Annotated in this window: 51 protein-coding genes and 2 pseudogenes; 40 read left to right on the top strand and 13 right to left on the bottom strand. The window is 58.5% G+C overall.

Features of this window, described 5'->3' with window-relative positions; genetic code table 11:
* Positions 1-75: 75 nt before the first annotated feature.
* From AACY49_RS20240 to AACY49_RS20185, 12 genes are read left to right on the top strand one after another with little or no spacing between them, the layout of a single operon-like run.
* On the top strand, positions 76-216 hold the full coding sequence (locus tag AACY49_RS20240) for a hypothetical protein (protein WP_007894589.1): 141 nt from the start codon (positions 76-78) through the stop codon (positions 214-216).
* A gap of 17 nt (positions 217-233) precedes the next feature.
* Positions 234-1430: a type VI secretion system-associated FHA domain protein TagH gene (tagH, locus tag AACY49_RS20235; RefSeq protein ID WP_339525982.1), complete on the top strand. Its 1197-nt coding sequence runs from the start codon at positions 234-236 to the stop codon at positions 1428-1430.
* A gap of 5 nt (positions 1431-1435) precedes the next feature.
* Positions 1436-1936 carry a type VI secretion system lipoprotein TssJ gene (gene tssJ, locus AACY49_RS20230; protein WP_258698143.1) on the top strand — a complete coding sequence of 167 codons (501 nt, stop codon included), beginning with the start codon at positions 1436-1438 and terminating at the stop codon, positions 1934-1936.
* A gap of 2 nt (positions 1937-1938) precedes the next feature.
* Positions 1939-3270: a type VI secretion system baseplate subunit TssK gene (gene tssK, locus AACY49_RS20225; RefSeq protein WP_258698142.1), complete on the top strand. Its 1332-nt coding sequence runs from the start codon at positions 1939-1941 to the stop codon at positions 3268-3270.
* Positions 3271-3275: 5 nt separating this feature from the next.
* Positions 3276-4151: a type IVB secretion system protein IcmH/DotU gene (gene icmH, locus AACY49_RS20220; RefSeq protein WP_258698141.1), complete on the top strand. Its 876-nt coding sequence runs from the start codon at positions 3276-3278 to the stop codon at positions 4149-4151.
* Between the two features lie 13 nt (positions 4152-4164).
* Positions 4165-7704, top strand: a complete 3540-nt coding sequence (tssM, locus tag AACY49_RS20215; protein ID WP_339525978.1) for a type VI secretion system membrane subunit TssM — start codon at positions 4165-4167, stop codon at positions 7702-7704.
* Positions 7704-8432, top strand: coding sequence for a PP2C family protein-serine/threonine phosphatase (locus tag AACY49_RS20210; RefSeq protein WP_258698139.1), 729 nt, complete (start codon positions 7704-7706; stop codon positions 8430-8432). Before tssM ends, AACY49_RS20210 begins: the two co-directional genes overlap by 1 nt.
* Entirely contained in the window at positions 8429-9445 is a 1017-nt protein-coding gene (locus AACY49_RS20205; protein WP_258698138.1) for a serine/threonine-protein kinase, read from the top strand. Before AACY49_RS20210 ends, AACY49_RS20205 begins: the two co-directional genes overlap by 4 nt.
* A 28-nt stretch (positions 9446-9473) precedes the next feature.
* Entirely contained in the window at positions 9474-11522 is a 2049-nt protein-coding gene (locus AACY49_RS20200; protein WP_339525975.1) for a type VI secretion system Vgr family protein, read from the top strand.
* Between the two features lie 5 nt (positions 11523-11527).
* Complete coding sequence (locus tag AACY49_RS20195; protein ID WP_339525973.1) at positions 11528-12547, top strand: tetratricopeptide repeat protein; 1020 nt, start codon at positions 11528-11530, stop codon at positions 12545-12547.
* 16 nt (positions 12548-12563) lie between these two features.
* Positions 12564-15488, top strand: a complete 2925-nt coding sequence (locus tag AACY49_RS20190) for a hypothetical protein (protein ID WP_339525971.1) — start codon at positions 12564-12566, stop codon at positions 15486-15488.
* The gene (locus AACY49_RS20185; RefSeq protein WP_339525970.1) at positions 15489-15902 is read left to right on the top strand and encodes a hypothetical protein; all 414 of its coding nucleotides are present in this window, start codon (positions 15489-15491) and stop codon (positions 15900-15902) included. It abuts the gene before it with no gap.
* Between the two features lie 131 nt (positions 15903-16033).
* Here the strand turns inward: AACY49_RS20185 and AACY49_RS20180 are convergent.
* Positions 16034-16225: pseudogene (locus AACY49_RS20180) on the bottom strand (IS4 family transposase); the annotation flags it as partial.
* Between the two features lie 121 nt (positions 16226-16346).
* Between AACY49_RS20180 and AACY49_RS20175 the strand changes: the two are divergent.
* The 4 genes from AACY49_RS20175 to AACY49_RS20160 all read left to right on the top strand — a co-directional run bounded on the left by AACY49_RS20175 (position 16347) and on the right by AACY49_RS20160 (position 19699).
* Positions 16347-16802, top strand: coding sequence for an XAC2610-related protein (locus tag AACY49_RS20175; RefSeq protein ID WP_339525968.1), 456 nt, complete (start codon positions 16347-16349; stop codon positions 16800-16802).
* Between the two features lie 128 nt (positions 16803-16930).
* Positions 16931-17347 carry a lysozyme inhibitor LprI family protein gene (locus tag AACY49_RS20170; RefSeq protein WP_339525966.1) on the top strand — a complete coding sequence of 139 codons (417 nt, stop codon included), beginning with the start codon at positions 16931-16933 and terminating at the stop codon, positions 17345-17347.
* A gap of 405 nt (positions 17348-17752) precedes the next feature.
* Positions 17753-18292 carry a hypothetical protein gene (locus tag AACY49_RS20165; protein WP_339525964.1) on the top strand — a complete coding sequence of 180 codons (540 nt, stop codon included), beginning with the start codon at positions 17753-17755 and terminating at the stop codon, positions 18290-18292.
* A 45-nt stretch (positions 18293-18337) separates the two neighbouring features.
* Positions 18338-19699 carry a lysozyme inhibitor LprI family protein gene (locus AACY49_RS20160; RefSeq protein ID WP_339525962.1) on the top strand — a complete coding sequence of 454 codons (1362 nt, stop codon included), beginning with the start codon at positions 18338-18340 and terminating at the stop codon, positions 19697-19699.
* Positions 19700-19761: 62 nt separating this feature from the next.
* Here AACY49_RS20160 and AACY49_RS20155 read toward each other — a convergent pair whose 3' ends face one another.
* Positions 19762-20142 carry a DUF6124 family protein gene (locus AACY49_RS20155; RefSeq protein WP_339525960.1) on the bottom strand — a complete coding sequence of 127 codons (381 nt, stop codon included), beginning with the start codon at positions 20140-20142 and terminating at the stop codon, positions 19762-19764.
* A gap of 413 nt (positions 20143-20555) precedes the next feature.
* Here AACY49_RS20155 and AACY49_RS20150 point away from each other — a divergent pair, with 413 nt between their 5' ends.
* From AACY49_RS20150 to AACY49_RS20100, 11 genes are all read left to right on the top strand, one after another.
* Positions 20556-21830, top strand: coding sequence for a hypothetical protein (locus AACY49_RS20150; protein ID WP_339526044.1), 1275 nt, complete (start codon positions 20556-20558; stop codon positions 21828-21830).
* Positions 21831-21938: 108 nt separating this feature from the next.
* Positions 21939-22424 (top strand): cell division protein, encoded by a 486-nt coding sequence (locus tag AACY49_RS20145; RefSeq protein WP_339525958.1) that lies wholly within the window; start codon positions 21939-21941, stop codon positions 22422-22424.
* The gene (locus tag AACY49_RS20140; RefSeq protein WP_339525956.1) at positions 22417-23859 is read left to right on the top strand and encodes a TIGR01777 family oxidoreductase; all 1443 of its coding nucleotides are present in this window, start codon (positions 22417-22419) and stop codon (positions 23857-23859) included. Before AACY49_RS20145 ends, AACY49_RS20140 begins: the two co-directional genes overlap by 8 nt.
* 9 nt (positions 23860-23868) lie before the next feature.
* Positions 23869-26319, top strand: a complete 2451-nt coding sequence (locus tag AACY49_RS20135) for an alpha/beta hydrolase (RefSeq protein ID WP_339525954.1) — start codon at positions 23869-23871, stop codon at positions 26317-26319.
* Between the two features lie 32 nt (positions 26320-26351).
* Entirely contained in the window at positions 26352-27041 is a 690-nt protein-coding gene (locus AACY49_RS20130) for a hypothetical protein (RefSeq protein ID WP_339525952.1), read from the top strand.
* 37 nt (positions 27042-27078) lie between these two features.
* Complete coding sequence (locus AACY49_RS20125) at positions 27079-27579, top strand: hypothetical protein (protein WP_339525950.1); 501 nt, start codon at positions 27079-27081, stop codon at positions 27577-27579.
* 88 nt (positions 27580-27667) lie between these two features.
* Entirely contained in the window at positions 27668-28216 is a 549-nt protein-coding gene (locus AACY49_RS20120; RefSeq protein WP_339525948.1) for a hypothetical protein, read from the top strand.
* Positions 28203-29051 (top strand): tetratricopeptide repeat protein, encoded by an 849-nt coding sequence (locus tag AACY49_RS20115; RefSeq protein WP_258698119.1) that lies wholly within the window; start codon positions 28203-28205, stop codon positions 29049-29051. Before AACY49_RS20120 ends, AACY49_RS20115 begins: the two co-directional genes overlap by 14 nt.
* A 2-nt stretch (positions 29052-29053) precedes the next feature.
* Positions 29054-29809: a lysozyme inhibitor LprI family protein gene (locus AACY49_RS20110; RefSeq protein WP_339526042.1), complete on the top strand. Its 756-nt coding sequence runs from the start codon at positions 29054-29056 to the stop codon at positions 29807-29809.
* Positions 29810-29853: 44 nt separating this feature from the next.
* The gene (locus AACY49_RS20105) at positions 29854-30852 is read left to right on the top strand and encodes a hypothetical protein (protein ID WP_339525946.1); all 999 of its coding nucleotides are present in this window, start codon (positions 29854-29856) and stop codon (positions 30850-30852) included.
* Positions 30853-30920: 68 nt separating this feature from the next.
* Positions 30921-32027 carry a hypothetical protein gene (locus tag AACY49_RS20100; RefSeq protein WP_339525944.1) on the top strand — a complete coding sequence of 369 codons (1107 nt, stop codon included), beginning with the start codon at positions 30921-30923 and terminating at the stop codon, positions 32025-32027.
* A gap of 65 nt (positions 32028-32092) precedes the next feature.
* On the opposite strand, the gene AACY49_RS20095 is transcribed toward AACY49_RS20100, so the two are convergent.
* Positions 32093-32464 (bottom strand): DUF6124 family protein, encoded by a 372-nt coding sequence (locus AACY49_RS20095; protein ID WP_320392625.1) that lies wholly within the window; start codon positions 32462-32464, stop codon positions 32093-32095.
* Between the two features lie 529 nt (positions 32465-32993).
* On the opposite strand from AACY49_RS20095, the gene AACY49_RS20090 reads away from it, so the two are divergent.
* Positions 32994-33377: a helicase gene (locus tag AACY49_RS20090; RefSeq protein WP_339525941.1), complete on the top strand. Its 384-nt coding sequence runs from the start codon at positions 32994-32996 to the stop codon at positions 33375-33377.
* Positions 33378-33631: 254 nt separating this feature from the next.
* Here the strand turns inward: AACY49_RS20090 and AACY49_RS20085 are convergent, their stop codons facing one another.
* From AACY49_RS20085 to AACY49_RS20070, 4 genes are all read right to left on the bottom strand, one after another.
* Complete coding sequence (locus tag AACY49_RS20085) at positions 33632-35032, bottom strand: aminoacyl-tRNA deacylase and HDOD domain-containing protein (RefSeq protein WP_258698114.1); 1401 nt, start codon at positions 35030-35032, stop codon at positions 33632-33634.
* Positions 35033-35110: 78 nt separating this feature from the next.
* Entirely contained in the window at positions 35111-37186 is a 2076-nt protein-coding gene (recG, locus tag AACY49_RS20080) for an ATP-dependent DNA helicase RecG (RefSeq protein ID WP_339525939.1), read from the bottom strand.
* Positions 37187-37195: 9 nt separating this feature from the next.
* On the bottom strand, positions 37196-38125 hold the full coding sequence (locus AACY49_RS20075; protein WP_008007618.1) for a hydrogen peroxide-inducible genes activator: 930 nt from the start codon (positions 38123-38125) through the stop codon (positions 37196-37198).
* Positions 38126-38299: 174 nt separating this feature from the next.
* The gene (locus AACY49_RS20070) at positions 38300-38539 is read right to left on the bottom strand and encodes a hypothetical protein (protein ID WP_339525934.1); all 240 of its coding nucleotides are present in this window, start codon (positions 38537-38539) and stop codon (positions 38300-38302) included.
* A 14-nt stretch (positions 38540-38553) separates the two neighbouring features.
* Here AACY49_RS20070 and AACY49_RS20065 point away from each other — a divergent pair, with 14 nt between their 5' ends.
* The 5 genes from AACY49_RS20065 to pgaD all read left to right on the top strand — a co-directional run bounded on the left by AACY49_RS20065 (position 38554) and on the right by pgaD (position 46752).
* Positions 38554-40059 (top strand): YdgA family protein, encoded by a 1506-nt coding sequence (locus AACY49_RS20065; RefSeq protein WP_258698111.1) that lies wholly within the window; start codon positions 38554-38556, stop codon positions 40057-40059.
* Positions 40060-40386: 327 nt separating this feature from the next.
* Complete coding sequence (gene pgaA, locus AACY49_RS20060) at positions 40387-42867, top strand: poly-beta-1,6 N-acetyl-D-glucosamine export porin PgaA (RefSeq protein ID WP_339525932.1); 2481 nt, start codon at positions 40387-40389, stop codon at positions 42865-42867.
* Positions 42868-42879: 12 nt separating this feature from the next.
* Positions 42880-44871: a poly-beta-1,6-N-acetyl-D-glucosamine N-deacetylase PgaB gene (gene pgaB / locus AACY49_RS20055; protein WP_258698109.1), complete on the top strand. Its 1992-nt coding sequence runs from the start codon at positions 42880-42882 to the stop codon at positions 44869-44871.
* Between the two features lies 1 nt (position 44872).
* Complete coding sequence (gene pgaC / locus AACY49_RS20050) at positions 44873-46228, top strand: poly-beta-1,6-N-acetyl-D-glucosamine synthase (RefSeq protein ID WP_258698108.1); 1356 nt, start codon at positions 44873-44875, stop codon at positions 46226-46228.
* Positions 46225-46752: a poly-beta-1,6-N-acetyl-D-glucosamine biosynthesis protein PgaD gene (gene pgaD / locus AACY49_RS20045; RefSeq protein ID WP_258698107.1), complete on the top strand. Its 528-nt coding sequence runs from the start codon at positions 46225-46227 to the stop codon at positions 46750-46752. The genes pgaC and pgaD overlap by 4 nt, the downstream gene beginning before the upstream one ends.
* 186 nt (positions 46753-46938) lie before the next feature.
* Here the strand turns inward: pgaD and AACY49_RS20040 are convergent, their stop codons facing one another.
* A complete protein-coding gene (locus AACY49_RS20040) occupies positions 46939-48468 on the bottom strand; it encodes an FAD-dependent oxidoreductase (RefSeq protein WP_339525928.1) in 1530 nt (509 codons plus the stop codon).
* Between the two features lie 140 nt (positions 48469-48608).
* Here AACY49_RS20040 and AACY49_RS20035 point away from each other — a divergent pair, with 140 nt between their 5' ends.
* From AACY49_RS20035 to AACY49_RS20010, 6 genes are all read left to right on the top strand, one after another.
* Positions 48609-49169: a YbhB/YbcL family Raf kinase inhibitor-like protein gene (locus tag AACY49_RS20035; protein WP_339525926.1), complete on the top strand. Its 561-nt coding sequence runs from the start codon at positions 48609-48611 to the stop codon at positions 49167-49169.
* An 87-nt stretch (positions 49170-49256) separates the two neighbouring features.
* Positions 49257-50975, top strand: a complete 1719-nt coding sequence (locus tag AACY49_RS20030; RefSeq protein WP_339525924.1) for a vWA domain-containing protein — start codon at positions 49257-49259, stop codon at positions 50973-50975.
* A gap of 17 nt (positions 50976-50992) precedes the next feature.
* Positions 50993-51574, top strand: coding sequence for an RNA polymerase sigma factor (locus tag AACY49_RS20025; RefSeq protein WP_339525922.1), 582 nt, complete (start codon positions 50993-50995; stop codon positions 51572-51574).
* Entirely contained in the window at positions 51571-52191 is a 621-nt protein-coding gene (locus AACY49_RS20020; protein ID WP_339525920.1) for a hypothetical protein, read from the top strand. The genes AACY49_RS20025 and AACY49_RS20020 overlap by 4 nt, the downstream gene beginning before the upstream one ends.
* A 21-nt stretch (positions 52192-52212) precedes the next feature.
* Entirely contained in the window at positions 52213-52482 is a 270-nt protein-coding gene (locus AACY49_RS20015) for a hypothetical protein (protein ID WP_258698101.1), read from the top strand.
* Entirely contained in the window at positions 52479-52697 is a 219-nt protein-coding gene (locus AACY49_RS20010) for a hypothetical protein (RefSeq protein ID WP_258698100.1), read from the top strand. The genes AACY49_RS20015 and AACY49_RS20010 overlap by 4 nt, the downstream gene beginning before the upstream one ends.
* 237 nt (positions 52698-52934) lie before the next feature.
* Here the strand turns inward: AACY49_RS20010 and AACY49_RS20005 are convergent, their stop codons facing one another.
* Positions 52935-53552, bottom strand: coding sequence for a nitroreductase family protein (locus AACY49_RS20005; protein WP_223486356.1), 618 nt, complete (start codon positions 53550-53552; stop codon positions 52935-52937).
* Entirely contained in the window at positions 53549-54484 is a 936-nt protein-coding gene (locus AACY49_RS20000) for an EamA family transporter (protein WP_258698099.1), read from the bottom strand. The genes AACY49_RS20005 and AACY49_RS20000 overlap by 4 nt, the downstream gene beginning before the upstream one ends.
* An 80-nt stretch (positions 54485-54564) precedes the next feature.
* On the opposite strand from AACY49_RS20000, the gene AACY49_RS19995 reads away from it, so the two are divergent.
* Complete coding sequence (locus AACY49_RS19995; protein ID WP_258698098.1) at positions 54565-55077, top strand: MarR family winged helix-turn-helix transcriptional regulator; 513 nt, start codon at positions 54565-54567, stop codon at positions 55075-55077.
* Between the two features lie 67 nt (positions 55078-55144).
* On the opposite strand, the gene AACY49_RS19990 is transcribed toward AACY49_RS19995, so the two are convergent.
* The 3 genes and pseudogenes from AACY49_RS19990 to AACY49_RS19980 all read right to left on the bottom strand — a co-directional run.
* Positions 55145-55654: a Shufflon-specific DNA recombinase gene (locus tag AACY49_RS19990; RefSeq protein ID WP_339525917.1), complete on the bottom strand. Its 510-nt coding sequence runs from the start codon at positions 55652-55654 to the stop codon at positions 55145-55147.
* A 326-nt stretch (positions 55655-55980) separates the two neighbouring features.
* Positions 55981-56154, bottom strand: a complete 174-nt coding sequence (locus tag AACY49_RS19985) for a hypothetical protein (RefSeq protein WP_339525916.1) — start codon at positions 56152-56154, stop codon at positions 55981-55983.
* 138 nt (positions 56155-56292) lie between these two features.
* A pseudogene (locus AACY49_RS19980) lies at positions 56293-57237 on the bottom strand (IS3 family transposase); the annotation flags it as partial.

The following is a 57237-nucleotide window of genomic DNA, read 5'->3' as shown; positions in this document are numbered from 1 at the left end:
CACCTCATTTACTTCTAACAGCGCCGCCCGAAAGGGTTGGCGCTTTGTGCTTTGTCTACCTCTGGAGACCCTCTGATGCCTGTTCGTCACTGGCAAGCCGTCCTGCTGACCCTCGTCGTTCTATGCGGCCTCGGCGGCTGTAGCGGCAATTACAAATACAACGACAACACCTATCGCCCATTGGGTGATCCGCAGGCGGTCAATCGCGGCAAGTGACCGCAAGGAGCATCATTATGGAACTGGTTTTCGAAATGCTGAACACCAAGCAGTTCGTGCCCACGGATTTGTGCCAGAAGACCTTTAAACAGGCCGGTGGCGTGATCGGCCGGGGCGAGGATTGCGACTGGATCATTCCCGACCGCAAGCGTCATCTGTCCAACCACCACGCGGTGATCAGCTACCGCGAAGGCACGTTTTTCCTGACCGATACCAGCAGCAACGGTATCCAGGACAGCGAAAGCGGTGCGCGCCTGCGCAAGGGCGAGCCGATGCGCATCGAGCACGGCAGCGTGTATGTGCTGGGCGACTTCGAGATCCGCGCGCGACTGGTGCGCGACCCGGCGACCTTCGACGTCGAAGTCGGCCGTCCGCAGGCTTCGGGCAGCATCATTCCGGACGATGCGTTCCTCGACCTCGACCCGCTGAACGCACTCGATCAGCAAGAGCGCGTGTACTCGGAAATCGACGAACTGATCGCCCCGCGCGCGGTGCCTGAGGACACCCGTCAACGCGCCGACTACGCACGCATCGACATGGAAAGCCTGATGGTGCCGGAGCTGATCGACGCCCCGGCAGAACCTGCGCCAGCTCCGCCACCAAAGGCTGTGGAGCGTCAGAGCGAAGGTTTCTGGGAGCACTTCGGTGCGGCGTTGGGCGTGGACGTCAAAGGCCTCGACCACGACGCCCGCGAAGCCCTGGCCCTGAACGCCGCGCGCCTGCTCAAGCAGAGCGTCGGTGGTTTGCAGCAGAGCCTGCGCACCCGCAGCGAGCTGAAAAACGAACTGCGCCTGGCCCAGACCACCGTGCAAGGCACCCACAAGAACCCACTGAAATTCGCCGTCGATGCCGGTGAAGCGCTGGGCATTCTGTTGCAGGGCAACAAGCCGGGCCAATTGCCGGCCGAGCAAGCGATCTCCCGTGCGTTCCGCGATTTGCAGGCGCATCAGGTGGCGTTGCTGACTGCCAGCCGCGCTGCCGTTCGCGGCACCCTGGAGCACTTCTCGCCGCAACAGCTGACCTTGCGTTTCGAGCGCGACAACAAGCCGTTGCTCGCCACCTCCGGCAGTCGCTGGAGAGCTTACGGGCGTTATCACCAGGCGCTGCGTCTGGACGATGACTGGAGCGAACGCCTGTTGGCCCGCGACTTCGCCCAGGCCTACGAAGAACAGATCCGCCTGATTTCCACCCTTCACACCGACCGCCAAGGATGATGCGCATGTTTCGCTGCTCGACCGCTTTTTTCAAGACGCTGACTGCGCTCACCGCCCTGGTGCTGCTGGCCGGTTGCTCGTCGCTGTCGCCGTATTCCACCGTGACCAAACTCAACCTGAAGCTGACCGCCAGCGATCAGCTGAACCCGGACCTCAACGGTCGTCCGTCGCCGATCGTCGTGCGCCTGTTTGAGCTCAAGCACCCAGTGGCTTTCGAGAACGCTGATTTCTTCAGTCTCTACGAGCGCGCCAAGGAATCCCTGGCCCCGGACCTGGTAGCCAGCGAAGAGCTGGAACTGCGCCCGGGTGAAACCGTCGAGCTCAAGCTCAGTGTGGAAGAGGGCAGCCGTTACGTCGGCGTACTCGCGGCCTACCGCGACCTGCCGGAAACCAAATGGCGCTACACGGTGCAAATCACTCCGGTGCAAGTCACTGCGGCTGACCTGACCCTCGATCAGGCCGGCATCCGCAACACCCACGAAACGCTCGTCAAGGCGGATGACTGAACATGAATGCCCATAAAGTCATTTGGCAGGAAGGCATGCTGCTGCGACCGCAGCACTTCCAGCACAACGATCGTTACTACGACCACCAGATGAAGACCCGCACCCAGTTGCTGGGCAGTTACACCTGGGGCTTCCTCAACCTGGAAATCGACTTGCAGTTCCTCAACATGGGCAAACTGGTGATCAGCCAGGCCTCGGGGATTCTGCCGGACGGCAGCCTGTTCGAACTGGGCGGCAACACCGAGCCGTTGGCCCTGGACGTGCCGCCGAACACGGGCAACACGCCGATCTATCTGGCGCTGCCACTGGTGACCGGTAACCACATCGAGTCTCGCCGCCCGGAGCAATCCGACGTGTTGGCGCGCTACACCGCGTACGAAGCGGAAGTGGCCGACTCCAACGCCGGCGATGACTCCGCCAGTCAGGTCAGCTGCGGTCGCCCGGACTTCAAATTGTTGCTCGGCGAGCAGCAAAGCGACCAGGCCTACGTGAAGCTGAAGATCTGTGAAGTGCTCGACACCACGCCCGACGGCGTGATCAGCCTCGACCCGGATTTCGTGCCGACCTACATCCAGGCGCATTCGTCCAGCTACCTGCTGTCGTGCCTCAAAGAAGTCATCAGCATGCTCGGCCACCGGGGCGACACCATCGCCGACCGGATTCGCTCCAACGGCAAGGTCGGCGGCGCGGAAGTCGGCGATTTCATGATGCTGCAACTGATCAACCGTACCGAACTGTTGCTGCGCCATTACCTGGGCCTGGAACAGGTTCACCCGGAAGAGTTGTACCGCACGCTGTTGACCATGCTCGGCGATCTGGCGACGTTTTCCAGCGACAGCAAACGCCCGCGTCTGGACAGCCGCTACCAGCACAGCGACCAGGGCGCGAGCTTCCGCAAACTGATGGAAGCGATTCGTCAGGTGCTGTCGATGGTGCTCGAACAGCATGCCATCGAACTGGTGCTGCAAGCGCGCCAGTACGGGATCATCGTGTCGCCGTTGCACGACCACAAACTGCTGGGCTCGGCCTCGTTCGTGCTCGCGGCCAGTGCCAACTGCGACTCCGAAGAACTGCGCCATCGTTTGCCGGCGCACCTCAAGGTCGGCCCGGTGGAGCGTATCCGCCAACTGGTCAACCTGCATCTGCCTGGTATCAAGGTCAAACCGTTGCCGGTGGCCCCACGGCAGATCGCGTTCCACTCCAACAAAACTTATTTCATCCTCGAACTCAGTTCCGAAGACCTGGCGCAACTCGAGCGCTCCGGCGGCTTCGCGTTCCACGTGTCCGGCGAATTCGCCGAGCTTGAACTGAAATTCTGGGCCATCAGGAACTGACCGACATGATCAAGGACATGGAACACCACCAGGACGACAAAACCGTCCTGCTCGACCGCCAGGGCCACGGCCCGGCATCGAGTCCGCTGACTGACTTCGCGGCACCGCCGCGTTTTGAACAGTTGGAAGAACGGATGATCTACGCCGCGCGCCTGCGCCCGGCCGAAGCGTTCAACATCAGCCTCAACTCGCTGGTGGCGGCGGCTTCCGAACTGCTGTCGGAAGTGGTGCGGCTCAAGCACAGCGACACCCGCGAAGACCTGTACGCGCTCAATGAGCGGCTGACCGCCGGGCTGAAGCTGTTTGAAGTACGTGCGCTGCACAACGGCGCCGAAAGCAGCCAGGTGATGGCCGCCCGTTACGTGCTGTGCACCGTGGTTGACGAAGCCGTCGTCACCACGCCGTGGGGCAACGAAAGCGAGTGGTCGCAGATGAGCCTGCTCAGCAGCTTCCACAACGAAACGTTCGGTGGCGAGAAGTTCTTCCAGCTGCTGGATCGCCTGTCGAAAAATCCGGTCAAGCACTTGCCGATGCTGGAGCTGATGTACCTGTGCCTGTCCCTCGGTTTCGAAGGCAAGTACCGGGTGCAAGCGCGCGGCATGCTCGAACTCGAAGGCATCCGCGACGCCTTGTATCGGCAGATTCGTCAACTGCGCGGCGACGTGCCTCGCGAGTTGTCGCCGCATTGGGAAGGCTTGAACGATCAGCGCCGCAGCCTGGTGCGCATCGTGCCGGCGTGGATGGTGGTGCTGTTCACCGTGGTCTGCCTGGTGGTGATGTATTCGGGCTTCGCCTGGGTATTGGGCGAACAACGCGAAACCGTTCTGCAACCTTATCAGCAGCTTGATCCGGCCGCGGTTAAGCCGCAGTCGCAGCCGTAAACAGGGACGTGTGATGAAAAAGTTTTTCAAGAAAGTCGGCGCATTCCTGCGCCAGACCTGGGTCTGGACCCTGCTGCTGGTGCTGTTCGTCGCGCTGCTGGTGTGGTTCGTCGGACCGCTGCTGGCGGTCGATGACTACAAGTTCTGGGAAGGTTCGACCTCCCGCCTGCTGACCATCAGTGTGCTGTTCCTGATCTGGGGCCTGACCATGGTCTTCGTCAGCTGGCGCGCCGGTGTGCGCAAAAAAGCGGTGGAAGCCACCGAAGACGGCCAGGACCGTATCCGCCGTGAAGAGCTGATCGACGAAGAAGAGAAAGAGTTGAAGGTGCGTTTCAAGGACGCCCTGAAAACCCTGAAGACTTCGAGCCTGTATCGCGGTCGCAGCGAGCGCTGGCGCAGTGATTTGCCGTGGTACTTGCTGATCGGCCCGCAGGGCAGCGGCAAGACCAGCCTGCTGGACTTCTCGGGCCTTGAGTTTCCGATCAACAAGATCGACCGCAAACTCACCCGCGACACCCTCGGCACGCGGCATTGCGACTGGTACTTCGCCGACCACGGCGTGCTGATCGACACCGCCGGGCGTTACCTGACCCAGCCTGATGCCGAAGTCGATGGCAGCGCCTGGAGCACCTTGCTCGAGCTGCTGCGCAAGCGTCGCCGCAATCGTCCATTGAACGGCGTGCTGGTGACCATCCCGGTGGAAACCCTGCTGGGCGGTAGCGAGCAAGACCTCGAAACCCTGGCCCGCCAGGTACGTGCGCGTCTGCAAGACGTGCATCAAAAACTGCACGTCGATGTGCCGATTTATCTGGTGCTGAGCAAGGCCGATCGCCTGCTCGGGTTCGACGAATTCTTCGACCAACTGACCCGCGAAGAAAGCGATCAGGTCCTCGGCACCAGCTTCCGCAAAGAGCAGAGCGGCACTGATGTGACCGTGCTGCGCGCCGAGTTCGAAGAGCTGCTGCGTCGCCTCAACAGCCAGGTGATCATGCGCATGCACCAGGAGCGCGATACCCAGCGCCGTGGCCGCATCCTCGATTTCCCGCATCAACTGGGGCAGATCGGCGAGCGCCTGTGCCTGTTCGTCGACCTGGCGTTTACCGGCAACCGTTACCAGCGCGTCAGCCAGTTGCGCGGTTTCTACCTGACCAGCGCACCGCACCTGACTCAAGAGATGGACCAGACCACCGCCGGCATCGGCGCCAGTCTGGGTATGAGCGCCGGCGTGCTGCCGACCCTGCGCAGCGGCCGTTCGCGGTTCATTCACCATTTGCTCAGCCGGGTGATTTTCCCCGAGGCCGATCTGGCCGGTCTGGACAAGCGCGAGCGCAGCCGCATCCACTGGGGCCAACGTGCCCTGTACGTGGGCGCACTGGCGGCACTGGCGCTGTTCGGCATGCTCTGGGCCGGCGGTTTCTCGGCCAACTATGAGCGTCTGGAAAACCTGCGCTCGCTGGCCCAAACCTGGAAGCAACAACGCTCGGCCCTGACAGCGCGCGATGATTCCATGGCGGTGCTCAAGACCCTCGACACCAGCTACGCGGCGACTCAAGTGTTCCCGAACAAAGGTGACGTGTCGTACCACGAACGTGGTGGCCTGTACCAGGGTGAAGACGCCAATCCAGTGGTCAAGAGCGCTTACGAGCGTGAGCTTGAAGCGCAACTGCTGCCACGGGTGGCAACCCTGCTGGAAGGGCAGATCCGCGCCAACATGAAGGACCGCGAACGCCTGCTCAACAGCCTGCGCGCGTACCTGATGCTGAACATGAAAGATCGCCGCGATGCGGCGTGGCTCAAGGATTGGGTCGCCACTGACTGGTCCCTGCGCTACGCCGGCAACACCGCAGTGCAGAACGGCTTGAACACGCACTTCGAGCGCTTGCTCAAGCAGCCATTTATCTACCCGCTCAACGATCAACTGGTGGCGCAGGCGCGTCAGGTGCTACGCAGCGAGTCGCTGGCCAACGTGGTTTACCGGATGCTGCGCGAGCAGGCCCGTAACCTGCCGGAGTACCGCCTGAGCCAACACATCGGCCCGCAGGGTTCGTTGTTTGTCGGCACCGATTACGTGATTCCGGGGTTCTACACCCAGCAAGGCTATCAGCAGTACTTCTCGGTCCAGGGCGCTGCGCTGGTCACCGATATCCTGCGTGACAACTGGGTACTGGGGGAAGGCTCGGGCATCAGCGGCATGGACTTGCGTCGCCTGATGGTCGAATTGGAGCAACTGTACTTCCGCGACTACGCCAACTTCTGGAGCGAAGCCGTGGGCCAGGTGGCACTGCCCGCGATCAGCGATTTCAGTGAGGGCGCCGAGCAACTGGCGGGCCTGACGTCGGCCAACTCCCCGGTGCTGCAACTGCTGGTGGAAGTGCGTGAGAACACCCGGTTCCCGGCGGAAGCCGAGCCGGTTGATGAGGCTGCCGATGCCGCTGCAAAACTGGGCGAGCAGAAGGGCAAGCTCGGCAAGTTGGGCAAACTGGCGTCGGCCGCATCGGATGCGGCGTCTGACATGGCCGCGACCAAAAACCTGCCCGACACCGCGAAGAAATCCCTGCAACGTCGCTTCGAACCGCTGCACCGTTTGCTGGATGACAACAACGGCCCGGCCGCTGATTTGACTCCGGCCCTGCAAGCTCTCAACGACCTGCAAATGCAACTGTCGAGCCTGGCCCGTGCCAGCGCGCCGGAGCAGGCAGCGTTCGAAATGGCCAAGACCCGCATGAGCGGCCAGCGTGACGCGCTGAGCAGCCTGCGCAATGCGTCGAACCGTCTGCCGCGTCCGGTGAGCGTGTGGTTCAACGTGCTGGCCGAAGACACCTGGCGTCTGGTGCTCAACGATTCCTACCAGTACCTTAACCAGCGTTATCAGAGCGAGCTGTACAGCTTCTACGGCAAGGCGATCAACAAGCGTTACCCGTTCAGCGCCCACAGCACCAGCGACGTCGCGATCAGCGACTTCCGCGAGTTCTTCAAGGCCCAGGGCATCGCCGATCGGTTCTTTGATACCTACATGCGTCCATTCGTGAGTGGCGACCCAGGCAACTACCGCCTGCGCAGCATTGACGGTCACAGCATGCCGATCTCCAAGGTCTACCTCGACCAGATGGCGGCGGCACAAGTGATTCGCCAGAGCTTCTTCGCCATCAACCCGGCCGAGCCGCAAGTGCAGTTCAAACTGGAGCCGTACACCCTCGACCCGGCCGTCAGCCGTTCCGAGTTCAAGTTTGGCGACAAGACCATCGAATACCGCCACGGCCCGATCGTGCCGGTGTCGTTCAAATGGCCGACCGACGCTGAAGACGGTCGCACCAGCCTGGTCCTCGACAAAATGGCTGGCCGCCCGATCGGCATCGAGAAGAACACCGGCCCATGGTCGCTGTTCCGTCTGTTCGACCTGATGCAGACCGAGTACCTGACCGGTCGCGACGTGCTGGTGCTGAAAGCTGACGTGGGTGGCCTGCGCGCCAACTACTTGCTGTCGAGCCAGCGCACGCCGAACCCGTTCGACATGGGCGTACTGCGCACCTTCCGTATGCCGGTGCAGCTCTGATGCCGGTTGCCAGTCCCTGGCGCAGCGCTGCGCGTACCGATCCGGGCAAGGTTCGGGCGCGCAACGAAGATGCTTTCCTCGACTGTCCACAGCAGGGGCTGTGGGTGGTCGCGGACGGCATGGGCGGTCATCAGGGTGGCGACATCGCCAGCCAGTTGATCGTTGCCAGCCTGGCGGAATTGCCGGTGCAGGACGACTTCGACGAACGACTCAAAGGTATTCGCCAGTGCCTGCACTGGCTCAACCGCCGCTTGGGTCAGGAGTTGACCGTCACCGCCGGGCGCCACGACAGCATCATGGGCAGCACCGTGGTGGCGCTGCTGGTGGAAGGCAATCGCGCGGCCTGCATCTGGGCCGGCGACAGCCGCTGCTACCTGTGGCGCGGCCAGCGCTTGTATCAGCTGTCCAAGGACCATTCGCTGCAACAGCAACTGATCGACGAGCAGAACATGAGCGTCGAGCAAGCCAAGGCTCATCCTGCCGCCCACGCCCTGACCCGTGCGGTCGGCGCTGCCGAGCAACTGACCCTGGACGTGCTCGAACTCGAGGTCTATCCCGGCGATGCGTTTCTGTTGTGCAGCGACGGTTTGTATCAAGGGCTGACTAGCGATGCCCTGGGCAACGCCCTGAGCCTGACCGCGCCGCACGTTGCACTGGAGCGCCTGTTCGACGGCGCTCTGCGTGGCTCGGCCCGGGACAACCTGACTGCCGTGGTGATCCGCCAATGACTGAACTCATGCCACCGATCGACGACCTGCTGGTGACCGAAGAAGAAGCCAATAACCTGACTTACTTCGCCTTTGCCAAGCCTCTAAACGGAAAGCCGCACAAGGCCGAGCCTGCGCTGGCGCCGACCCGGGCCAGCGTCGCTGAACTGCCCGACGTGCTGGCGGGGCGTTACCGCATCGAACGCCTGTTGGGTGCCGGTGGCATGGGCGCGGTTTACCGTGCACGGGACTTGCTGAGCGAACAGTTCGGCGATCCCGACCCTTACATCGCGCTGAAAATCCTCAGCGAAGAATTTGCCGAATCGCCGGACGCCAGTGCCTTGCTCTACAGCGAGTTCGCCCTGACCCGACGACTGCGCCACGACAACGTGCTGCGTTTTCACACCTTCGAAGTGGACACCCACTGCCAGCGGGCCTTCATCACCATGGAACTCATGCGTGGGCTGACCCTGGACAAACTACTCTGCGAGCGGCCCCTGGGCCTGCCGTGGAAGGAGCTGCGCGACATCGCGCTGCCGCTGCTCGACGCACTGGCCTACGCCCACGCGCGCGGCGTGCTGCACGGCGACTTGAAACCGAGCAACGTGATGCTCAGCGAAGAAGGCGTGCGCCTGTTCGACTTCGGCCTCGGCCAGGCGGAAGAGGGCATCCTGCCCGGCCTGCCGCACCTGAGTCGCAACCGCTTCAACGCCTGGACCCCCGGCTACGCCGCCCCCGAACTGCTTGAAGGCCAGCCACTCTCGGCCAGCGCGGACGTGTACGGCGTGGCCTGCGTGCTCTACGAACTGGCGGGCGGCAAACACCCGTTCCGCCGTTTGTCCTCGATCGAGGCCCGCGACGGCCACCTCGACCGCGAGCTGCATGCACCTCGAAACCTACCCAAACACTGCTGGCCAGCCCTGCGAACAGCGCTGGCTTTCGATGCGGCCAAGCGCACCATCACCGCCGCCCAATTGCGTGACGCCATGGGTGCCACTTCGTCTTTGCTGCAACGCCTTCGACTGCGGGCGTAACGGATGACTACCGAACAGGGAGCAAGCAATGTTCAACTCAGCTAACGAAACGCACTTCAGCCTCACAGTCGAAGACTATGCCGGCGACCTGCAAGTGCTGTCGTTCACCGGCACCGAAGGCATCAGCCAGCCGTATCGCTTCGACCTGGAACTGGTCAGCGAAAACCCGGATCTGGACCTGGGAAAACTCCTGCACAAACAGGCGTTCCTCGCATTCGACCCGAAGGGGTCTGGCATCCACGGCCAGATCTACCGCGTCGCCCAAGGCGATGCCGGCAAGCGCCTGACCCGCTACAAAATCTCCCTGGTGCCGCACCTGCAATACCTGCATCACCGCACCAACCAGCGCATCTACCAGCAGATGTCGGCGCCGAAAATCATCGCGCTGATCCTCGAAGAACACGGCATCAAAGGCAACGCCTACAAATTCCAGTTGAGCCAGCCGTGCCCGGACCGCGACTACTGCGTGCAATACGACGAAACCGACCTGCACTTCGTCCAGCGCCTGTGTGAAGAAGAAGGCATTCACTACCACTTCCAGCACACCTCCAAAGGTCATTTACTGGTATTCGGTGACGATCAAACGGTGTTCCCGAAACTCGGCCAGCCCACCGCTTATGTGCAAGGCAGCGGCATGGTCGCCGACGAACCCGTGATCAAAGGCTTCAAACTGCGCCTGGAAACCCGCACCGGCCGCGTCACCCGCCGCGACTACGACTTCGAAAAACCGCGCCTGCAACTTGAAGCCGGCTATAAACCCGACGGCAAACCCGACGGTGAAAGCACCGAGCCGGACCTCGAAGACTACGACTACCCCGGCCGCTTCCTCGACCGCGCGCGCGGCAAATTCCTCAGCCAACGCGCACTCGAACGCCACCGCGCCGACTACCAGCAAGCCGAAGGCCATGGCGACCAGACCACCCTCGTCAGCGGCCACTTCCTGGAAATCTCCGACCACCCGCGCACCGAGTGGAACGACCTCTGGCTGCTCACCGAAGTCGTCCACGAAGGCAAACAGCCGCAAGTACTCGAAGAAGGCGTGACCAGCGACACCACCGACAACAAAGACGACTTCCACCAGGGCTACCGCAACCGCTTCCTCGCCACCCCTTGGAACGTGTTCTACCGCCCGGCCCTGGAACACCCGAAACCCCGCGTGCTCGGCAGCCAGACCGCTATGGTCACCGGGCCCAAAGGCGAAGAGATTCACTGCGACCAATACGGCCGCATCAAAGTGCAATTCCACTGGGACCGCGAAGGTTTGGCGGATGACAAAACCAGCTGCTGGATGCGCGTTTCTTCGAGTTGGGCGGGGGATCGGTATGGCGCCATCGCCATTCCGCGGATCGGCATGGAAGTGCTTGTCACCTTCCTTGAGGGGGATCCTGACCAGCCATTGGTGACGGGGTGCCTGTATCACAAGGAAAACCAGGTTCCTTACGACCTGCCAGCGAACAAGACTCGCACGGTATTCAAAACCCTCAGCTCACCGGGCGGCGGCGGGTACAACGAACTTCGGATTGAAGACAAGAAAGGGGCTGAGCAGATCTTTATTCATGCCCAGCGGGATTGGGATGAAAACATTGAGCATGACCAGAAGATTCGGGTCGGGAATGAACGCCACGATACGGTGGTGAAGAACACTTACACCGAGCTGAAAGCGGAAGAGCATCGGACCACGATTGCTGATCGCAAGAGTGAAGTGCGGGTGGATGATCATCTGACGATTGGGCAGAACCAGCATGTGAAGTTGGGGACTGCGCAGCTGACCAGTGCGGGGAAAGAGATTCACCTCAAGGCTGGGGACAAGATTGTTATTGAAGCTGGGATGGAACTGACAGTAAAAGCAGGTGGAAGCTTCATCAAGCTGGATGCCGGTGGGGTTACGGTTGTTGGGCCGGTGGTGAAGATTAATGCCGGTGGGTCTGCAGGCTCGGGGACGGGGATTGGCATCAAGCCACCGGTGCTGCCGGGGGCTGCGGATAAGGATAAGGCGGGGAGTTTGATGGATCAGGCGTTGGGGAATGCGCCGCCTGAGAAGGTTAAACCGAAGGCTTTTTTTGTGTTTTCTGAGTGATCGACATGAATGGTGTTTTGAAGAAGAGCAATGGCTTCGCGGTAGCGGTTTTCGCCGCGTCACTGCTGAGCCTGTTTCATGGCAGCGTTTATGCGGATGAGTGCCCGTCTGAGGATTTTTCCCAATTCCTTCCGGCGTTCTCTGCGAATGCTGAAACCCAGCAGCGGTTGACTGCGATGACGGTGAAGTCGCTGGTTTTGAAACCGGTGGGAGAACATGGGGTTTTTGAGCCGCAAACGACGGGAGTCAACAGTTCCAATTTGGCGTTTCCGCTAATGGCGCCCGTAGCCACAGACAAGACAGAAGGTGTCGAAGTCGAAGCGATCGACGACAGTCACTTCAATGTAGTGGATAAGCGGGCGGGTAACAGCAACATTAAGATCTTCAACTTTTCACGGCAAACTTGCTGGGTGCTTGAGGGAGTTGAAGATTGGTCGATCAATGAGAAAGACCTTGTTGGAGCGAGTACTACGACCATGAGTATTGCCGAGAATTTTTGCTATCAACGTGCGCGAACCTACGGGCGGCTTGGTGGGTTGGATAAATACTCTCTGACGGGAGAGTTCTTTGAAGCCGCGTTGGAAAACTACGTGTGTGCTGCGGCTTCCGGTGATCCTCAGGCGAGTCTCAATGCTGCCAGTTTGAGTCTTTCCGGAATGGCGTCGCAGTTGGAGACAGATAAGGTCGAGGCCCTATTCAAGGTTGCAGCCACTACCCTCGCAAGCGGCGCTTCTGCTTTGTCCACATTTTATTGTTATGGCAATGACACTGACCCTGACGGCCCTTGTCAGCATCCTGAGGAGGCAGAAAGGGAGTTGATTCGCGCCGCGTCAATGGGTTCACCTGACGCTATGAATAAACTAGGTGATACATTCGAGACTGGTAGATTGGTAACTAAGGATATGTCCAGAGCAATGGATTGCTATCGCTTGGCCGCCAGTAAAGGAAATGCCATCGCCCTGAATAATTTAACCAGATTAAAATCGCAAACCGCTGAAGTCACTGAAACCAGTCATTGCTACTAATTTGCAGGATGCAGAAATGACAGAACCATTAGATTTAACGGGTAATTACGAAAATCATGGCTACGTATACAAGATGGGTGGCGATGGCATAAAAACAAATGCTGCCGGTAAAAAATTAATCGATTGTTCGCATATGGTTAATTTATTGCTGACGGGTGCTGGCTACAAAATTCCATATGAAGATACGCGGGTGATGGTGGATTCCACTTATTACACGACCGTGGTGCCCCCGGACGTCAAGAAAGGTGACATTGCTCTTTGGATTAATGAGGACCCGTTGGGCGGTGGTGATAAGTTATTCCATACTGGTATTGTCGAGCAAGTTAACCCGACCGGTACGGCTGGGAGATTTTTTGGAGCGCAAACAAAAAAAGGGCCGTCGTTTACTTATTTTGGCACTAAAGACCCGGCGTTCTACTGGCCTGTTCCAACAAAGTTTCTAAGGGCTAAAGAAGAGTTTAGGACCGGTGCAGCAGCGCCTGCACCTGCTCAAAAGGCGACCCAACCGTCGACCAGCAAAGCTTCTATTATGAATTTTCAGTACCCCATAAGAAAACATGGTGGGAGTCAGTTTGAAGATGCTGATGAGCTATACAAAGCTCTCGAAGCTGAAGCATCGGGGCACTATTTGCTTGGAAGTAATCAGTTCTGGCACGGAGGGATCCATATCACTAATGCCAGCGCACCTCAGTGCGTTCGTGATGAGCCTGTACGCTGTATCGGTGATGGTGTGGTTGTGGCTTATAGATTGAATAAAAACTATCTGTCTTCGGAGTACATAGGGGCGAAAAGTTGTGCGAATTTAAAGTATTCGACATCATTTTGTCTAGTGCGCCACGAGTATGAGTCTCCTGCCAATGAGAAGTCGGAAGCAGTAAAAAGCAATAAATTAATTTTTTTTAGTCTTTATATGCATATTTTGCCCTATGAGCTTTATAGTGCGGAAGAAGAAAAAACTAGTAGGATTGTTAAAGTTGTAAATGGTGGGTGGCCTGCACGTAATCATCATAAAGATCAAGCTGAAAGTAGTGCTGTAGGTGATATACATAATGGCGTTGAGTTCGAAATTCTGAAGGAGCAACCTACCCTTGATGGTAAGTATACATTCGCTCAAGGACGGATACTTAAAGGTAAAATTGCCGAGCTAAAAAAAGGGGATGTTGTTTGGTTCGCTACTCAAGAAGATGGCAAGCCAATAAGAAATAGCAAGGGCAAGGAGCGATTAAAAGTAGTTCTTCCTCCTGAGCGACTAACGCCCGGCTATTGGAAAGGGATGGTCGATGCAAGTGTCAGTTCGTTACAAGGGCTCAAAGTAAGAAGTGCCCCGGTAGGTGAACATGGCGGGGCGCAGGTTGCACCGGAGCAAGTGCTTTGTACTGGGAGTATGATACGGTTTGATAGTGGAAAGGTTCAGTGGTTGTTCCTTGAAGATGGAAAAAAATACCCAATGGCGGAGTGTTCATTTATTCCCTCAGAAGGAACCGGCCTCAAAGGGGCCGGTGTATTGCCAGAAAAATTCTGGTGCTGCGTGGATGACGTCGGTCCGAAACGACTAATAACTAGGAAAAAAATCACACCGACCGTTTTTGATAGCGTGGTTATTACTAATTCAGCAATCAAGGCAGGCGAGCCAGTAGGATATATGGGCCTCTATGAGGTGCCTGCTAATGCAAAAGGTGGAGTTCACAGCAAACATCAGGTTCATGTCGAGGTTTTTAGTGCGGATACAGAACTAGAAAGTTACTTGAAAAATCCAGCGGCGTTGGTTGATGGGAAGAAGTACCTAGTTTTGAACGAAGGGCAGATGCTGGCCGCCAAAACTGGGACTGATGAAGCACCTGTATTCACCGAGCAGGAACCTGCTATGAAGGCAAAAACTTATGCTTCGATGGATCGAGTTAGTATTGTAAAGGATGCTACAGGAAAGGAATGGGTAAAAGTTACTGTCCGAAATGACGGGAAACCTCAAACTGGGTTTGTTAATAAAGAAAAGGGAGAGCTGATTTGTCAGCATGATTGGGAAAAGCTGGGTTTCAGAGTAGTAAAAGAATCCAATCCTAACGCCGATGGATTCTTGGATCCAGGGGATATGCCGGTATTTTTTCAGGAGCTGTATACAAAAATCGATGCCAAGGGTACTAAAGACAATGACGTAACTCCGGCTGAGCTTCAAGCGGCTCTGCGTGATCCGGAAATACGTAGTAGTTGGTCAAAGTTGATTGCTAATCATCCTACTGAGTGGCAGGCAAAGTCTTCTGAGGCAAAGTGGGAAAAGTTAAAAACTCTACTAGAGGACTCACCGGAGCTACTCAGACATGAGCAGGAGCGTATAGATAAGCTTGTATTCTGGGATGAAATGGCTGGTTCGATGCAGGTTGCATTCACCAATAAAGTTTATCATTTCCATCCTATAGAATTTATTAGTAATCTTAAGCCGAAGGGTGGTGCAGCCCATGCCGGGTTATTTACTGTGGCAGACGGTAAAGCAGCGATTAAAGTGATTTACGAAAAATATGGAAAAGAAATGGCGATCATTATCGAGCGAATGTATCGCGACGAGACGGCCCATTTTGAGTCGGGTCAATATGCAAATTGTGGAACCGGTGGGATGGAGGCTTTTGGCGGCCCTCCTTACTATGGTTGGGATGGTGCAATCTTCGAAGCAAATCCAGAATATGCACCGGTTGGTACTTGGTCGGCATTCGAGAACAAGGGGATGAGCGGCCAAGGCGGCAACCAACAGGTTACAGATAAGAAAAAAGTTTTCATAGTATTGCCTTCGGTGTTGGCTGGCATGGAGTATAAGGCTGCATACATCAACAAGTATGACGGTAACTGGGCACGCTGGCACTCTAAAGAAATAGGTGCGCAAAATGCGTATAAAACTCATATTCAAGCAATTCGCGCTAGGTTTGTAGAGGCGCTGGAGAAAGGAGAGTAAATGAAGATTTTAAATTTTGTTCCTAGTATTGCCTTCAAAGCATGCATTGGGGCAGCACTTTTTTTAATTACAGGATTGGCTTTCGCAGATGGTCAAGACGGTGCTGATGCTCGCTCTGAGGGTGAAGGCTGCTATGGCTACCTGACCGAGATGGTTAGGAGTAGTGACTTTCCATTTCGTTATACAAAGAAAGAAAAAATTAATCTGTTGATTGATGATGATAATGGTGAGCGCATACTGGCTCAGTTGTTCTATAAAACTTCTGGCGAGGGTATTGTTGGGTGGGTTAAGTATTATGTTCAAGATGAGGCGCTATTTAATGCATCGGCAGATTTGGATGAGCCTGTTGAGTTGAAGTATGATAAAAAATACGCGGAGCTATATAAGGGTTGTATTGCTAAGCTTAATAAGTGATTTTGTTTGTGGGGGTGGGGTTGTCTGTGAGGTTGAATGTCGGCTCTAATAAATAGAGCCGTCTCATTTCTTACTCGTCCTCTTTTTTTACTAAATAGAAAGGGGACAGATCCTGAGGGATCCCCACAAATCTACTCCAGCGCCTGCGCCTGTTGATGTACCTCGGCTCGCAACGCGCGCTCAAGTCTCACCAAGGTTTTTCGAGAGTTTGAGCCGCGTCCACTGCGCCAGTATTCCAAGCCCAGTCGCCACAGCGACAACACCCGTCGGCGTTTAAGACTATTGCTTTGAAAACGATGTTCATGATTTCTCAGGGACAGACCACGTTTCAATAATGATCTAAAAAACGTGGTCTGTCCCCGTTTGCCTCCCGTTTGCCTTTCCCGTTTGCCTTTCAGATACAGATACTGTTCGAGCAAATTTGTTACCCGCGGAGTGATGGATATGAAAAGCAAATTTTTCTGTGCGGCACTTGTTTTTGCGTTTTGGAGTGCTGTGGCGTTTGCTGAGCCTACAAAGTTTGAGCCGGAGAAGGGAGTGGCGGTAATGCTTGTGCCTGACAAGACAGACTTAACTGTTACGGTGCAAGCAAAGACTGGTTTCAAGGATAGGGTGATATCGTTTCAGACAGAAGAAGTTATGCATGTTGATGTGGGGGATTATAACTTTGACGGCTTTCAGGATTTTTCAGTTTGGTATATCGATGATGGAATGGGTACGTATTCTATTCATCGGATTTTTGTTTATGCTCCAAAAAATTCATCTTTTAAAGAGTTGAAGCCTGCTTGCAGTGATGAGTTTCTCAATCTTAAGGTGAATAAGGAAAAGAAAACTCTGCGTAGCATGTACTATAAAGGTAATGTGCCGACTTTATGCGTCACGAAACCCTCACGTAAATAGTTTTAAGGAAGAGGTGGATTTGTTTGAGGTGAAAATGGGGGCAGACCACGTCTCAATAATGATCTGAAAAACGTGATCTGTCCCCGTTTTCCGCTTTGATTATTTGAGAAAGTATCGGTAGGATGATTATGAAATCGTTTATATTGGTTGTTTGTTTGGTTTTCCCGATTTTTGCTTTTTCAGGTGAGAAAATTTGTGGTGCAGTGACGTCAACTTTGGAGTTTAATTTATGTATTAAACAAGCACATGATTCTGCTGATGCTAGGTTGAATGTTAGTTACAAGCAGCTTATCGCGAGAGTAAAGTCTCAATATCAAAGAGCTCCTGACCAAGGCGCGAAATTTTTGGTTAAGTTAGAAGCTTCGCAATTGGCTTGGTTGAAGTTGCGAGATGCTAATTGCGCTATAGAAGCTTTTGAGTATGATGAGGGAATGCCGGCTTATGAGGTGACGGTAAATAATTGCGTCACCAAAATGAGTCTCGAGCGTTCAGAATATTTAGATAATACTTTTCCAGATAACTATAACGCCCCTAAGAAAAAATGATCAGGTAGGCGTGGTGTGTTTACAGCTAATTTTATATGCTGCGCTTAGCGAAAGGTAGAGCGAAAGGGGGCGGATTTATTTCTGTGTTTTGTGAAAGGTGGGCACGCCTATTTATCGGGCTTGGTAACCGCAACGGAACTCGATAAATAAATCTGTCCCGATTGTTTTTGCACTTTTGGAGTGAAATGGGGATAGGCCACGTTTCAATAATGATCTGGAAAACGTGGTCTGTCCCCGTTTTCTTTATGGGTGAAGGGTGTGAAAGATACCACGGTTAAATTTTCTGCATGTGTACCTAGGTCTAACCTGAGAAGTGATCCTAAGTTATCTGATATAGAGGCGTCATTTGAGGCCATTACGCCTAGCAAAAATTAGTTTTTACAACTAGGAGAGGCAAAAAGGACGATGCGTAAATTTTGTTTTGTATTATTGGTATTTATCTTCTGTAGGGTTTCCGTGGCGCAGGATGATAGCCTCTATCTGCGGGGAGCGGTAATAGATGGTCCCTATAAAACAACTGTCGTCGAAAATGCGGAATTATCGGTTTTGGAAACGGGAGATGCAGAGTATCCCGTGTCTTTAGTCCTCGACGTGAAAAACGGCGATGGAGTATCGGCTAGACAGTTAGTTGATAAATATGATGTTGCTGGTTCTTCACCTAAGGTCGAATCGATATTTTTTTATCCGGTTCAGAATGTAAAGAATGTATTTGTTTTGGTTTCTTGGGAAATTAACAGTAGAGGCATTGGTACCTACGGTACTCTGTATCAAATATATGCCTATGCGCGACATAGCAATGGTAAGTTGATCCCCAATCAGTTGATTCAGGCTAATAGGTACTTAAGCGGGATTGACGGCTTTAGTGACGGTGTGCCACAGACGTTTGCTTATAAGGACGCCGCCTCAATAAAGGCTTACGTGAAAAAACACCTGAATACGCCATAACCCTCTTTTAAGGGGGGGTTGAAAAAAACAGCAAGGATGATTTGGATGAATCGCTTTATTAGGCTCCTCATTGGAGCAGCACTTAGTGGTTTGCTAGGTCTGCCCACTGCGTTTGCGCAGGATGATTGCAACGAGATCACTATAAGTGAGCAAATTGATAGGTGTTCTGAGGTCGCGAAGGACGCTGCCGATTCACAGTTGAATACGAGTTACCACCAACTGATGGCTCGGCTCGAAGCGCAGTATCGAGCCGAACCTGACACGGGGGCGGCGTATACGGCGAAGGTCAAAGAAGCACAGCGCGTGTGGATAAAATTGCGCGATGCGAATTGTCCGCTCGAAGCGTTTGAGATTAAGCCTGACACGTCTGCCTATGTGGCGACGGTGAACAATTGCATCGCAAGAATGAGCCGTGAGCGTACAGCCTTTCTGGACAATATCGCGCCCGAGATCATGAGTGGTTCAGCTGTTGGGCGAGGATCAGACGTCTCGTGTCCATCCCAGAACTTTGCTCAGTTTCTGCCGGCGTTCTCCACCAATGCTGAGTCCCAGAGGCGCCTCACTGCGCTGGCGGTGAAGATACTGGTGTTGAAGCGGACAGAAGACCCGGGCCGATTTGAACCTCTTATTACTGCGGAGACTGGCTCCAGTTTGGCGTTTCCGTTGATGGCCGCGATGGAAGGCAAGACTGAAGGGGTTGAGATCGAAACGGTCGACGACACTCACATGAACGTTGTGGATAAACGCGCCGGTAACAGCAACATCAAGATTTTTAACTTTGCTAAAAAGTCGTGCTGGTCGCTGGTGGGGATTGAGGATTGGTCGATCAGCGAGAAGGAGCTTGTCGCACCCGGTAGACCCGGAATGAGCCGCGCGGAGAACCTTTGTTATCAACGTGCTGAGGGCTTGGGTGGGCTAGGGTTTCTTGAGCGATACCGTCTGACTGGGGAGTTGATTGAAGCGTCCCTGGAAAACTATGTCTGTGCTGCGGAGTCGGGCGATCCACAGGCGAGTCTGTCGGCGGCAAGATTGAGTCTTTCGCAGATGGCGTCTCAATTGGAAACCAGCAAGCTTGAGGCTTTGTTCAAAGCGGCATCGACGACACCAAACGGCGCGCTGGGTTATGCCACTTATTTTTGTAACGGTAACTCCACCGACTACAGCGGCCCTTGCCTGCACCCCGAGCAGGCAGAAAGGGAGGTTATTCGCGCAGTTTCCATGGGCTCCACAGATGCGATGAACTACCTGGGGTCTTCTTTTGAGAATGGCCAGTTGGGAACAAAGGATATGTCCCGGGCGTTGGCCTGTTATCAGATGTCAGCTGATAAAGGTAGCCCGGGGGGGAGCGACGGCGTGAAGCGTTTGGTTTCGCAAGGCTCAGACATAAAGGCTAGTCACTGCCTGTAAATTTTGCCGTGCAGGTATAAACGCTGAAGAAGGGGACGTTAAGTCCCCTTCTTACTTTTTTGCTACCCCTTCGCCCGATGCTCCGCCGGATTCGGCGAATCAATATGATCCAGCGCTCGCTCCACCAACAACTGCACCCCGTCGGCCATTCTGCTGAGTGCCAGGGCGACTGAGCGGCGGGTGCCTTCGATGTCGTCGGCCAAGTCGGCGGCGATGGCGCTGATGGATTTCAGGTCTTCTGAGGCGTTGGCCAGGAGGGCTTCGGTGTCGATGTCGGGGGAGACGGTGAAGAGCTTGCCTGTGCGTTTGGGTTTTTCGTTGGGCAACGGGCCGAAGTGATGGTCTAGGGCACGTTCGGCGGCTTCGTGGAGTTTTTTCGAATCGAAGGATTCGTAGGGAGATGTGGCTTCGTTTTCAGGAGGATTTGGTGTTGGCTTGAACATAGATGTAATCCCGCAATTAAGGAGCCGACACCGTTTCGCGTGCACTTCGAAAGAGGTGGCAGCTGTGCATAGGTGTGCAAGACCGGCGGGATTACCCGGCAGACCCGAAGGTCTCCCATACACAGCAGCCATAACGGTTCGCGAGCATAGAAAAATGCTCGATGAATTGCCATAACCATTGTGTATCCCGCCGGACTTGCACGTCCGAGTCACCGATTTTGCGGTGACGAACAGAGGTTATCGGTGAACGCAATCGCCGGATAGTTCATGAACAGCCCGGCGTGTTGAAGGAAATGTCCGATGGTGTCTACGTCTACGTCTACGTCTACGTCTACGTCTACGTAGGCGGATGATTGAGCGTTTTTAAACACGACGCCTGAGCCGGTTAAACCGAAAATTTTTGAGTGATCAACATGGATTGTATTTTTAAAAAAGGATACGGCTTCACGAAGGCTCTGATGGGCGCCGTTGTTCTGAGCCTGTTCCTTGGGGGCGCGGATGCATTCGCTGAAGATCAACCTTGCTCGTTCGATGTGTCTCAAACGGAACTGAAGTTTGCAAGCTGCGTTCAGGATGGGAGCGTGAACGTACTCAAGCTTGTGCCCCGTAACCAACCGGACTACGCCAACAACTTCGATAATCTCCCCACCGTCATTGTCACTGGGAAAAATCTGCAGGACATTTTGGCGGTCGTCGGAATCGACAATGCACAGCGCTACAACAAGATGATCCAACTGCCTGATTCTGAATCAATCATGGAGTTTTCGGACGCTACGGCGACAGCCAAAGCGTCGATGCAGCAGCAAGGCTGGAAGCTGCTGGACATGAAAAACGTCATTTATCCTGGGCCGGGCGGTGTTGAAGGGTTCGGATTAATCTGCAACACACTTCAAGCAGAAACAGCACAGGGCTTTGTCGTTGTTTCTCAGTGCAACACTTTTTATGAAAGTGAGAGATCAAACCTGAGAAAAATCCTTTCCAGGATCACCTGCGAAGCCCCAAAAAGTGAAGCATTCCCAGCGCTCGACACAGACTCGGGCTCTATCGTTTTCAACTACGCCAAACTGCCTGAATCCCAGGACCCCGACGACGTCGCCATTGGCGTCGATTTCGTAAATTGCGCCGACGGTACAAAAAAGAACATCGGCGGGCTGCCATTTTTAGCGGCCACCGGGCGGGTGCAAGCGGCTTTCTTTGCTCAGGCTAAACCCGACGCCGAGCCGATGCTTTTCGTCATTCATGCGGTCGGAATCAGAGCCTATACGGGCGTTAATTATTTGGGCGACTACTACACCGTTCACGCGTATTCCCCTACGGCGATGGGGTATGTCAGGGATGAGCGGTTGTCGAACTATTTTGGCAATGGCGGCGATATTGCCCGCGATCCCGAGTCGGAGGAGTTGATCTACACATTCCCCTATAAAACCGCTGATGCCATCGCCGCCAAACTCAACTCCGCCGCGTATAAACGCTGGGCGGCGGGGGACAGGGTGACGCTCACGATTAACAAAAAGACCTCGATTCACAGTTCGCCCGTTTTGGCGGACATGACGAAAATGTATTTGATCAAGGGCGACTCGGTGTTGCAGGAAGGGGTTGAGGCCGGGTGGCTGCAAATCATGTTTAAAACCCCCAAAGGAAAGGAAATTCGGGGCTGGGTTCAATGCAACGATGCCGATGGTTGCTAGCCGATTGTCCGTTCGAAATTTCAGAGGTGAAACGGGCGCCGTGATTAATCACTCAATGCCCCGTTTTCCTTTAGACTGCGCCCCTCAAGGAAGCCCCCAGGACACGGAATGCCAGTCCCTTCAAACACCCTTCGCAAAGCTCTGGTCGTTTGGCTATATGCCGCCGCACTGGTGCATCTGCTCGTCAGCATCCTGCTGACCTGGGCCGGCCATTCGGGATTGCTCGACGGCTACCTGCAAACCATCGAATACGCCTTCTGGACGGACGTGGTGCCGAGCGCCGCCCGCGAGCAACAAGTGTGGTGGCTCGCCTTGTTCGGCGCCACGTTGCAAAGCTATTCCCTCTACATGCTCGCCCTCGTGCACCTCGGCCATCGACTCAAAACCCCCATGGCATGGGGCTGGTTGATTGCCGGCATCGTGCTCTGGGCGCCGCAGGACATGTTGATTTCCCTCCAGGCGCAGGTCTGGTCGCACCTGTGGTTCGACAGTTTTGCGCTGCTCACTTTGCTGCCGCCGCTGTTCTGGCTTTATCGCCACGACCGCCGCACCTCCGCCTCAACACACACATCGAGTGACGCCAGCCATGCCTGATTTTTCTCTCCTGGATTGGGCAGTTACATTGCTGATCGCCCAGGCCATTCTGGGGGCGCTGGATACCCTGTATCACCACGAACTGACCGTCGCGCTGCCTTATCGACACAGTGCGCGGCTTGAGCTGTCTATCCACGCGTTGCGTTCGTGTTTCTACGGGATTCTGTTTCTGGGCATGGCGCATCTGGCATTTCAGGGCACGTGGGCGATTGTTATTGCGCTGCTGTTTGCCCTGGAGATTTGCCTGACGCTATGGGATTTCGTGGTCGAGGATCGGAGCCGCAAGCTGCCGGCCATCGAGCGGATCATGCACACCGTTTTGGCGGTGAATGGCGGGGCGTTTTTCGCGTTGTATGGCGTGCAACTGGCGCAGTGGGCGAGCTTGCCGACGGGGTTGAGCGCGATTGATTTTGGCTGGCGTGGCTGGTTGCTGACGCTGTTCGCTATCGGGGTCACTGCCTCGGGTATTCGCGACGGCTTGGCGGCGCTGCGCATGCAACGCGAAGGCAAACCGTCGAACCCGTTCGTGGGCGGGGCCTATAAGCGCGTGCTGGTGACCGGCGGCACCGGGTTTATCGGTGAAACGCTGGTCAACCAATTGCTCGATGCCGGCCACACGGTCAGCGTGCTGGCGCGGGATCCGCTGAAGGCGGCTTACCTGTTCGACGGCCGGGCGCGCTGCGTGCGTTCGCTGAGCAAACTCGGTTACGACGAAACCTTCGACGTGGTGATCAATCTGGCCGGGGCGCCAGTCGCCGGGCCGCGCTGGAGTCCCAAGCGTCAGGCGCAATTGATCGCCAGCCGGGTCAACACCACCGACAGCTTGATGACCTGGTTGAAGAATGCGCGGCACAAACCGGCGCTGTGGGTGCAGGCATCGGCCATTGGTTTTTACGGTGTGCGCGATGCCAGCGAAAGCCTCGATGAACAGGCCAGCAAGGGCGACGGTTTCATGGCCGAACTCTGCGCGCGTTGGGAGGCGGCTGCGCAACCGGCCACGCAGTTCGGTGTGCGTCAGGTAGTGCTGCGCCTCGGCGTGGTGTTCGGCCCGGGCGGCGCGTTGTTGCCGTTGCTGATTCCGTTTCGTCTGGGGTTCGGCGGGCGCATGGGCGATGGTCAGCAGATCATGAGTTGGGTGCATCGCGATGATGTGATTCAGGTGATCGCTCGGTCCTTCCACGATGAAAGTCTGCACGGCACTTACAACCTGGTGGCGCCGGAGGCGGTCAGTCAGGCTGCGTTTGCCGAGAACGTCGGCAAAGTCCTCAAGCGTCCGGTGTGGTTCCACGTTCCTGCGGCGCCAGTGCGCGCGCTGGCGGGGGAGATGGCGCAGTTGTTCTTCGACGGTCAGCGCGTGGTGCCCCAGCGTTTGAGCGAGGCGGGTTACACGTTTCGTTATCCGACCCTCGACGCGGCTCTGCGCGATCTGGCCTGAGGATTGTCCATGAGCAAGCCCTTGATGTATCTGCTGGCCGGCAACGGCAGCGCCGCCGATTGGTGGGATGACGCGTTGCCGCATTTTCAGCGCTACACCGTGGTGCCGCTGGAGCTGCCGGGTTTTGGCAGCAACCCGCAGCCACCTTGCGAGGATCTTGCCGCCTACGCGCAGACCTTGTTGGCGATGACGCTAAAGGGCAGCGCGATCATGGCGGTCGGGGTCAATGCGCTATTGGTGCTGCACGCGCTGCAACGTCGTCCTGGGCATTTTTCGCGTAGTGTTTTATTGGCGCCGGTGGGGGCATTTCTCTGGCAACGTCGGCTGCCGGCGCTGATGTCGCCGCTGCCGATCCGCAAGACCATTCACTGGCTGCTGGCGAACAAACCGACACTGTTCGCGCGCAAGTTTTCCAACCAGATCTGGACGCCCGTGCAGTACCAACGCATGGGCGACGGCTATGCCCGCTGCCGCGCGTTTGTGCCGCACTGGGATCTGATTCGTGCTGATACCGCGTTGCCGCTGTTGGAGTGGATCACCGATCCGGTCGAGCTGATTTGGGGCGATCAGGACAACGTGCTCGGCATTGAACAAGCCGCCGCATGGTCGGCGATTCTGGCCCGCGCCGACCTGACCATCAGCCTGAAGCCCGGTTGGGGCCATTACCCGTGGATCGACGCGCCGGCGCAGTTCGCGCAGTGGCTGGAATCCGGCGAGCGTGGTTTTGTGGCGCACACCAAGGGCGGGCGTTTGCGCTTGGCTGAATTGGCCCGGCAACCGGTGCCGGTGGCGCTGACCCTCAACGATTGCAATGACCCGCATCTGCCAGCCTTTCTCGCCGCCCAACTCGACGCGACCTGGGCGGTGCGCTCCTCCAGTTATGGCGAAGATCAGGCCGATTCGGCGAATGCCGGTCTGAGCACGACCTTCCTGCGTGAACCGAGCGCCAACGTGCCGACACGCATCGCTGAATTGACGGCCGAGGGTGTCGAGGAAGTGGTGGTGCAGCGCTTCATCACGCCACAGATCTCGGGCATCGCGTTTGTCCGACACCTGTCGGTAGAACTCGAATGGGTTGAAGGCCATCTGGAGTCGTTGGCCGATGGTCACGTCAGCCCCTCGCGGGCAACGCTGTCGCGGGTTGGCGATGCCTGGCGCAGTGGCACGTTCACGCCGTCCCACGGTTTGACCGAAGAGCTGCTGTGGCGCTTTCTGCAAGACGTGCTGCGCGTATTCCACTACGTGCCCGGCGACGTCGAATGGGCCTGGGACGGTACGCAACTGTGGTTGCTGCAATACCGGCCGATCAGCGATTACGGCTGGCGCCGGCACCTGACTGCCGCCAACATTGCCGAGATCCTGCCGCCGCAACCGAGCGTGCTGGTGGAGTACGCCCAGCGCCGCGCGGCAGCGAGTATTCCGGCGATCATGGCGCGTTGGGATGTGCGGGTGTTGCAGGACAACGAGCCGTTTACTGCGGTGTTTGGTGGCGCCTCCTACATCAACAATGATCTGTTCCTCGCCCGACTCGCCGACTGGGGCATCAGCGCCAGCAACTACGCCGGTGAAGTCGGTGGCGCGACCCCGCATCTGCCATGGCAACCGTTGCGGCTGCTGCGTTCGGTGCCGTTGTTCCTGCGCATGCAGCGCATTGGACGCGGGCACTTGCTGAGCCTTGAACACGGCTTGCAGCGCTTCGATCAGGAGCTGGCCGAACTCGTCGCGCAAGGTGCCGATGGCCAGCAACTGGCGGACTGGTTCACCCGGTTTTACGTGTTCGTGGTGCAAGGCAACCTGTGCATCGCCACGGCGCTGGCCAGCAGTGGCGGCGATTGGCTCGGGCGTCCGCCGACCGCTTACGACAACCTCGAAAACAGCCCTCATCGGCTGCCGTGGGAGACCGATCCGGCCACGCAACGCCCGGCGCCGACTGACTTGCCGTTACAGGCCTTCCCGCAATGGTCGGGGCTTATCCGTGTGGCCCATTCGACCGGCCTGCCGGGCCTGCGCGGTTACTACCTGCAAGTGCGCGAGTGGTATCGCGACAACCTGATGCGAATCTTCTTCCGCCTGCACCACGCCATGCCGCTGGCCGACCGCGAACACTGGTTCGCGCCACACCCGGACATCCGTACCCGCGACGGCAGCTTCTGGCAGGACGGTCGCGAAGGGGTCGAACAGGCGACCGGGTTCATGATTTATCCGGGGCAGGTGCAGGGCATTCTTGGCGATGACATTTTGCTCGAAGACACCCTCGATCCGGGGCGACATGCGCACTACCAAGCGGCGCGGGCGGTGATAGCGCGGATGGGTGGGCGCTTGTCGCATGGCTCGACGTTGTTGCGGGAGCTGCGCAAACCGTCGGCGGTGATGCCGCAGGTTGATCCGGCGTGGATGGGGTATGAGGTGTTGTATCGCGATGGTGAGTTGGAACTGATGAATTCGAAGGATATGAAGTGAAACCTCGATACCTCCACGGGTTGCTGCCTGGTTTGTTCGCGCTTGCTCATACGGGCCACGCCGTTGCCGCAGATACCGTGATGGTCGGCAATGCGACAGGTCAATCGCCGGTTGCTCAAGGGCCAGTCGAAGCCTCGGTCGACATGACGCCTTGCCGTTTCTCGATGACGCTTTCGCAAGATCAATGGCTGCAGTTCAACTCGCCCGATCTGGTGTTTGTCGCGGCAAAACAGCTGCCCGAAACATCCCGCGCACCTCACTTGTCGCAAGCGCAGACGTCGAGCGGCTATGAATGGAATTTCGCGAAGTCGGCAAACCTGAGCCAGACGTGGTTCGGGGTCATGTGTGAAAACGTCGGCAGCTTTTCCACTCTGACGACTCAGAAGCCGCCGTCGGATGAAACGATCGAACTGCAATTGCTGCGCGAGAGCAACGACCGCAAATGCCCGGCGACCCTGACCGATCACGGTTGGCTGCCAACGCCGTTGGCGGGTGACCCGCAAACTTATACGTTTGTGTCACTGGAGGGGAAGTCGTCAGGGTTCATCATCGGCTACCACCACAAGCAACAACCTCAGTTCAGCCGTATCGCCTTCTGCCTGACTCAAGGCGAGCAGGTGCTGATCGGCTCAGCCGAATCAGGTTCAGCCACCCCACTGGCGATAAGCACCGAAGGGTTCGAACAAATCAAGACCGCCGTGCGCAGCATTGCTTTCCAATGAGCATGCCGGCGATGCATCACACCGATGGAGTAACAACGTGAAAGGATTTGCCATTCTATTTGCCAGCCTCTTGGCAGCTTCCACATCCCTGGTGTTCGCCGCCGAACCAGACTTCAAGGAATACAGCGTTACACCTGTTTTCACCGGCACTCATCATGAACTTGTGCCGCAGGAAAACAGCAGTCCAGCGATGGACAGCGCCCGAGCCAAAGCCCTCCAGGGCAAAGTCAACTTCGCCGGCCATTACATCCTGCACCGGCTCGGCTGTGGCGGCGGCGCCATTTGCGGCGAAGTGCTGGACGCGCGCACCGGAGAGGTTACCGGCGGGCTGCCAAATGCTTACGACGGCAACACTTTCTATATGGTCTACCAGCCCGATAGCCGCTTGATCATCGTTTCTGGCCTGACGCTCGACGGCGAAGAAGACGCCCAGGGGAATGCGCTGGAAAGCCGTAACCGGGACCGTTACTACGAGTTTGTGGACAACGAGTTTCGACTGCTGACGATGGTTGACGCAGAATCGCCGCCGCTTGATTAAGGCTGATGAGATGAGCCGGTATCGCCGACGGCTACGCAAAGTGTCTGGCGGGACAACAAGGCCGGTTGACGGCGACAAGGAATACTCAATGAATCAGTTTTTTTTTGCCGGCGGCCTGTCATTGCTGCTCTCGTTCCCGGCTTTCGCTGCGCCAGCGGATGCTTATACCCAGCGCGATGTGATGCAGTGTGGCGGCGTCGAAGTGGTGCTGGTCTCGTCTTGCCGAACAGTAACGGTGGAAGACACGGAAACCCATGTAATCCCGGTCTGTTCCGACCAGACAATCAACATCGGCGGCAAAGTGCTTCGGCGCAACATCGACAAAGTTTCACAGCTCACGTCCGACGGTGCGAAGACGAAGATGTTGAGTAACGTGGTCGTGGCGATGGATTGCGTGAAAGGAACCAAGGGCAGCCTAGTTTCAATTGGCGGTTATGGCGGGTGCGGATCCTGCCCTGAATGGCGCGGTTACTACTCGACGGCCGGACGGTTAGAGCATTACAGCTACAGCAATAGCTATCGGTCGTTTGGATCGAAAGGTTCTTGGGAAGGGCTCATCGAGGTTTATGGCGTCACGGAGAGGCAGCTGCAATCGGAAAGCCCTGCAGTGAAAAGGATCGGCTATGGCCAGCCTTAAGTGGGTGCTGATGATCGGCAGTCTGTTCATCGCCGCCAGTGCCTTTGCCGAAGATCCGCCAATAGTCGGTATCGACGGGCGCACAGTGACGTTTCGAGCGACAAAATGGACGATGCCCGGTGTGGAGTCGGCGACCGCATGGTTCACCGCAAACGGCAAAACCTTCCCACTCTTCGGCTCCGACGTTGGCGCCGATGGGCACTCCGACTGGCTCAGTCCTGACAAGAAAACCTTGTTGCTCGACCCGGTGAGCTTCGGCATGTTGTCGGTCGAGAGTGGTGAAGAAAAACTGGTATCGCAACAGCATTGCGATGTGATCTCGATGGAGACCGGTTGCGTGCTGGCTGAGCGTTCTGCCAGCTTTTGTGTCGGTAAATGGGTAGGCAATCAGTGGGTTTCCGCAGACGGCGAAGTGCTCAATCCCGCCCTGGAGACGCAGTCCCCAAAGGACCTGCTGAAACATGTCTCGGGCATCGAGCCGGCGCAGTCCCGCGCAGAGTCCATCGAATGGAGCCTGAGCTTTTTAAGTCCGGAATCCTACATGGCGTGTCATCCCCCGGCGCAAAATGTTCAGGCGTTCAACGACCTGGGTTTTTACCTGGCCGAGGGCGGTAACGATGAGTTTGCACTGAAGTTTTATCGAGGCGTCGAGGCGGTCGGCAAGCGCACGGTGTTGATGTTGAACATGGCTGATTCACTGTGGCGCCTTGGTCGCAAGGACGAAGCGCAGCGCTATTACCGCCAGTACCGCGACGCGATGAGCGCAGAAGGCAAGGCGCAGAAAATTCCGCAACGCGTAACTGCGCGATCTGAAAATCAGGGACTGAAAAATTGAACATGTTAATCCGGTTTATCGCGTTTTCCTTTGGATGCCTGTTTGCCTCCATCGCGATGGCCAAGGACGAATGCAAAGAGACCACCGTGAGCTGGCAGATCGATCTGTGCGTGGAAGCGGCACGCAAAGAAGCCGACGCACAGCTCAATGCTAGTTACAAGAAACTGCTTGCGCGGTTCGAGTCTCAGCAGCGGCGCGACCCTGAACAGGGCAAGGCGTTGATGGCGATGACCAGAGAGGCCCAGCGCGCGTGGATCAAGCTGCGCGACACCACGTGCCCGCTCGAAGCCACGGAAAGCGAGCCCGGTGTGGCGCTGCATGTTACGACTATCAACAACTGCATGGCCAGAATGAGCCTGGAGCGTGCGGCTTATCTGGACACTATCGTCGCTGATGAGCCGGGTAATGTGGTTGATCTCAACAAGGTGTTCCTGTCCGGCTCCCAGCGCTTCGGCGATGTCGTGGCGCGTTATGTCAGCACCTTTGGCAACCCTTGTTTGACGGTTCAGATTCTGGCGCCCAACGGCGGCTGGAGAGTGCTGTCCTCCGAGCGGTTTTGCAGTTTTGACGGCAAATCGTTTTGGGATGGCTATGCCAGTGCCTTGTTTGATAATCACGCATTTGCTGCCGATGGTTTACACCTGACGCTCAGCTTGTTCGAGCTTCGTGGGGACGGAGAGAAGCAGCTCTCATGCGTGATTCCGATTCAGAATGAGCAAATCAAAGAACTGAAGTGCGGCGCACCTGAGGCAGCGTGAAACCATCAGCGTAAACATTTGAAGATTGATCAATAAGGAAGTGGGTGGAATTGGCCAGGCTCTTAAGTTTTATTGCTGCGCTCGGATGCATGGTCGGTTTGTCGGCTCAACCGGCATCGGCAAGTGACCCACAAACCATCGGCGAGCTGCATCCGCCGGTGGTTGCTTCGTTGGGTGATCAAAAGATCACGGTGTTCTTTTTGAAGAACAACCTTAAAGGTCAGGTTGGGGACGTGCATGTGCCTGATGCTGAAATTTTCTACGCACCCATGAATGCGGTGAAGCCTTCGCTGAATTATGTGTGGAAGGTCGAAGGCGAACAAATTGCCTCGGTGTTCTTCTTCGAGCGCAAATTCCCTGAGCGAGCGGGGAAGTCCATGTTTGTTCTGACGGAAACACCTGAGTCGAACAATCGATTCCAAGGTGTTTCCTATTCAACCCAAGAGCTGCACCTCGTGAAGAATGGCGACCGATTGTCGTTGGAGTTTCTTCGCGGCAATGCCTATCCCCCGGAATTGCAGAACTGTTACGAAGGTCGCGATTTGGATAAAGGGATAGACGTGGAGTGCGCATACAAAGATGCGGCGAGTATTAAGAAGTTTCTGGCGGCCCAGGATGAAAAGATGATTGCGGATCAGAAACAACAACTTGGCCTGATCCGAGAACCTCTGAAAACCGGTGGTGACGTGGCTAATGTCACTTGTCCCTCAACCGAATTTTCCACGTTCCTCGCAGCCTTCTCCGAGCGCACAGACGTGCAAAAAGCATTCGTACAACAGCCGCTGCAAATGGTCACCACCGTGGCCGGCGATCCCGAGCCTGAGATGGAAAAGCGCAGTGTCAGCGGCGATCAGATCAAGTTTCCAATCATCCCGGATCGCGTGAAACGAGAGGCCGATGGTCTTACGTTGACCGTCAAGGAAGAGCGGGGCAACAACGCCACGGCGATCCTGCAGAAGCCGGATACCGATTATGTCTTCGAGTACCGGTTTGTTCGTGGGCAATGTTGGCGGTTGGAAGAAGTGATGGATTATTCGCTTTAAAAACGCAGGAGGCGTTACCGAGCGGCAGCGTTTTGTTCGATCAGGAATGAGTTTGTAACCAGGGAGGCATGTTGAAAAAATTACTGTTGCTGGCGTTGTTACTTTGTTCTTTGCCTGTGGCTGCGCAACCGATGTTCCCGGCACTCAAGTCCTGCAAGAGTGCTGGTAGCGATTGCGTGTTGAGGCTCGATAGCAATTTTTTCCTGGTGGACGTCGCCTCCGGGAAACGACTGTCCGAGACCGCGGAGTCGGCAGGGGCTATGAGTGGTTTCTGGCTGTATCGAGATGGAGAGCGGTACATCCTCGAGGACGAAAATTACTCCCAGGCGAAGTCGCGTCGTTGGTTGGTTTTTACCTATAACAACGGCAGGGTGGTGCTCGACGGTGCGTATATTTTTTCGATAGACATGGCTGAGACGGGGCCGTACTGGCATGGCTATGACTGCCGAGGAAACTCCAGTCCGTTCACAAACCCAGGTAGTGAGCCTTTCAGTGACGCCGCTTTGGAAGAGTTGTGCGGTGGTGCCGAAGGCTGGGTCGTCTCGGGGAAGGATTCTGTGGTGCCCGTATCGGCCAAAGGTCTGGCCGTCAGCGTCCCCGTTTACCACGCCCGCAACCGCGACGGTTCTGCGACGTACCTGTTTACTGAAAGCGATGTTCCGGATCTTTCGAAGCTGGTGTGCCTGTCCAATTGTGCCGATGTCGCACAAACGCCGGAGCGCGTCTCGCAAGAGACCGCGCCATTGAAGGGCGGGCAGGATGGAACGTTGTGCTCGGATGACGAAGATATTTACTTCAGCTGTCCGTTGGCCGGCGGCAAAACGGTTTCTGTTTGTGCGCGTGGAAACAGCAAGCCTGCGGCCGGTTCTGTTCAGTACCGTTATGGCGTGCCGGGAAAAATAGAGATGATCTATCCGAAGAGTGCCTTACCGCCCAAGGGCAAGTTCTTTGTTGTGAATGCGTCGGAAGGCAGCGTGAACCTGAACATTATCAAGTTCAAAACTGGTCCTTACACCTACCTCGTTAACCAAGCCTTTGTCAGTTATCTGACCGTGCTCAAGGATGACAAGCTTGTGTTCAGGCAGCGTTGCGGTGCGGGAAGTTATTCTTATATCAACCGGGCAGCGCTCCAAGGGTTGCAGTCACGTCCTAAAAGCGCAGAAGACTTTCGCTAGCCCGGGCTGGTAATGAAGATCGAGAAAGGGGACGTAATGTCCCCTTTTTTTCGTCTGCGATTTTGCTACGGCTTAACCCCGTACTCCTTCAACTCGATGTGATCGAGCGCGCCTTCCACCATCAGATGAGCCCCATCCGCCATTCTGCTGAGCGCCAGGGCGACTGAGCGGCGGGTGCCTTCGATGTCGTCGGCCAGGTCGGCGGCGATGGCGCTGATGGACTTCAGGTCTTCTGAGGCGTTGGCCAGGAGGGCTTCGGTGTCGATGTCGGGGGAGACGGTGAAGAGCTTGCCTTTGCGCTTGGGTTTTTCGTTGGGTGGCGGGGCGAAATGGTGGTCGAGGGCGCGTTCGGCGGCTTCGTGGAGTTTTCTGGAATCGAAGGATTCGTAGGGGGATGTGGCTGGGTTTTCTGGGGGATTCGGTGTTGGCTTGATCATAGGTATCTTCCGGTAATAGGAGCTGACACCGTTTCGCTCGCACTTCGAAAGAGGTGGCAACTGTGCATAGGTGTGCAAGACCGGCCCGGAGTATCCGGCAGACCCGAAGGTCTCCCACGCACAGTCGCCATAACGATTCGCGAGCATAAGAAAACACTCGATGAATAGCCATAAACGATTGTGCACCAGGCCGGACTTGCACGTCCGAATCACCGATTTTGCGGTGACGGACAGAGGTTATCGGTGAAGGTGAGGGCTGCCTAGTTCATGGACAGCCCGGCGTTTTGAAGGAAATGTCCGAGAGGTTTGAGGGCATCAAGATCAAAAGATCGCAGCCTTCGGCAGCTCCTACAGGAATGTGTTTCATCAGGTGTAGGGCGGGTCCTTCAGAGTGAAACGCAAAGCGTGACTTGGCGGTCATCATGCGGGAAAAGCGGTTCATCTTCTTCTAACGCAACTCGATGGTGGCGTTCTGGCTTGAAGCGGCTACACTGCGCCGGCCGTTCATTTTTCTTTTGAGGCTGTGCGCATGAAATTTCGTTTTCTTCTGTGGATGCTGGGTTTGTTGATGGGTAAGGCCAGTCGGACTAATCCTTCGTTTCAGCAGCAGTTGGGTGATAAGGCGTTGGTGTTTCAGCTACAGACCCTGGACGGGAAGGTGGCTCGGCATTTCGTGGTGAAGGATCAGCGCATTACCAGCAAGGCTGGGGTGTATGCGGAGCCGGCGTTTGCGATTGCGTTCAAGGACGCGGCGTATGGCTTTGCCACGATGCAGGCGAAGAACAAGCAGTTGGCGTTTATGACGGGGATTCAGGACAAGTCGATTCAGATCAAGGGCAACCCGGCGCTGGTGATCTGGTTTCAGGGGTTGACCAAGTATTTGAAGCCTAGGAAGGCTAAGCCTGAGGCTTGAGGTCGATGATTAATCCTGTGGCGAGGGAGCTTGCTCCCGCTGGGCTGCGAAGCGGCCCTGAAGCCTGAGACCTCGGTTGTATCTGACACACCGCGTTGGCTGGGTTGCGACTGCTGCGCAGTCGAGCGGGAGCAAGCTCCCTCGCCACAGGGGTTGTGGTGATCAGGTAGATCGGCGGGGAATTCATCGCGGGCAAGCCCGCTCCCACAGGGATCGCCTAAATCCTGTGGGAGCGTGGCTTGCCCGCGATGCTTTTAGGCCTGGCTGAATTGCGAAGCCAGTTCGCGCAGCAGCACTTCGGCTTCGAGGACTTTGCTGACCACATCGTTGGCCTTGTCACGAGTCAGGCCGACGCGTTCCAGCAGGGCATCGGGGATGTCTTCATCCGGCCCGGAGCCGATGCCGCGGCTGCGCAGCAGGCGTACGGCCAGGCACACGAGGTTCGGGTATTCGGCGTAGTCGCCGTCGTAGCTTGGGTCGTGCTGGAAGCGCAGGGCGGTGGCCAGTTCTTCGGGCATGTCCCAGTAGCGCATCAGCCATGAGCCGATCTGTTCGCGGCTGATGCCCAGCAGGTGTTGTTCCACGTAGCTGTGGCACAGGTGCGGGTTGACCTCCAGGTGGCGGCAGATCAGCGAGAAGTGCGGCGGAAATACGTGGGCCAACAGCAGGTAGCCGAAGTTGTGCAGCAGGCCGGCGAGGTAGGTCAGGCCGGCTTCCGGGCGCTGGGCGCGGGGCATGGCGCGGGTCAGGCCTTCGATGACGGCGGCGGTGTAGATCGATTGCTGCCAGTACGGCGTGGTGTGTTGCGGGTGGTCTTTGGGCAGGCTCAGGGTTTTGCCCAGGGCCAGGCCCAGCGCCAGGTTGATCACCAGGTCGAAACCCAGCACCCGCACGATGGCGTCTTCCACTGAGCGAATCTTGCCCGGCGAGGCGTAATACGGCGACGCTGCCCAGCTGACGACTTGTGCGGCCAGGGCCGGGTCGGTTTCGACCACGCCGGTGATGTCGTCGATGGTGGCGTTGGGGTCGACCCGCAGTTTGATGATTTTCTGCGCGGTTTCGGCCAGCGGCGGAATTTCGATGGTCGCTTCCAGGCGTTGCTGAATGCGCCGCGCGGTGAACGCTTGCACGGCCTGGGTGATTTCCTTGCGGTCATCGTCGGGGCGGTCGAGGTTCGGGCGGATGCTGTTCACGGCTTCGCCGAAGTTGGCGGCGCTGGCCTTGGTGAGCATGGTTTTGAAATCGTCGCTGGTGATTTCCAGCAGCACGCCCGGCTCGCCCGAGTTGATCAGCAACGTCGGTTCGCGCAGCAGGCTTTCTTCATACAGGCACGGCGAGCTGGTGAGCGCCGGCAGGCCGGGCAGCAGGCTCAGGCTGTGTTTGCCGAGCATCTTTTCCAGGCGCTCGGTAGAGACGGCGGTCAATCGGCGGCCGGTGAGTTCGGCGAGGCGGTTGAGGTCCAGCAGTTGGTTCTGTGGGAACAACACCATCAGCGCGCCCACGGCGTCATCCAGCAAAACAGCCTGCACTTTACGCGCGGTGTTCAGGCCGTGATGGTCCAGGACTTCTTCGTAGGCGATGCCCAGCTTGCCAAGCAGTAGCCGAATAACCGACGGAGCGTGCGGGGTGGCGGGTGCGAGGGCAACGTCGGTCATGGTCTGTATCCGTTTGCAAACAATTGCAGGAGTATAACCAGCTTGTTTGAAGCCAGGGTCCAGAAACTGCGACAGTGCTCACACTTGGCCGTATTGCTGCCCATGGCGTAGCCAGCGGTCGAGCAGCGGGCTGACGTGATCCGGCCAGCGTTCGAGCAAGGCCTGGGCGGCGTCGCGCACGGCGGGCAGCAAGTCGGCGTCGCGCATCAGATCGGCGACCTTGAATTGCAGCAGGCCGGTCTGGCGCGTACCGAGCATTTCGCCGGGGCCGCGCAGTTCGAGGTCTTTTTCGGCGATGACAAAACCATCGTTGGTTTCGCGCATGATGCCTAGCCGCTGACGGCCGATCTGCGACAGCGGCGGATGGTAAAGCAGCACGCAATGGCTGACGGCACTGCCCCGGCCGACGCGGCCGCGCAGTTGGTGCAGCTGTGCAAGGCCGAGACGCTCGGGGTTTTCGATGATCATCAGGCTGGCGTTGGGCACATCGACGCCGACTTCGATCACGGTGGTGGCGACCAGCAATTGCAGGTTGCCGGCCTTGAACTCGGCCATCACCGCGGCTTTCTCGGCGGGCTTCATACGGCCGTGGATCAAGCCGACTTTCAACTCGCCGAGGGCGGCGGTGAGGTCTTCATAGGTGGTTTCGGCGGCCTGACAGGTCAGTTCTTCAGACTCTTCGATCAGCGTGCACACCCAGTAGGCCTGACGCCCTTCGGCACAGGCGCCGCGAACCCGTTCGATCACTTCGACGCGCCGGGTGTCGGTGACCAGCACCGTGTTCACCGGGGTACGGCCGGGGGGCAGTTCGTCGAGGATCGAGGTGTCGAGGTCGGCGTAGGCACTCATGGCCAGCGTCCGTGGAATCGGCGTGGCGGTCATGATCAGCTGGTGCGGACACATCCGCCCGCCGACGCCTTTCTGCCGCAATGCCAGACGCTGCTGCACGCCGAAGCGGTGCTGTTCGTCGATGATCGCCAGCGCCAGGTTCTTGAACTGCACTTCGTCCTGGAACAGCGCGTGGGTGCCGACCACCATCGGCGCGCCGCCCGCGATCTGCTCCAGCGCGGCCACGCGGTTTTTGCCCTTGAGCTTGCCGGCCAGCCACGCGACTTCGATGCCCAGCGGTTCGAGCCAGCGCTTGAAGGTGATGAAGTGCTGCTCGGCGAGGATTTCGGTAGGCGCCATCAATGCGACTTGATAACCCGCTTCCAGCGCCTGAAGTGCGGCGAGGGCGGCGACCACGGTTTTGCCGGCGCCAACGTCGCCCTGAATCAGCCGTAGCATCGGTTCGTGCTGGCTGAGGTCGTAAGCGATTTCGTTGCCGACCCGTTGCTGGGCGCCGGTTGGGGTGAAGCCGAGGTTGGCCAGATACTGGGCGGGCAGCTTGGTGGCTTTCGGCATGGCCGGCGCGCGCAAGGCACGCATGCTCTCGCGCAGGCGCTGCTGGGACAGTTGATGGGTCAGCAGTTCTTCGAAGGCCAAACGGTGCTGGGCCCAGTGATGACCGAGGGCGAGTTCGTCGACGTCGGCATCGGCGGGCGGGTGATGCAGGTAGCGGATCGCATCGGCCAGCGGTGCCAGTTGGTAGTCCCGGGCCAGTTCGGTCGGCAGCCAGTCGGGCAGGCTGCTGGGGCCGAGCAGGGTCAGGGTTTGCATGCACAACTGACGCAAGCGTTGTTGGGTCAGGCCTTCTGTGAGCGGGTAGACCGGGGTCAGGGTTTCATCCACCGGCGGCGGTTCGTCGCCGGTGATGGCGCGGTATTCCGGGTGGTAGATCTCCAGCCCCGACGCACCGGGCCGCGCTTCGCCGTAGCAGCGAATGCGCGTGCCGCGTTTCAGGCCTTCTTTCTGGGCGTTGCTGAAGTGGTAGAAGCGCAGGCTGAGCCCGCCGGTGCCGTCCTGCAGACGGACAACCAGGCTGCGGCGCCGGCCCATGACCACGTCGGCACCGCTGACGGTGCCTTCGATGACTGCGTCTTGCCCGGGTCGCAAATGGCCGATCGGGACCACACGGGTGCGGTCCTGATAGCGCAACGGCAGGTGGAACAGCACGTCCTGGAGGTTCTCCAGGCCGACCTTGGCCAGTTTCTCGGCCATGGCTTCGCCGACACCCTTGAGTGCCGTCACCGACACTTGCGACAACTCGGTCATGACCGCGACTTAACCGGCCACTACCGGCGCTGGCGGCTTGGCCACCGAGCACAGGCGAATGGAGTCGGCGAGGATTTCAATCGCCTTGGGCCGCGGGAAGCTCGCGCGCCAGGCGATGGCCACGGTGCGGAACGGCACGGGCGCGCTCAGTGGGCGCACTTCGATCACGCCGGGGGCGTAGTGGTGGCTGTCGACCGCCGACAGCGGCAGGATCGAAATGCCCAGGCCGGAGGCGACCATGTGGCGAATGGTTTCCAGCGAGCTGGATTCCACCGTGGTGTGCTTGGCGCCGTCGTTGCCTTTGGCCAGGGTCGGGCAGGCTTCCAGCACTTGATCGCGGAAGCAGTGGCCTTCGCCGAGCAGCAGCAGGCTCTTGTCGTTGAGCAGGGCGGCGTCGATGGATTCTTTTTGCGTCCACGGGTGCTGGGCCGGCATCAGGACGTAGAACGGTTCGTCGTAGAGTTGCAGGGTCAGCACGTCGGCTTCGTTGAACGGCAGGGCGATGATGATCGCGTCGAGCTCGCCGTTGCGCAGTTTGTCGCGCAGCACGTGGGTGAAGTTTTCTTCAATGTACAACGGCATCTGCGGGGCGACCCGGTGCAGTTGTGGAATCAGGTGCGGGAACAGGTACGGGCCGACGGTGTAGATCGCGCCGACTTTCAGCGGGGCGGTCAGCTGGTTCTTGCCGGCCTGGGCCAGTTCGCGGATGCCTTGGGCCTGTTCCAGTACTTTCTGCGCCTGGGCGACAATGCCTTCGCCCACCGGGGTCAGGCGCACGGCGCTCTTGCTGCGCTCGAAAATCAGCACACCGAGTTCGTCTTCAAGCTTCTTCACGCCCACCGACAGGGTCGGCTGGCTGACGTGGCAACGCTCGGCCGCGTGGCCGAAGTGCTGCTCTTGGGCGAGGGTAACGATGTAGCGTAATTCTGTCAGAGTCATAGCAAGCGTCCATGAAGTTGCGGGCCAAGCATACCGGCTGCAATCGATAGACGCACGTTATCAGACTGAGTGCGTTGAGTGACACAGGGCAATGCAGGTTTGCCGTTTCCAGATATGCAAAAGGCATCTTTCCGGTGCCTTTATGGTTGTTGCACAACCTGTGGGAGCGCGTTCTTACATGAGAATGCGGTCGAATGTGAGGGCGGGTTTGCTCGCGAAGGTGATCGAATGACCGCCGAAACGCTCAACCCCTGCCAGTTGTCCACAGGCAGCAGCCTCCATAGACACTCTTTCACCTTTAATCATTGGGCCGTCCTGCGGCGCAAATGCTAATCTCCACCCCACTTTCAGCGCAGTCGTGACCGCACCCGTCATGGGTTCAGGGAAGACGACCACACTTTCAACAACGGACATTAATCGGGTATTTCATGAATAAATCAGCAGGCGTGCTTTTGGGAATTGTTGTGGCCATCGGTGCAATCAGCGCCGGCGGTGCGTGGTACACCGGCTCCAAACTCGATGGGGTGCTGAATACTTCGATCGCCGACGCCAACAAAGAGCTGCAAGCCACGCTGGCAGGTTCCAACGGCACGGCGTCGCTGGAACTGGTGTCGCTGGAGCGTCATGTGTTCAGCAGCACCGCGCACTACCGCCTCAAGGGTGAGGGCGAGATGTTTGGTGAAACGCCGATGGAGATGCTGTTCGTCGACCGCATCGAACACGGCCCGCTGCCGTTCTCGCGCCTGGTGTCGTTGAAGTGGTTGCCGGTCCTGGCCACCAGTCACTACGAGCTGGAAAAAACACCGCTGACCGAGAAGTGGTTCGCCGCCGCCAAGGACAAATCCCCGGTCAAAGGCGTGGTCAACATCGGCTACGACAACTCCACCAAGGGCACCCTCGAGTTTTTGCCTCTGGAAGCAGCACTGGATGACAAATCCAACCTGACGTTCTCCGGGTTGAAACTCGACGTGGCCGCCAGCGCCCAGGCGCAAAAGGTCAAGGCCGACGGTTACATGGACAGCCTGAAGCTGACCACCGTGGCCGAAGATCAGACCCCGGTGCAGGTCGAGCTCAACGGCTTGACCTTGGCCAGTAACCTGAACAAAAGCACCTACGGCTACTACGTCGGCGAAAACACCCTCGAGCTGACCAACAGCAAAACCACCTTCGGTCCCAAACAGTCGGTACTGGGCTTCAAGAACTTTGAAATGAAGAACCAGACCGAGGAGTCGGGCACCAACGCTTCGGGGCGTGCTGATTACAAGATCGGTGAAGTGTCCTTGAACGGCAAGGTTGTCGGCTCCGCGCAGTTGGCCATGAGCCTGAAAAACCTCGACATCCCGTCGACGATGTCGCTGATGCAGATCTACCAGACCAGACTGCAACCGTACGAGCGGGCCGCCGCTGAAGCCACTGCCGCTGGTCTACCGGCGCCGCAGCTGAACCTGACCCCGGCCGAAGAAGCACAGGTCAAGAGCGGCCTGGAGAAACTGCTGGCCGCAGGTCCCCAGGTGGCCCTGGAAAACCTGTCGTTCAACACCAGCAACGGCGAAAGCCGCGCCAACCTGGTGCTGGACCTGACCAAACCACAATCCATGGACCTGCCGCCAGACCAGTTGGTCAAGCAGTTGATTGCGTTGCTGGAGTTCAACGTCCTGGTGTCCAAGCCAATGCTCGTTGACGTGCTCACCGTGCAGTCGCAAATTGACGGCCAGACCGACGCCAAGCTCATCGCCGATCAAGCGGGCGCCACCGCCGACATGTTCAGCAGCATGGCAGTCGGCACGCAACTGGCGAAACTGGACGGTAACAACGTCGTCACCAAACTGCACTACGCCAACAATCAAGTGGACTTCAACGGCCAGAAAATGACCGTTGAAGAGTTTGTCGGTTTTGTGATGAACAAAATCGGCGGCACTACCACGATCCAGTAAAGCCGCAGGCTTCTGCGCAACGCCCGGCCTCTGCAACACGCGGACGCCGGGCGTTTTGCTATCTGGAGTTTCGAAAACGGGTGAGGGAGGAGGGGGCCCGGATGCCAGTCAGCCAATGTGCGGAACTGTGGGAGCGGGCTTGACTGGCTGGCATTGAGAGGAGATCCGAATGTAACGAATCTGAATAATTATTGTGCCCCGAATTATTGACTACGCTTGCATGCAAAACTGCTTCGATAAAGCCTGGCTGGGTCTTGCGACCCGGCTTTCCGTTACGAATGGGCAAGGGACATTGCGACCCGGCTGGCCATGTAAGGATGCTGACGAATGCCGCGTATTGCTGGTCCTTTTATTCATCGTGGGCTTCGCCCCTTGTTTCGCGTTGCGCTGTGCGGCCAATTGCTGTGGCCGGTGCCCGCGCTCGCCGATACCCCTTACGACCAAATGGTTCGCGATGCGCGGGCCGGCAATTACACGCCTGCACTGACGGTGTTGCGCCAGGTGCCGGTGAACCAGGCCACCACCGGCCAGATCAGCGATCACTTGCAGATTGCCAGCTGGGCCGGTCTGGACGCCGAAGTCGTCCAGGTCTATGAAACCCAGGGACACAATCGGGCGTTGCCGGTCCAGGCCCTGATCGCCACCGCGCGGGCCTATCGCAACCTCAAGCGCTGGGATTCGGCGACTCAGGTGTACAACAAGGCCCTGGCCCTTGCGCCGCAAAATGCCGACCTGCAGCTTGGGCTGGCGATGACCCAGGCCGACGCCGGCAAACCTGACGAGGCCGTTACCCGTACCAGGGCGTTGGTGGCGGCGAAACCGGATGATCCTTCCCGTCGCCTGTCCCTGGCCTACGCCTTGACCCGCGCCGGCGCCACCTATGAGGCACTGTTCGAATACGACCAGGCCTTCATCCGCGCGGGCAGCAAGCCCGAAGTCGCTCGGGAATACGTGATTGCCCTGCAACGCGCCCGCTTGCCGGAACCGGCCTTGCGCCTGGCGCGTCAACGGCCGGGGTTGATTGATCCGGTCTTGCAACGCCATCTCGAAGGTGATCTGGCGGCAGAACGCGTGCGTCTGGTCGAACTGGCCACTCGCAGCGAAAAAGAACGGTATGTGATCGCCGATAGAGCTCTGGCCGATTACGACCAGTTACTGACTACCTGGACGCCGGATCCAGCGGCCCACGATGACGTCACCCGCTGGCGAATCGACCGCATGGGTGCCCTCAAGGCCCGTGCGCGCACCGCCGATGTCATTGCCGAATACCAGACCCTGCTCGCCGAAGGCGTGAAGATTCCGACCTACGCCCTGCGTTGGGTGGCGTCGTCATATCTGGACCAGCGTCAGCCGGAAATCGCCACCGATTTGTATCGTCAGGTGCTGGTGGCGCCGGATGCTGATGTCGGCGATCGCCTGGAAGACAGCACCGCGCTCTATTACGCCTTGCTTGAAAGCGACAAGGCCGATGAAGCGCGCCAGGTCGCCGAAGACCAGGCCAAGACCCAAAAGCCGCGGATCGAGCTCAAGGGCTTGCCGGTGGGCAATCCCAACGATGAATGGATAGACGCGCAGCAACTCGCCGCCCAGGCCGGCACCTACGGCGCCGACCTGCCCTCGGGCGAGCAGCGTTTGCAGACGCTGGTGGATCAGGCCCCGGGCAACCTCGGCCTGCGTCTGGCCCAGGCCGATCTGTACCTGGCCCGGGACTGGCCACGGCGCGCCGAGAGTCAACTCAAGGAAACCGAGAGCGTGGCCCCGCGGGATATCGGGCTGGAAGTCGCTCAAGGCCATACCGCCATGGACCTGCAGGAATGGCGACAGCTGGATGCACTGACCGACGATGTGGTCGCGCGCTTTCCGGGCAACCGTCAAGTGCAGCGTTTGCAGCGTCAGCGTGAGGTCCATGACATGGCCGAGCTGCGAGTGGAGGCCTACGGCGGCAAGAGTTATGGCGGTGGCAACGGCGATGTCGGGGCCGTCAACGGCAGCCGCGATTTCGGCATCGAAACCACGCTGTACAGCCCGCCCATCGATGAAGACTGGCGCCTGTTCGCCGGTGCCGGTTACGCCACCGGCGATTTCCAGGAAGGCACCGGCCACCACCGTTTCCAGCGTGTCGGGCTCGAACGCCGGACCCGCGACATGTCCCTGGAAGCGGAAGTCTCCAACCATTCCTACGGCTTCGGCGATAAACAGGGCGCGCGCCTGGCAATCACCCGAGACATCGATGATCACTGGCAGTACGGCGGCAGCTTCGAATACCTGTCGGCACAAACGCCGTTGCGGGCCTTGAACAGCGACATCACCGCCAATGGCGGCAGCGGTTTCATCCGTTGGCGCGCCAATGAAAGCCGTGAGTGGAAACTGGCGGTCAGCCCCTCGCACTTCAGCGACGGCAATAACCGTGTCGAAGCCGTGCTCACCGGTCGCGAGGGCGTTTACCGTGCGCCGAGGCTGCAAGTCGACCTCGGCCTGGAAGTCGGCACCAGCCATAACTCCAAGTCCGACGATGTGCCGTACTTCAACCCCAAATCCGACTTCAGCGTGTTGCCGACGGTGAACGTCAATCATGTGCTCTATCACCGCTACGAAACCTCCTGGAGCCAACAGTTCCAGGCCGGTGCGGGTACCTATAGCCAGCGCGATCACGGCACCGGCGGTATCGCCCTGCTGGGTTACGGCCAGCGCTACAGCTGGAACGACGTATTCGAGGTGGGCGGTCTGCTGAGCGTGATCAACCGGCCGTATGACGGCGACCGCGAAACCGATCTGCGCCTGCTCGTCGACCTCACTTACCGCTTCTAGAAGAGTTTGAAGATGCCTTTTATTTCGCGTTTCATCCTTCTGCTGGGAACGCTGTTGATCAGCGCCTGCGCCCAGCAAGCCCCGGCCTTCGCACCGCCGTCCGAACGCCCGGTGGCGGCCAATGAAAAACCATGGCCGAAAAACCATGTGCTGGGGATTGTGTACCACGACGTCGAAGACCGTGACCCCGATCAGGCGGTAGTGGCCGTGCGCACCGAGCGCCTGATCGAGCAACTGGCGTGGCTGCGGGAGAACAACTACAAACCGGTCACCATCGACCAGATCATCGCCGCTCGTAACGGCGGCCCCGAGCTGCCGCCCCGGGCGATCGTGCTGAGTTTCGACGACGGTTATTCGAGCTTCTACACCCGCGTGTTGCCAGTGCTGCGCGCCTATAACTGGCATGCCTTGCTGGCGCCGGTCGGGGTGTGGATCGATACGCCGCTGAACCAGCCGGTGGATTTCGCCGGTACGCCGCGCAAGCGTTCGGACTTCCTGACCTGGGAGCAGATCCGCGAGGTCTCCCGATCCGGCCTGGTGGAAATCGCCGCCCACACCGACGCCAGCCACAAAGGCGTGCTGGCCAACCCGCAAGGCAACCTGCAACCGGCGGCCGCGACCCGGCGCTATGACGCCGCTACCGGGCGCTATGAAACCGAAGCCCAATTCCAGGCCCGGATGCGCGCCGACGTGGCGGCCATCTCGGAGAAAATCCGCAAGGTCACCGGTTACAAACCGCGTGTGTGGGTTTGGCCATACGGCGCGGCGGACGGCACCTCGCTGCAAGTGGTCAACGAACAGGGGTATCAGATGGCCCTGACCCTGGAAGACGGCCTCGATGCCCTCGACGACCTGATGAGCAGCCCGCGCTTTTTGGTGGCCTCGGACCCGGATGGCCAGCACTTCGCCAACAGCATGGTCTCGGTGCAGACCGAATCGCCGATGCGCGTGGTGCATGTGGACCTGGACAACGTCTACGACGCGGACCCGGCCCAACAGGAAATCAACCTCGGCAAACTGATCCAGCGCATGGCCGACATGGGTGCCAACACCGTATTCCTGCAAGCCTTTGCTGACCCTGCGGGCGATGGCCTGGTGCATTCGCTGTACTTCCCCAACCGTCACCTGCCGGTGCGCGCCGACCTCTTCGACCGCGTGGCCTGGCAGTTGCGTACTCGGGCTAACGTCAAGGTCTTCGCGTGGATGCCGGTGCTGAGTTTTGCCCTGGACTCGAAGTTGCCACGGGTCACTCGCTGGAACCCGAAAACCGCTACCACGTCGATCGATCCGGATCAGTACAAGCGCTTGTCGCCATTCGATCCGAACGTGCGGCGCATCATTGGTGAAATCTACGAAGACGTGGCACGCCTGACTTCGGTCGACGGCATCCTCTATCACGATGACGCGGTGCTGTCGGACTTCGAAGACGCCGGGCCTAAAGCCCTGAAAGTGTATGCCGCCAACGGTCTGCCCGGTTCGATTGCCGCCCTGCGCGCCGATCCGGCGACCTTGCAACGCTGGGCGCGGTTCAAGAGCCGCTACCTGATCGATTTCACTCGCGAATTGACCGCCAAGGTTCGCGCCATTCGCGGTCCGCAAGTCAAAACAGCGCGCAATATTTTCGCCGAGCCAATGCTCAATCCCGAGAGCGAAGCCTGGTTCGCGCAGAACCTCGACGACTTCCTGCGTGCCTACGACTGGACGGCGCCGATGGCCATGCCGCTTATGGAAAAACAGAGCCAACAGCAATCCGGCCCCTGGCTCGAAAAGCTGGTGGCGACGGTCAAATCGCGCCCCGGCGCACTCAACCGCACAGTGTTCGAATTGCAGGCCCGCGACTGGACGAAACACACCGACATCGACAGCGGGCAGTTGGCCGGCTGGATGGGCCTCCTCAAGCGTCAGGGCGCCACCAGTTTTGGCTACTATCCGGACAACTTCCTCGAGAACCAGCCGGACCTGAAAACCGTGCGGCCCGCGCTCTCCAACAAGTGGAATCCATAACATGCTGGATAGACTTCTGGCCCTGCTGGTTCTGGCGATCGTCCTTGGGGTTCCCCTCGGGCTGATCTTTCTGCTCACCGGGCAATTCCTGATGGACTTCGTGTTCTTCTATCCACTGTTCATGTCGGGACTGTGGATCGCCGGCGGCCTGTATTTCTGGCTGCACTGGGAGCGGCACTGGCCGTGGCAGGACGATACCTTGCCGCCCCCGCTGGCCGGCGAACCACTGATCTCGATCCTGATCCCTTGCTACAACGAAGGCGACAACGCCGCCGATACCATTCACGCGGCGCTGGCCCAGCATTACCCGAACATCGAAGTGATCGCGATCAACGACGGCTCGAAGGACAACACCGCCGCGGTGCTCGATGCACTGGCGGCGCAGGATCCGCGTCTGCGGGTGCTGCACCTGGCGGAAAACCAGGGCAAGGCCGTGGCCCTGCGCATGGGCGCCATCGCGGCGCGCAGCGAATATCTGGTGTGCATCGACGGCGATGCGCTGCTGGCGCCGAACACCGCGGCGTATCTGGTAGCACCGATGCTCGACAATGCGCGACTGGGCGCCGTGACCGGCAACCCGCGAATCCGCACCCGTTCGACCCTGGTCGGCCGCGTACAGGTCGGCGAGTTCTCGTCGATCATCGGCCTGATCAAACGCACCCAACGGGTATTCGGGCGGATCTTTACCGTCTCCGGGGTGATCGTCGCTTTCCGTCGCACGGCCCTGAATCGGGTCGGCTACTGGAGCCCGGACATGATCACCGAAGACATCGACATCAGTTGGAAACTGCAACTGGATCACTGGAGCATTTTCTACGAGCCCCGCGCCCTGTGCTGGATCCTGATGCCGGAAACCCTCGGCGGCCTGTGGAAACAGCGTCTGCGCTGGGCTCAGGGCGGCGCCGAGGTGCTGTTCAAGAACATTCGCGGCATCTGGCAATACCGCCATCGTTACCTGTGGCCGCTGCTGTTCGAATACTGCCTGTCCACCGGTTGGGCCTTCACCTTTCTGTTGTCGGTGATCTTTTGGGGCGTCGGCAAATTCGTCGACATGCCATCCGCCATTGCCGTCGATCACCTGATGCCACCGGCCTTTACCGGGCTGGTGTTGGCGGTGGTCTGCCTGGTGCAATTCGCCGTCAGCATCCTGATCGACCGCCGTTACGAAAAGGGCCTCGGGAAGACCATGTTCTGGGTGGTCTGGTATCCGCTGGTGTTCTGGCTCATCAGCCTGCTCACCACCCTGGTCAGCTTCCCCAAAGTGCTGTTCGGTCAACATCAGAAGCGCGCGCGCTGGGTCAGTCCGGACCGGGGCATCAAGCCGCTGAATGATGATGAAGAGGAGGTCATCAAATGAAAATCATCAGAACCCGGCAGCGACCCTTTCTGGTCGTGATCGATGTTTTCTTCACCGTACTGGCGTGGATCGGGCTGCTGTATTTGCTGGCGCGAGGTTTGTGGCCATTGATCGATACCCATGACGGCCCGCGTATCGATGCGTCATTTTTCGACGCCCTCGGTACGTTGCAGATTTACCTGTGGGTGGCGTCGTTTAACGCGGTGATCCTGATCGCGTGGGCGCGTTATCAACAGCGCAAAAGCAAGAGCTTCGCCCAACGCCGTTTGCCGGCGCCGGTGGCGGACGATCAGGGGCTGAGACAAAGCTTCAAGCTCACCGGTGACCGCCTGGAGAAGCTGCGCACACCGGGCTCGATGACCATTCACAACGATCAGGAAGGCGATGTCAGCCATGTCATTACGCACGTCTTCCCCGTCGACCCGGCCGAGCTACCGCCGCCTTTGGCGCCGCTCGAGCATCCGCTGGTGATCCGCCTGCCAGCCGAAGATGACGACAACCGCGAGCCAATGAGCCATTTCTAGGCGTTCGCTCATCTGTGGCGAGGGAGCTTGCTCCCGCTGGACCGGGCTGGCGCTCCAGGCCGAAGGACTCCCGATGCCATTAACCGCGCTGTATCTGATAGAGCGCAGTCGCCGATTTTGCGTCTGCTTCGCAGACGAACGGGACGGTGCGGCGATCCGACAAGCTCCCTCGCCACAAAGTCGCCGTCAGCTCAGGTCACGAACCAGGCGCCACGCCTCATCCACCGACAGCGGCTGTTTCATTCGTTCGGCGAGCATCGCCATCGCCCGTTCCTGATCGCAGGCAACGGCGGCCGCTACCACGCCGTTCTTGCCGAACAGGCCAATAAACGGCGGATGTTCTGGGTCGCCTTTGAATTCAACCTCGTCCCAGGCCTCGGCGTGTCCGAGGTAGTCGTAGTTTTTGCCGAAGTGCCAGGTCCAGAAATACGGCACGTCGAGGTAGCGTTCGTCGCCGCCGAGCATATTCGCCGCTGCAATCCGCGCCTGTTGTTGGGCCAGGCGCCAGTGCTCGATCCGTTGAGGCTGGCCGTTGAGCGGGAAGGTCGCGATGTCGCCGACGGCCCAGAGCCCGTCGGTCACGCGCATTCCGCCGTCGACCCTCAATGACTGGTCTTTTTCTTTTGGCAGATCGGCAAACGGGGCCGTTGCCGGGGTGACACCAATCCCGACCAACACCAGGTCCGCCGCAATGCGTTGACCGTTGTCCAGCAGCACCGCTTCGACCTTGCCTGTGCCTTCGATCTTCGCGGCTTCACCATCGGTATGAAACACCACGCCGTTAGCCTCGTGCAGGGCACGAATCGCCTTGCCGACGGCGTCGCCGAATTGCGCCTTGAAGGGGATGGCATGGCGGGCCAGGACGGTGACGTCCAGGCCGTACTGACGCAGGGACGAAGCGGATTCCAGGCCAATGAAGCTGTCGCCGACAATCACTGCCCGTTGGCCGGGTTTTGCCGTCTTCAGAATCTGCTGCGCTTGCGCCTTCGAGCGCAGCACGAATACCTGCGGTAGATCGGCGCCGGGCAGCGACAGGGGTTTTGGTATGCCTCCGGTGGCAATCACGGCGGCGTCGTAGCTCAACGATTGACCGTCGGCCAGTCGCAGAGTCCGGTTCGGTGTATCCAGGCCCAAAACATCGCTGTTTATCCGTTCAATGCGCTGTTCACGATAAAAATCTTCATCCCGCAGAGGCGGAACTTCGTCCGGCGGCATCTCCCCGGCAATCACGAACTTGCTCAATACCGTCCGGTCGTAACCGGCCTCGGGTTCACGGTCGATCAGCAGCACCCGGCCGCCGAAGCCTTTCTCCCGCAGCGCCGCAGCGCAGGCCGTACCGGCGGCACCGGCACCGATGATCGCAAAGGTCCGCTTATCGTCCACCGGCGGTGTGCTGGGGCTGGGCATCGGCTGGTCATCGACCCAGACCTCATCATCGCGAACTTCAAGCGGGTAACGCCGCAGACTGTCCAGAGACGGTGGTTCGCACAGCGCGCCGTCTTTGAGCCGATAAGCCGCCTTGTGCCACGGGCAGATCAGCCGTCCCTCGCACAGCGCACCTTTGGCCAAGGGAGCCCCGGCGTGGGGGCATTTGCCCTGATAGGCGCGCAATTGATCGCCGACCCGCAGCAAGACGATTTTCATCTTGTCGATTCGGACCTCAAGGCCACGGTCAAGGGGCACATCGGCGAAACGGGCGACGCGGTGCAGTGCCATGATCGATCTCCAGGCAGGTGTTTCACTTAGAAGTTTGGCGCTTATTCCCAGGTTCAGCCAATTCCCACTGCCACCGCACGAACGGTCCGGCTATAGTTTGCGAGCCGACGACGGCCCCACCCCGCACAAGGTGCTCCGGTATGACCCGATTGACCTCTTTGAACCCTTGGCTGGCGGCCGTTGCAGTCGCCCTTTGCGTGCAGTTGCCAGCGCAGGCCCAGGAGCGTTTCACCCTCAGTATTCCCGGTGTTTCGGACAATCGGCTGTTCACGGTGGCGGAGGCCAGCGATGCCAGCGGTTGCGGCGGCAAGAACCAGTCTCCGGCCCTGAGCTGGAACGCCGGCCCTCCAGGCACCCTCAGCTACGCCATCGTCATGCACGACCCGGACGGCCAGAAAGGCCTGGGCGTCGATCACTGGATTCGTTACGGCATCAAGGCCTCGACCCGTCAGATCCAGGCCGGCGTCGGCACCAAATCCACCCTCGAAGGCGTGGGCGGCACCAACATCAAAGGCACCACCACCTACATTGGCCCTTGCCCGCCTGTCGGCGACAGCTCCCATCACTACATCATCCAGCTCTACGCTCTGGACCTGGCGCCAGAAGCCTTGCCGGCCGGCCTGACCCGTGCGCAGCTGATGGAGCAGATCAAAGGCCATGTGCTGAAAAACAGCAGCGTGGTGCGGCGTTATCACCGCTGAAGATTTTTCACTTCGGCTTAACCCGAACTGATCGGGCTGTCCGTCTCAGAGGATGAATGAGTCAATTTCCTCCTGAGGTCAGCCCCCATGTCCCTCCCTCTGCAGTTCCTCCGCCCGGCCGCCCAGGGTTTCGCCGCCGGGTTGTTGCTGGCCATTGCCGGTTGCGGTGCTTCATCCACACCTGACTCCGTAACGGTTGCGCCCCCGGCTCAAGGTGAGCTGAAAACTGAGGCGTTGGTGCGTGAGGCGGCCATGGCGGACACCGCGCTGGCCAAGCACAGTGCGCGACCTGCACCGTTGGTCGCTTTCGCGCCAATGCCGGCCGGTGAGGCTTATCCACAGGGCTATCGGGATGAACAGCGGGAGCAGTATCAGGCGCTGGCCGATAACCCGATTCACAGCGTGACTGAGGCGCCGGTCTCGACCTTCAGTGCCGATGTCGATACCGGCGCTTACGCCAATGTCCGCCGCTTGCTCAATCAGGGGCGCTTGCCTCCCGAAGGGGCGGTGCGCCTGGAAGAAATGGTCAATTACTTCCCCTACGATTACGCCTTGCCCACCGATGGCTCGCCGTTCGGCGTGACCACCGAGCTGGCGCCGTCGCCCTGGAACCCGCATACCCGGTTGCTGCGCATCGGCATCAAGGCCTCCGACCGCGCGGTGGCGGAACTGGCCCCGGCAAACCTGGTGTTTCTGGTGGACGTGTCCGGCTCCATGGACCGTCGCGAAGGCTTGCCCCTGGTCAAAAGCACCCTGAAATTGCTGGTCGATCAATTGCGCGAGCAGGACCGGGTTTCACTGGTGGTCTACGCCGGAGAATCCCGTGTGGTGCTGGAGCCGACTTCCGGACGGGAAAAAGCGAAAATTCGTACCGCTATCGATCAATTGACGGCGGGCGGCTCGACCGCCGGCGCGTCGGGTATCGAACTGGCTTATCAAATGGCGCAACAGGCGTTTATCCCCAAAGGCATCAACCGCATCCTGCTGGCCACCGATGGTGACTTCAACGTCGGCATCAGCGACTTCGACAGCCTCAAACAAATGGCTGTGGATAAACGCAAAACCGGCGTGTCCCTGACCACCCTGGGTTTTGGTGTGGATAACTACAATGAACACCTGATGGAACAACTGGCCGACGCTGGCGACGGTAACTACGCCTACATCGACAACCTGCGCGAGGCGCGCAAGGTGCTGGTGGATCAACTCGGCTCGACCCTCGCAGTAGTAGCGAAAAACGTGAAGCTGCAGGTGGAGTTCAATCCTGCGCAAGTCAGCGAATATCGGCTATTGGGTTATGAAAATCGCGCCTTGAAGCGTGAGGATTTCAGCAACGACAAAGTCGACGCCGGAGAAATCGGTGCAGGGCATACGGTGACGGCGTTGTATGAAATTGTGCCCAAGGGCGAGAAGGGCTGGCTGGAACCGTTGCGCTATGGCAATCCAGGGGCCGATGTTTCCGCAAAAACCGGAGAATTGGCGATGCTGCGAGTGCGTTATCAGTTGCCGGAAGGCGGGAATAGTCGCTTGATCGAGCGGCCAATCCTGAAGGGTGAGGCCGGCAAACTCTCGACAGCTAGCGATGACCTGCGCTTTGCCGCCGCCGTCGCTGCCTTTTCCCAGCAGCTCAAGGACGGGCGTTACACCGGTAATTTCAGCCTGAAGGACACCGAAGCCCTGGCCCGTGGCGCACGGGGTAACGATCAATTCGGTCTGCGCGGTGAATTCGTGCAATTGGTGGAGTTGGCGCAGAGCCTGCGAACCCCGACCGCCTCGAATCAACAGCCCAACGACAACCGGATAGAGTGAAAGAGGCCAGCGCTGACATGTCCGATTCTGAAATCAGCTCAGCCACCAGCAGCGATGAATTGCTGCTGGCGCGCTACCGCTCGGGCGACGGGCCGGCGTTCGAAGTTTTGTACGCCCGTCATCGCCAAGGCCTTTATCGATTCCTCCTCAGCCTCAGCGGTAAACCCGAACTGGCCGAAGAGGTGTACCAGGAAACCTGGCTGAGCCTGATCCGCAGCACCAGTCAGCCACAAGGCCGGGCAAATTTTCGTACCTGGCTCTACCAGATTGCCCGCAACCGACTGATCGATCACTGGCGCAAACACGGCATCCACAACCCATTGCACGACAGCTACGACGAACAAACCCATGCCCTGGTCGATGACGCAGCCGACCCCGAACAACTGCTGAGCCTGAGCCGCGACGGTCAACGCCTCGAAGCCGCCCTGCAAACCCTGCCCGCCGACCAGCGCGAAGTGTTCCTGCTGCGAGCCCACGGCGACCTCGACCTGCCGCAAATCGCCACCCTCACCGAAACCCCGCTGGAAACCGTTAAAAGTCGCTTGCGCTACGCCCAGCAAAAACTGCGTCGGCTGCTGGCCGAGGAGGTACTGACATGACTGACGCCAAACAGACGCCACCATCGCCCGACGATGAAGTGCTCAAGCATTTTCGCGATCACAGCAACGGTGAACCACCGGCGCATCTCGATGCCTTCATCCTCGCCACCGCACACCGGGAAGCCCCCAAGCCGAAGCCAAACCTGTGGCAACGCTGGCTCCACGCCTGCCAGCAACCCCGCTGGCAAGTGGCATTCGCCAGCCTCGTCGGCGTTGCGCTGATGCTGGCACTGGTGCAACGCACACCGGAACAACTGCCGAGTTACGACTTCGCACCTGCGCCGAAAGCGTCCGCACCGCTCGCCAAACCGGAAGCCGCAGCGCGCTCCCAGGATGAACCGGCCGGCGTTATATCCGCGCCCGCACCGGCTGCGCCCATGGCGGATTTTTCCGCACCAATGCAGCGTAAGTCGATCAACAGCGAAATGGCCGATGAAGCAAAACTCAGCAAACGCGCCGCCGCGCCGGCCAAGTCACTGGATGATCAATTGCGCGAAGTGATACGCCTGCAAGATACCGGTCAGACCCAAGCCGCCGAGGCGTTGCTGACGACATTGCACAAGCGCTTTCCCAAGGAAAATCTCACGGCCCGACTCAAGGATTTGCGGAAAAAATGAGGTGAACAGCGGTCGGCAAATTTGGCATCGACACCCGAAAGCGCGCACTATCGGCCTATAGCCGATGCGTTGGAGGATGCCGTGGCCCAAAAAATCGACCGCATCGCCCAAATGCTCAACTGCCCGGTGAAGGGTGAGGAATTACGGCGAGCAGTGACTGAGAGTCGTAAGGAGTTTCTTCTGGCGAAGCAGGAAGAGGAAGCGCTTGAGGAAGATGTCCTTGATGATGAGTTGATCGAGGATGAAGAAGACGATGATGAGTACGACGAGTTTGACTGGACGACAGAATGAAAAAACCGCTTCGGCGGCCCGTTGCCGCTCTCGATCATAGCCATCCTGCTGCTCAACCCTTGCCGCACACGGCCTATCAGCAACGAGCCGCAGAAATACGTGAGTCTATTGGCTCCAGCCTTAATAACCCACGTCCGGCTATTCCTGCCGAAACACTATTTGCCGAGCTTGATGCGCTCATTGATGAGGTTGAAGCAGAGCGTAACCGCCCTTGAAAACACTCACTCAAAAATTGCAGGCCCTGAAAAACCGGGGCCTGCAATTTTGGGGTGAGTTGCCGCTATTCTGCGGCTTGTTGCGTCGTCGACTGCGGTGGTCGCGTCAAAACTTTCACCACATCATCAACCACCGTGCCCGTCCCACGCCATTCCACTACCCTGACTCAACACCAGTTTGCAGTTCATCCATTTGGCCTTTCTCGTTCTACTGCTCAAAAGATCGCAAACAGTCTCTTAGGCGAATGCCAGCACCTCATGCAAAGGCCGACGCACTTTTTGCGGCCAGTTGCCGGCGGCCGGGTAGCCGGCGGTGACCAGCATGACCGGCAGTTCATTAGCCCCTAGGTCGAACTCTCGCGTCACGCCCTCGGCATCGAAGCCGCTCATGGCCCCGCTGGCCAGGCCCATGCCTTGAGCCGCCAACATCAGCGTCATGGCGGTGAGGGAGGCCGAACGCAGCGCCTCGTCGCGTTGCAGCTGCGGATTGCCCGCGTGGGATTCGCTGGCCATGGCCGCCCAGCCCTGGAGAGTGGCGGGCGGCAGAATGCCGGCGTCGACCGAGGGCTGCAGCATCTGCGGCAGCGTCTCGTGGGCCGCCAGGGTGCCACAGATGATAAAGGTCACGGGGGCGTCCAGCACTTGGCGCTGCTGGTAGGCCACGGCATGCAAGCGGGCCTTGGCTGCGTCCGAGCGCACCGCGACAAATTTCCAGTTCTGCAGGTTGTAGGCCGAGGGCGCGCGGGTGGCCAGCTGCACCAGCTCGCGGATGACCGACTCGGGCAGATCGCGACCGGCCTGATAACGGGTGGTGGAAACTCGCGACTCGATAAGGTCCTTGATGGCAGTGTTCATAGCATTCTCCGTTGCACAGGGTTTTCTAGAGTGGATAAATCAGTGTGCGTTTGGCTGGCCGGCGAGCCGGAGGTCGATGCCCATTGCACCGCCAGGATGCTGCCCAGCACTGTGATCAGCCCCAGCAGCGCCAGGCCGGTGATGCTCTGTTCCAGCAGCGCCCAACCCAGTAGTACGGCCACCAGCGGGCTGAGCAAGCCCAATGATGACACCGCCACCGGCGCCAACCGGGCAATCCCGCGAAACCACAGCACATAGGCCAGCAGCGCGCCGAACAGCGACAGGTAGGCGTAACCCAACCACTGGCTGAGGCTTAGGCTCGGCAGCGGCGGATCGACCAGCCAGGCCAGCGGCAGCAGCAACAGGCCGCCCACCAGCAACTGCCAGCCGGTAAAGGCCCGCAGCGGTATCGCTAGCTGCCAGCGCCGTGTCAGGTAGGTGCCGACCGCCATGCAGGCGGTGCCGATAAAGGCCGCGGTTATGCCGATCGGGTCCCAAGAGGCGCCCGGCGCCAGCAGCAGCGCGGCCATCCCGACTATCCCCAGCACGCTGGCGCCGGCCGCCAGATAAGACGGGCATTGGCGGTCCAGTGTCCATACCAGGCCCATCACCAGCAGCGGCTGGATGGCCCCGACCACGGCAGCCAGGCCTCCGGGCAAGCGGTAGGCGGCGACAAACAGCAGGGCTTGGAAGAAGCCGATATTCAGCGCCGCCAGTATCAGCAGGCGCAACCATTCGGCGCGTTTGGGCAGATGCCGGCTGTACAGGACCAGTAACAGACCGGCCGGCAACGCGCGCAGCAAGGCGGCGGTAAAGGGCCGATCCGCTGGCAAGAGTTCGGTGGTGACTATATAGGTCGAGCCCCAGATGGCCGGGGCCAGCGCCGTGCTCAGGACGTCCAGCCAGGAACTGCGGGTGCTTAACTTGTGCATGTATTTATCTCGCATTCAAGATAAAATGGAAGTTAGTAGTATTTTGTCTTGAGTTCAAGATAAATTTTGAGGAGTGGAGCATGACAACCGAACGACAGGCCGATGCGGTCGACATGATTCTTCGGCAGTGGCGCCGCGAGCGTCCGGATCTGGACGTCAGCCCCATGGGCACCATTGGCCGGGTCAAGCGCTGCTCGGTGCTGCTGCAGCGTGAACTGGCTAAGGTCTTCAGCGCTTTCGGCCTGAACGCCTGGGAGTTCGATGTGCTGGCCACCCTGCGTCGCGCCGGCGCGCCCCACTGCCTGGCGCCGACCACGCTGTTTTCGTCCTTGATGATCACCTCCGGCACCATGACCCGGCAGCTGCAGCAGCTGGAGGCCGCCGGCTGGGTCAGCCGCACGCCCAACCCCAGTGACGCGCGCAGCCTGCTGGTGCAATTGACCCCGGCCGGGCTGGCGCTGATCGACCGCGCAGTGACCGCCCATGTCGCCAACGAGGCGCGGATTCTGGCGCCTATAGCGGCGGCACAGCTGGCGCAGTTGGATGAGCGGCTATCGGAGCTATTGGCGGTCTTGGAACCGGCGGCCGAGTGATTTCTAAAAACCTGTTTATGACCTGCTGCGCGTCGGCGATACCGTGTTAAAAACAGCCTCAGAATGCTCATTTACAGCCCGTAAAATGCGCTTCTTCGGCTGCTTTTACCTTGTCTCCTCTAGCTCGCGAGATCATAGACAGATTCTTGGCGCGGTGACGCAGCCGACAGACGCATTGGAGCAATGCGAGTTCACGCTTCACCGTATTGCCCTTGCGGATTTTCAAGCGCTCGTCACGGTAGCGGGCAAAATCTGAAGAGGAGAGGGTGGCAACGATGCGTGTCGCCAGCGGATGACGCTTGAGCGCTTCCAGGCGTTTGATTTCCGAATACGCGCCTTTGTGTTTCGGAGCGATCTCGGAGATGTAGCGATCAATGAGTTGATGAAAGGCGGTGCGTTCAGCCTCGACACGAGAGACAAAAATGCCTCGGTCGATTTCGCTTTCGATCATGCGCGCCCAGGCTTGGGCATCGGCTTTAGTTTCGAAGGTTTTTCGTTGGGCTGGATAGCCCTTGCGACGGATTTGCGCTTCCCACTGATACTCGCCGCGATTCCTGATTGTTGCCATTTCGACCATTCCCGCCACGTTCAAGTGTGGCAAATTTGTGGCAAAAACGACTTTCAGGACTAGGACAGGTTTCTGTCAGGAGCGCTATCCCCTTGTAATACAAGGGAAAGAAGATGGTGCCCAGGCGTCGTTTGAACTGGAAGCTGATGAGCTTGTTTTATAAGGGTTTTTCAGCATCTACATCTGTTAGGCATACACGTGGGCATACACGGAGACGTTTACTAGGGAGTCAGATGCTAACCGCTTACGGTCTCATCACAGGACGTGTGAGGCTCGCGCTCGAACGTTCAGCAGGCTCGCTGAATTTTGTCACTCCACTCTCGCAGCCTTCTGACTCAACGCGCACTTGCGGGCTCTTTTTTATCTTTGGCCTTCAGCACGGTTTGTCTCATTACTCGATTGGTCTTGTTATCAACCTTGTAGAGAGTGTTTCCAACTAGGAGGAACGAGCTTTTTGTGTCCGCAACCACGAGCTGACCGGTAATCTTCTCGCCCTTGTCTGTGATCATGCTGTGAACCCTGCTGACGCCTCTGCTTACGTCAATTCCAGAATCTGCCTTGATATTTTCTCTCGCTCTCTCTACCCCGTGATGGACACCGAGAACCGGGGTGGACTTGCCCCTACCAAACCGGACACCAACTCCCCGTTAAATTGATGCTGCCGCCAAGCGCCTGAACTCCCTCGGCGAGCGATAGTTCAAGGCGCTGTGCGGATGCTGCTCGTTGTAATGCTCGAAGGCAATGGTCAGGTTGCGCAGCGCCGTTTCGCGATCCGGCTTGGGCATGTGCGCCACGTAATCACGCTTGATCGTCTTCACGAAGCTCTCGGCCATGCCGTTGCTCTGCGGGCTGCGAACTGGGGTGGTCACCGGTTGCAAGCCGATCTGTCGAGCAAAGAGGCGTGTCTGTTCGGCCGTGTACGCCGAGCCGTTGTCGCTGAGCCATTGCACCGGCGTGGTGGGTAGTTGGTCACCAAAACGCTTCTCCACGCTTTCCAGCATCAAGTCGCGGATATCATCGCCGCTGTACCCGGTCGGGCTCGCGACCCAACCGATGGCTTCGCGATCACAGCAATCCAGGGCGAAGGTCACGCTCAGTTTGGCGCCGTCCTCGCAGCGGAACTCAAAGCCGTCCGAGCACCAACGTGTATCGCTGGTTTGCACGGCAATACGGCCTTCGTGCCGACGCGGCACGCCGGGCTGTTTGATCCGGCGTTCAAGCAAAAGGTTGTGGTCACGCATCACCCGGTAAACCCGTTTCACGTTGACCGCCGGCAGCGACCGTTTTTCACGTGCACGACGCAGCAGTCCCCAGACGCGACGGTATCCATAGCTGGGCAGTTCGCTGACCTCTTGCTGGATTTCAGCGACCAGCTCTACATCGTCCACAGTCCTGCTTCGCCGTACTTTGGGCGATACCGATTGCTTGATTCGAACCGTTAATTGCGAGCGCGCCACACCGAGATATTCGCTGACCAGCTTCACTGGTCGTCCCCCGGCAACAAGGGTGAGTGCGCAATCCATTTTCGCGACCGGGCGATCTCCACGGCCTCTTTGAGGATTTCCGCTTCCATCGTTTTCTTGCCCAGCATC

This window comes from Pseudomonas sp. EL_65y_Pfl2_R96, from assembly GCF_963970905.1.
In the GTDB taxonomy this organism is placed as follows: Bacteria; Pseudomonadota; Gammaproteobacteria; order Pseudomonadales; family Pseudomonadaceae; genus Aquipseudomonas.
The sequence above is the reverse complement of the archived record's forward strand: the minus strand, read 5'-3'. Positions and strand labels throughout refer to the sequence as shown.

Excerpts from the sequence above, each read along its gene's own strand:
- AACY49_RS20085 (WP_258698114.1), bottom strand. The coding sequence starts at position 35,032 with ATGACCGACGTTGCCCTCGCACCCGCCACCCCGCACGCTCCGTCGGTT.
- AACY49_RS20185 (WP_339525970.1), top strand. The coding sequence starts at position 15,489 with ATGAAGATTTTAAATTTTGTTCCTAGTATTGCCTTCAAAGCATGCATT.
- recG (WP_339525939.1), bottom strand. The coding sequence starts at position 37,186 with ATGACCGAGTTGTCGCAAGTGTCGGTGACGGCACTCAAGGGTGTCGGC.
- pgaB (WP_258698109.1), top strand. The coding sequence starts at position 42,880 with ATGCCTTTTATTTCGCGTTTCATCCTTCTGCTGGGAACGCTGTTGATC.
- AACY49_RS20170 (WP_339525966.1), top strand. The coding sequence starts at position 16,931 with ATGAAATCGTTTATATTGGTTGTTTGTTTGGTTTTCCCGATTTTTGCT.
- AACY49_RS20140 (WP_339525956.1), top strand. The coding sequence starts at position 22,417 with ATGCCTGATTTTTCTCTCCTGGATTGGGCAGTTACATTGCTGATCGCC.
- AACY49_RS20165 (WP_339525964.1), top strand. The coding sequence starts at position 17,753 with ATGCGTAAATTTTGTTTTGTATTATTGGTATTTATCTTCTGTAGGGTT.
- AACY49_RS20150 (WP_339526044.1), top strand. The coding sequence starts at position 20,556 with ATGGATTGTATTTTTAAAAAAGGATACGGCTTCACGAAGGCTCTGATG.
- AACY49_RS19995 (WP_258698098.1), top strand. The coding sequence starts at position 54,565 with ATGACAACCGAACGACAGGCCGATGCGGTCGACATGATTCTTCGGCAG.
- AACY49_RS20110 (WP_339526042.1), top strand. The coding sequence starts at position 29,054 with ATGTTAATCCGGTTTATCGCGTTTTCCTTTGGATGCCTGTTTGCCTCC.
- AACY49_RS20160 (WP_339525962.1), top strand. The coding sequence starts at position 18,338 with ATGAATCGCTTTATTAGGCTCCTCATTGGAGCAGCACTTAGTGGTTTG.
- AACY49_RS20240 (WP_007894589.1), top strand. The coding sequence starts at position 76 with ATGCCTGTTCGTCACTGGCAAGCCGTCCTGCTGACCCTCGTCGTTCTA.
- AACY49_RS20040 (WP_339525928.1), bottom strand. The coding sequence starts at position 48,468 with ATGGCACTGCACCGCGTCGCCCGTTTCGCCGATGTGCCCCTTGACCGT.
- AACY49_RS20200 (WP_339525975.1), top strand. The coding sequence starts at position 9,474 with ATGTTCAACTCAGCTAACGAAACGCACTTCAGCCTCACAGTCGAAGAC.
- AACY49_RS20145 (WP_339525958.1), top strand. The coding sequence starts at position 21,939 with ATGCCAGTCCCTTCAAACACCCTTCGCAAAGCTCTGGTCGTTTGGCTA.
- AACY49_RS20025 (WP_339525922.1), top strand. The coding sequence starts at position 50,993 with ATGTCCGATTCTGAAATCAGCTCAGCCACCAGCAGCGATGAATTGCTG.
- AACY49_RS20205 (WP_258698138.1), top strand. The coding sequence starts at position 8,429 with ATGACTGAACTCATGCCACCGATCGACGACCTGCTGGTGACCGAAGAA.
- tssJ (WP_258698143.1), top strand. The coding sequence starts at position 1,436 with ATGTTTCGCTGCTCGACCGCTTTTTTCAAGACGCTGACTGCGCTCACC.
- AACY49_RS20000 (WP_258698099.1), bottom strand. The coding sequence starts at position 54,484 with ATGCACAAGTTAAGCACCCGCAGTTCCTGGCTGGACGTCCTGAGCACG.
- pgaD (WP_258698107.1), top strand. The coding sequence starts at position 46,225 with ATGAAAATCATCAGAACCCGGCAGCGACCCTTTCTGGTCGTGATCGAT.
- AACY49_RS20090 (WP_339525941.1), top strand. The coding sequence starts at position 32,994 with ATGAAATTTCGTTTTCTTCTGTGGATGCTGGGTTTGTTGATGGGTAAG.
- AACY49_RS20175 (WP_339525968.1), top strand. The coding sequence starts at position 16,347 with ATGAAAAGCAAATTTTTCTGTGCGGCACTTGTTTTTGCGTTTTGGAGT.
- tssK (WP_258698142.1), top strand. The coding sequence starts at position 1,939 with ATGAATGCCCATAAAGTCATTTGGCAGGAAGGCATGCTGCTGCGACCG.
- pgaC (WP_258698108.1), top strand. The coding sequence starts at position 44,873 with ATGCTGGATAGACTTCTGGCCCTGCTGGTTCTGGCGATCGTCCTTGGG.
- AACY49_RS20190 (WP_339525971.1), top strand. The coding sequence starts at position 12,564 with ATGACAGAACCATTAGATTTAACGGGTAATTACGAAAATCATGGCTAC.
- AACY49_RS20195 (WP_339525973.1), top strand. The coding sequence starts at position 11,528 with ATGAATGGTGTTTTGAAGAAGAGCAATGGCTTCGCGGTAGCGGTTTTC.
- AACY49_RS20210 (WP_258698139.1), top strand. The coding sequence starts at position 7,704 with ATGCCGGTTGCCAGTCCCTGGCGCAGCGCTGCGCGTACCGATCCGGGC.
- tssM (WP_339525978.1), top strand. The coding sequence starts at position 4,165 with ATGAAAAAGTTTTTCAAGAAAGTCGGCGCATTCCTGCGCCAGACCTGG.
- AACY49_RS20020 (WP_339525920.1), top strand. The coding sequence starts at position 51,571 with ATGACTGACGCCAAACAGACGCCACCATCGCCCGACGATGAAGTGCTC.
- AACY49_RS20070 (WP_339525934.1), bottom strand. The coding sequence starts at position 38,539 with ATGTCCGTTGTTGAAAGTGTGGTCGTCTTCCCTGAACCCATGACGGGT.
- AACY49_RS20010 (WP_258698100.1), top strand. The coding sequence starts at position 52,479 with ATGAAAAAACCGCTTCGGCGGCCCGTTGCCGCTCTCGATCATAGCCAT.
- AACY49_RS20065 (WP_258698111.1), top strand. The coding sequence starts at position 38,554 with ATGAATAAATCAGCAGGCGTGCTTTTGGGAATTGTTGTGGCCATCGGT.
- pgaA (WP_339525932.1), top strand. The coding sequence starts at position 40,387 with ATGCCGCGTATTGCTGGTCCTTTTATTCATCGTGGGCTTCGCCCCTTG.
- AACY49_RS19985 (WP_339525916.1), bottom strand. The coding sequence starts at position 56,154 with ATGATCACAGACAAGGGCGAGAAGATTACCGGTCAGCTCGTGGTTGCG.
- AACY49_RS20030 (WP_339525924.1), top strand. The coding sequence starts at position 49,257 with ATGTCCCTCCCTCTGCAGTTCCTCCGCCCGGCCGCCCAGGGTTTCGCC.
- AACY49_RS19990 (WP_339525917.1), bottom strand. The coding sequence starts at position 55,654 with ATGGTCGAAATGGCAACAATCAGGAATCGCGGCGAGTATCAGTGGGAA.
- AACY49_RS20075 (WP_008007618.1), bottom strand. The coding sequence starts at position 38,125 with ATGACTCTGACAGAATTACGCTACATCGTTACCCTCGCCCAAGAGCAG.
- AACY49_RS20115 (WP_258698119.1), top strand. The coding sequence starts at position 28,203 with ATGGCCAGCCTTAAGTGGGTGCTGATGATCGGCAGTCTGTTCATCGCC.
- icmH (WP_258698141.1), top strand. The coding sequence starts at position 3,276 with ATGATCAAGGACATGGAACACCACCAGGACGACAAAACCGTCCTGCTC.
- AACY49_RS20095 (WP_320392625.1), bottom strand. The coding sequence starts at position 32,464 with ATGATCAAGCCAACACCGAATCCCCCAGAAAACCCAGCCACATCCCCC.
- AACY49_RS20120 (WP_339525948.1), top strand. The coding sequence starts at position 27,668 with ATGAATCAGTTTTTTTTTGCCGGCGGCCTGTCATTGCTGCTCTCGTTC.
- AACY49_RS20100 (WP_339525944.1), top strand. The coding sequence starts at position 30,921 with ATGTTGAAAAAATTACTGTTGCTGGCGTTGTTACTTTGTTCTTTGCCT.
- AACY49_RS20035 (WP_339525926.1), top strand. The coding sequence starts at position 48,609 with ATGACCCGATTGACCTCTTTGAACCCTTGGCTGGCGGCCGTTGCAGTC.
- tagH (WP_339525982.1), top strand. The coding sequence starts at position 234 with ATGGAACTGGTTTTCGAAATGCTGAACACCAAGCAGTTCGTGCCCACG.
- AACY49_RS20005 (WP_223486356.1), bottom strand. The coding sequence starts at position 53,552 with ATGAACACTGCCATCAAGGACCTTATCGAGTCGCGAGTTTCCACCACC.
- AACY49_RS20155 (WP_339525960.1), bottom strand. The coding sequence starts at position 20,142 with ATGTTCAAGCCAACACCAAATCCTCCTGAAAACGAAGCCACATCTCCC.
- AACY49_RS20135 (WP_339525954.1), top strand. The coding sequence starts at position 23,869 with ATGAGCAAGCCCTTGATGTATCTGCTGGCCGGCAACGGCAGCGCCGCC.